Source organism: Nostoc sp. FACHB-110 (genome assembly GCF_014697425.1).
Taxonomy (GTDB): Bacteria; Cyanobacteriota; Cyanobacteriia; order Cyanobacteriales; family Nostocaceae; genus Nostoc_B.
Map to the genome: position 1 here is coordinate 1 of NZ_JACJRU010000012.1, position 57,671 is coordinate 57,671.

Below are 57,671 nucleotides of genomic sequence, written 5' to 3' on the forward strand. Positions count from 1 at the left end.
TTCAACTTGAACGGTTTCAACTTCAACCAATCAGTGATTGATTCTCAAGGTCGTGTCATTAACACCTGGGCTGATATCATCAACCGTGCTAACTTGGGTATGGAAGTCATGCACGAGCGCAATGCTCACAACTTCCCCTTAGATTTGGCTAGCGGCGAGCAAGCTCCTGTTGCTATCTCTGCTCCTGCTATCAATGGTTAATTCTTGAAGTCTAGTTAAATAAAAAAGCGTCTCCCTAACGGGGGGCGCTTTTTTAGTTTCTCAGACTAACCACAGAGGCGCAGAGATCACAGAGTAATGAGAATTTGAGAAGCTTTATGCCTAAGTCCTAATAACATTAAAATAATTGTCAAGAAACTTTTTTGCTGAATATTGCAAAAGAAAGCACAAACATAAAAATTAATTTTCATAAAAACTCTAGGTACAATACATAAGCCTCCTTCTTTTTTCGTAATATCATGGGCAATACTTTTGGGCATCTATTTCGGATCACTACTTTTGGCGAGTCTCACGGCGGGGGCGTGGGTGTTGTGATTGATGGTTGTCCTCCGCGACTGGAAATTTCTGCTGAAGAAATTCAAATAGAGTTGGATAGAAGAAGACCAGGACAAAGTAAAATTACAACTCCGCGTAAGGAAGCTGATAGCTGCGAGATTTTGTCTGGTGTGTTTGAGGGTAAAACTCTAGGAACACCAATTTCGATTTTGGTGCGGAACAAAGATACTCGTTCCCAAGATTATGACGAGATGGCACAAAAGTATCGCCCTTCTCATGCAGATGCAACTTATGATGCTAAATACGGGATTCGCAATTGGCAAGGCGGTGGGAGGTCATCGGCGCGGGAGACAATTGGTAGAGTAGCGGCTGGTGCGATCGCTAAAAAAATTCTTCGGCAAGTTGCTAATGTAGAAGTGGTTGGTTATGTCAAACGCATCAAAGATTTAGAAGGCGTAGTTGATCCTAGCACCGTCAAATTAGAACAGGTAGAAAGTAATATTGTGCGCTGTCCTGATGGGGAATGCGCTCAAAAAATGATTGAATTAATCGAACAAACTGGTAGACAAGGTGATTCTATCGGCGGTGTTGTAGAATGTGTGGCGCGAAATGTGCCGAAAGGTTTAGGTGAACCAGTTTTTGATAAATTAGAAGCCGATATTGCCAAGGCTGTAATGTCTTTACCAGCTAGTAAAGGTTTTGAAATTGGTTCCGGTTTCGCTGGCACTTTATTGACAGGTTTTGAACATAACGACGAATTTTATATTGATGAAAATGGGGAAATTCGCACTGTAACTAACCGTTCTGGCGGAATTCAAGGAGGCATTTCTAACGGCGAAAATATTATTTTACGTGTTGCATTTAAGCCAACAGCAACTATTAGGAAAGAACAAAAAACAGTTACCCGTGAAGGTGAAGAAACTTTATTAGCGGGGAAAGGCAGACATGATCCGTGTGTACTACCGCGTGCAGTCCCGATGGTTGAGGCGATGGTGGCACTGGTATTATGCGATCATTTGTTGCGTCATTATGGACAGTGTAAGGTTTTATAAGAATTAAACGTAAATTGTCATGATTTTTTAAGGGTGAGTTAAATGCTTACCCTTTTTTCAGTTTTTATGTAGCTTTTTTAGCATAGTATTAAACTGAAATTGCTGTAGAAATGGGAAGGCAAGAATGGATTTTTTGACTATTTTAGGATTAATTGCAGGGGCATTAACTACTATCGCGTTCTTGCCTCAGATGTATAAAACTTGGCAATCAAAGTCCGCAAAAGATGTTTCTTTTGTAATGCTGATTACATTTATGAGTGGTCTTTTATTATGGTTAATTTATGGGCTAGCTCTCAATGCTTTGCCAATTATTATTGCTAACGCGATTTCGTTTATTTTTAATTTGATAATTTTAGTTTTAAAAATTAGGTACAAATAATAAAATTTATATACCGTGACTTTTACCAATTACCCAATGTCTACGGAAAAACCTTGCCAAGGCAGATTCTTCTAGTGATAAATAAATAGGTCTGCCGTGGGGACAAGTGCGGGGGTTGCGAGTGCGTTGCCATTGGTCTAATAGAGTTTGCATTTCTGGTAAATTCATTGGTGTGCCATTACGAATGGCACTACGACAGGCAACCGCAACTTGAGCAGTTTGTAAATCTCCACCCCAACTCAGTTCTAAAATTGCTTCTGCACAGTCTTCTCGCTGCTGAAAAAGTGCGGGTATATTACGAACTGCCCAAAGTTGTTCGCCAAAGGTTTCTATTTCTAAACCAATACGTTGTAGTTGAGAAACTTGTGCTGGTGACAATTGATAAAGAATAATTGATGGTTCAACTGGGACAAGTTGCCAATTATCACATATTTGTTCGTACAACACTCGCTCGTGGGCAATGTGTTGTTCTACTAGCCACATCCCACCAGGATGTTCGGCCACAATATAAGTATTGCTCACTTGGGCAATTGCTTTTAATGAGTGCTGAGTATTTTCGGTTTTGGGATTAAAGTTATAACCGCCTTTTTCTTCTGCGGCTTTAAGTAATTTGCTAACTCTAGTTGTATGGACTGCTTCTTTAAAATTGGCAGCGTCAATGCGGAGTGCTTGGTCAATTGCTTGGGTGATTTGTTCTTGCCAATAGTTTAGTTCATTTAGATAAATTTCTGTTTTTGCTGGGTTGCGATTCCAGTTAATTTGGTCGGGAGAAATCGTCAGATGTAATAAACAAATAGGATAGCGATCGCGTGGTAATGTCCTATGAAACGCTGATAAAATTGTTTGCTCCAGTTCTATTGATTTCACCATTCTCCCATTAATCGCTATCCGCACCCAGTCGGGGCGATGGCGGTGACAACGGTCTGGTAGTCCTACTACTAAAGAAAGTGCTGAGTTGGAGATGGGGAGTGGGGAGTTGGGAGGGTGAGGAAGTTCGAGTTTGAGTTCTTGTAAGTCGCCTTGCCGGATTTGCGGTAAGATTTGCGGCAGTAGTTGTCCGGTGGTGGCGGCTGGGGAAATAGTGAACCATACTTTGTCATTTTGCCAAATTTGCCATGTTACTTGCGGATGACAAAGGGCAATTTGATGAATTACGGCTTGTACAGCTTTCATTTGCTGTGTTGCACTGGGTAAACCTTGACGGCGAGATGGACAATTGCCGAAAAGATTTGAAACTGTGACTACTGTACCAGGTGCGATCGCTGTTGCTGTGACTTCTTTTGCTTTGCCATCATCGCCATAAATAACCTGCCATCCTACATCACCATTGGCTGGACGGCTCAAAATTTCTAAATCTGCCAAAGTTGTTAAGCTATGCAAAGCTTCACCGCGAAATCCCAAGCTGTTAATTTTCCATAAATCATCACTAGAGCGGATTTTACTAGTGCTATGGGCTGTGGCTGCTTGTTGCAAGTCATCTATCTTCATACCACAACCATTGTCGGCAACGCGGATGCGCCACTGCTGGGGCCATAGATAAACCACAATTCTTGTTGCACCTGCATCGAGAGAATTTTCTACCAATTCCCGAACTACAGATGCCAAAGAATCTATTACCTCACCAGCTGTAATGAGATATACGACTTCGGTTGGTAAAGGTTGAATAGTAGATGCCATAAATTCTAGTTTAGGCTAGCAAGCAACTCTTGAATAAAATAAGTATTTTTCTCTACATAAATATAAGTTTTGCTGATGGGTAATAACTTAGCTGCCAATATTCACGAATTGAAGTCTCGTTTGGAATGGAGTCAACCAGCTTTGACAATTAGGGAATAGGGAGTGGGGAAAGAGATTTGAGATACATTTATCTAGCCCCTCACCCCTAACCCCTTTTCCCTAATCTTTCATCGCCATCACTTTGGATGTTTCTGGTTGTAGCAACCCGTTTAATAGAGATGCTGGACGATGGCTATGAGGCCAAGCAAAAGCATGGCGAAAAGCTGCATCCTGACAAGCTTGTAGTTGTTGGAAGTTAATAATGTCGTAAGTCAAAAGATTTTCATATTCAAATGGCAAACGAACATTATGTAAACCAGCATTATCAGTACAAATGGCAATATCTACTCCAGCCTCAAAACAACGGTCAAAAACTGTTTTGAGTTGGCGGATATCTTGTAAAGTGCCTGTTTTAATGTATGTTGTTGGGCAGATTTCTAAACACTGACCTCGTTTTGCCACATCAGGGAGTAACTCTGGATACAACAAAGGAATTTGGATACCATGACCAATCCGTTGAAGATATGGTAATAGTTCTGGGTAACAACCCGCACTAGTTTCGTAAAAGTGTCCGGTGGTGTTGATGTTTTGCGATCGCGCATAATCATATAGACTAATCCATTCTTGCAGGCGATCGGCATAATAGCTATCACCACCCGCTACATCTATGCCACATACATACTGTCTGTTCTGTACTGCTAAATCAATAATTGCCTGATTCACCTCATAAGGAAGGCGTGAGTGCATACAGAGAATTTGGCTAGTGACAATGGGACATTCTTGTATCTGGCTGGCTTTACCCACCACCTCTACTATTTCTGCCATTTTGTCAATTCTGGCTGATTGACTCAGATGTTCTGGTGTTCGCAGATAAGGTGTATAGCGCAGTTCTAGATAAGCCAAATTTTCAAATATATAAGCACCCCGCACCAGGCGATAAATAAAGTAAGGCAAGGTGTCTACAGTTTGCACACTTTCAACTAAAGTATGCAATTCCAGATATTCATCTAAGGTATTGCGCGGTCTGGTGTAAAAATCTTCAAATTCTCCATAGCTAGGAAAACGGGAAATCAATTCTGAAGAATGTCGCTCAAAATAACGCCATAAAACACGCGGTACAACAGAACCGCCCAAATGCCGATGTAATTCTGCATGTAAAGCCATAATATTTTTTGTAGAAAATTTTGATTATGTTAACAAAAATATAAAAATAAAAATCTCTATTATGAGAAAGATTTGGTAAAGCTAAGGTTAATTAAAAAGATGGTATTGGTTCTGGAAATGCAATGTTGACATCAACCTCCCAAATAATTAATGAGACTATTGGTCAATTAACGATTTACTTTAAGTTTGATCCAAATGGGTCGCAGGCGGGCAGGGAGAAAGGATTAAAAACCAATGGATTTGGATCAGGATTTTCGGGAAATCGTATAAAACTGGAGTTTAGCGTTTGTAGGCAGAAAGTTTAGCGGTACTAGCTTGCTGTCTGAGACAGTTTTCGCCATGATAAATTGTGGAATCTCCACCGCAGATAGACACAGGTAAACCCAGATGATTAAGTTAATTAGTGTTGTTCTTTGTCTGTTACTTGTGTTTGGCTGGGGTCAACCAGTCATGGCACAATCCCAACAACCCAACTTTACACCAGAAGAACTACAACAAGGGGATGAGTGGGCAAATCAAGCGTTTGCAGCGACAAATCAGGGTGACTTTGCCACGGCTGAAAAATACTGGACAAAGATTATTGAGAAATTTCCCACCAATGCGGGTGCATGGAGTAATCGCGGAAATTCGCGGGTGAGTCAAAATAAGCTGCAAGAAGCACTAGCAGATTACAACAAAGCTGTAGAATTGGCTCCGAATGTGACAGATCCCTATTTAAATCGGGGGACAGCTTTAGAAGGTTTGGGAAAATGGGATCAGGCGATCGCAGATTACAACCACGTTTTAGAATTAGATCCTAACGATGCAATGGCTTATAACAATCGTGGTAATGCCAAAGCAGGTTTAGGAAAATGGGACGATGCGATCGCAGATTATAAAAAGTCTACCGAAGTCGCCCCAAATTTTGCCTTTGCTCGTGCTAACTATGCGATCGCTTTATATGAAAATGGTCAAATAGAGCCAGCAATCCGCGAAATGCGAAATATTGCGCGGAAATATCCCAAATTTGCTGATGTGCGTGCAGCTTTAACCGCCGCTTACTGGGTAAACGGACAAAAAGGTGAAGCCGAAAGCAACTGGGTAGCGGCTTATGGCTTGGATAACCGTTACAAAGATATCAACTGGGTGAAAAATATCCGCCGTTGGCCGCCTAGTATGGTGGCTGCTTTAGATAAGTTCTTGAAACTGGAATAATCAGGGAAGCCTAAAAATCACAAGCATTCTTCAGGCAGACAACTAAATTGTCTGCCAATTTTTCCATCGAATTTTGGCTAATTGCGGGCAGAGAAAATGTAAAATTTAAGTTCATTTTGCTGTCAAAAGTTGATACAGCCAAACTGACAACACCACCAAAAACTCCCTGTGCTGGCAAAAAGCTGATTTGCTCTAATTCTAATTGTCCGTAAAATTTAGGAATTTTCACCTTGCCAATATTAGTTACAGACACACTTGCGGGTGCATGATTAGGTTGTGTCAGTAAGAATTTGATAACCTGTTTATACATCATAATAATGCTGAAGAGATTATCAGAATTCAACCCTGCGATTAGATTTTGTCTGACTTCCCGCGCTAAATCCCAGAAGGTTGTTTTGCTATTGAGCGTATGAAATGAAGTGATAGAAGAAATCAAAACATTCAGATTGTTTTCACTCACAAGCGATCGCAACCTTTGACGCAAGTTAACATAAGACCAACAACTTAAACAAACATCTTTTCTCTCGTAACCAGAGATTTGATTAGCTGCTGCAAACATCAACGCTGCACATAACGCGCCTTGTACGGTTGTCTTTTCCTGTCTGCAAAAATCTACTAATTTTTCCGTTAGTTCTTTATCTAGTTGTCGGTGAACCAACCCACAGCGACGCGATTCTATCGGGACACATTGCTCAAACTTTAAGGCTTTTGGTCGATACCACAAATGCTTAAATTGCAAATTCAATAACGAGAAAATGCCTTTGATTTTACCCCGCCATCCTTGCATTGATTCTGGCAGCAGTTCAGCAATAGGTGGTAATACAGGCAAACTCTCAACAGAATTAACTAATTCCCCATCTGTAATTTTTTGACAATAAGTTAATAGTTCTGAGTGGAGTTGGACGCTAGATAAACCATCTGAAATAGCATGGTGCAAGATTGTAATGAGATAATTTATCTGATTATCACTCGGCGATTTAACTAGAATACATCGTGCTAAAACTGCATCACTCGCTATTTTTTCGTTCATTTCTGCAATCACAACCTCTTGCCAATGCTGGCTATGAACGCTACGCAAAGGAATTTGAATTGCTCCTGCTTCAAAGCACAGCCGATTTAGGGAATTAACAATTCGAGCATTTAACAGAGGATGACGCAACTGAACAATAGCAAGAGCTTTTCTCAGGATTTCTTCATCTAAACACCCAATAATTCGGCTAATTGTCACTACATTGAATGAACCACCAGTCTGATTAATTATTTCCAAACCCTCCTCAATGGGAGTAAGTTGACGATTGACTGCCATAAATAACTAGATTTTGAATTATTGGGAATAAAAAGCAGTATGCAGTAAGAATGCGATCGCTTTGTTAGGTTAAGTATTCCCAATACCAACTAGTTATTATTTCATCACAACAATAGTTCTGCTATTTTGACTGGATTTAACTCTTCAACATTACTCACAACTATCGCGGCTCCGGCTTTTTGCAGTGTTTCACTGTATGCTTGAGCGCGTGCGGCTGTTTCTTGGACATGTGGCGGTAACACACCAACACCAACCCAAGGGCGATGTGGCTGTAATTCTCGCGCTTTCGTGACTGTATACATATCAGCGACAGTATCACCCACATAGATAACGGTGATGTTGCTGGGTTCATTCTCTAACTTCTCAACAGTGGCAAACAAACCTGTCGGATCTGGTTTACCGGGTGCATCTTCCATTGCAATCAATACTGGAGAATGCAAACCCAAGCGTTTTTCTAAAATGAAATTAGCAGAACCGCGCGTCGCACCACTAAAAAATCCCCAAGCAATGTTAGCTTGAGTCAACTGCTGTAAATATTCTGAGCTTAATAATAAAGGTTCATCACAAATATATCCCGTAAAATTATGCGGGTCTGGGCCACGATAACGGGCTTGAAAAAAAGCAACAATAGAGTTGTAGTCTAGCTTTTGTTGTTCTCTTGTCTTTCCTTGAGACTCAAAATAGCGGTAAATTAATTCTTGGGATGCTTCCCAATCATTATTCCAAACGCCTTCAGACTTGAGTTGGTCAATATCTAACGGTGTGGGACGATATGCAGCGTTAGTAAAATACTCTACAGTATCAGCGATCGCTCGGCGATAAGAACCGCCGACATCGCGCACAACGCCATCAATATCAAAAACGACAATTGCTTGTGCAGTCATGGTTGCATGGATCACAATTTAAACTTTTCCGATTTTAAATTGGATAAGTATCCATAATGAATACTTCTTCCCCATTTCCTACTCCCTGAAAAGTTTGGTCATTCGGCTAGATATTAAGTTACAATAAGCAATCGCAAACTTAGTAAGCTTATGCCCGGATATGTCCCGGAGGTGTGATTGACCAAGTTCATTCTAAAAATTCTTTGGTTGGAAGATAACGTTGCCCTAGCAGTTGACCAAGTTGTAGGTAAAGGTACTAGTCCTTTAACAAAGTACTTTTTCTGGCCCAGAAATGATGCTTGGGAAGAGTTAAAAAAGGAACTCGAATCCAAACACTGGATTACTGAGCTAGATCGCGTAGAATTGCTTAACAAAGCAACAGAAGTGATTAACTACTGGCAAGAGGAAGGTCGAAACCGTCCAATGGCAGAAGCTCAGTTGAAGTTCCCAGAAGTTGCTTTTACAGGTAGTGCTTGATATTGCACAATTAGCTGTTTTGCTGTTTACCTGAACAGTGTTAATCTTCCAAAGTTTTCATGGGTTATCATCGCTACCATTTACTAAACAGCGATTTTTAAAACCGCCACAACCATACCTTGTTAGCTATTCTTTCAGGTAATGTGTAGGCGGTTTTGTCATTTTTAGAATAGGGAACAGGGAATAGGTGACAGTATTAATTGACCCCTGGTTTCTATGAGAAGATTGCATACAATGGTGTAATTTAAACTTAAAAAATAGTTATCTATGTTGCGTTTATCTTACCAAGCTTTCATTACGCCGTTGGTAGCCTGTTTTTGTATCCTAGGCGTGAGTGCGCTACAATTCCCAAGATTACAATCACTGTTAATTAGTCAACAATCTTTATCCTCAGCAGTACTAGAAAAAGAGGTTAAAGCCGAACATCTGCGCTTGGCGGCGTTAAAGGAATTACCTAGTTTTGGTTATGACAATTTAATGGCGAATTGGGCATATTTGAACTTTTTGCAATACTTTGGTGATGATGAAGCGCGAGATAAAACAGGTTATAGCCTGAGTCCAGAATATTTTGACATTATTATTAAACATGACCCACGATTTCTCGCATCTTATATAGGTCTTTCTACTAGCACTTCTATGTATGCTGCTATGCCAGAACGCGCTATAGACTTGATGAAGCAGGGTTTAAAATCATTATCTCCCGAAGTGCCAGAAAAGTCTTATTATGTGTGGCGTTATAAAGGAATTGATGAATTGTTATTTTTAGGAAATGCCCATGCAGCAAAAGATTCGTTAAATATGGCTGCAAATTGGGCGAGTAATTTTTCGGATGAAGAAAGTAAATTTATCGCTCATAATTCTCATCAAACCGCCGTATTTTTGAGTCACAATCCTGATAGCAGATACGCGCGAATTGCTACCTGGGCAATGGTATTAATGAATAAAGTAGATGACAAAACTCGTAAAAGAGCAGTTAAAGAAATAGAGAGTTTGGGAGGAAAGGTAATTAGCACTCCAACGGGCAACAAAATTACTTTTCCTCCAAAAGATTAAATCAATTAAAGTCTGAAGTATAAAGTATGAGAATTAATTAACTCATACTTAAAGTTTAACTATTACTCATTGGTAATAGGGGGAATAACAGTGGTAGATTGCTGCTGGCGTTGTTCGCGTTTTTTGCGATCTGCTGAGATCATGTCTGCCATGACTATCAGTGCTTGGGTCATTTTCTCTAAATTAGAGAGATAAAGTTCCAAATCCTTGTTGAGTTTTTCATCAGATAAATGCAAGCCAGCACTGATGGTTTTTAGTGCTTCAGTGCGTTGCTTTTCATCTTTCACTAAACCAGGATCGGACTGTTCTAATAAAGAGAAAATACCGATCGCAAATAAGCGATTGTATTTAAATTTAGTATTGCTGGCGATCGCTTGCAAATGACCTTGCAAATCAGAATCTTGATATAATTGGCTACTCTGGCTCAACCCAGCAATTAAATCGCTAACAGATAAGCTTTTCGCCAACGCTAGCAATCTTTCCGCATCTTGTCTATATCGCTGTGGATCTTGCTCTACAGCTTGACAGATAGCGTTAAAAATAGATTCTTTATCTCGTTCTGGTTGATAGCCTTGCATAAAGCGGTCAAAGGTGGTGACAACGCCCAAGGCATAAATGGGATTGTAACTAAAATCAATATTTACTGATAGCAGATGCATTTCTACCATCAACTCTTCAACTACCCGGCGATAGATTGTGTTGATTGGCCGGGTATGGAGGGAGTAGAAAGTTCGCTTTGTGTCAGAGACAGTACGGACGTTATTCACAAAGAAATATTAAGAATATTAAGGGCGAAGTTATTTTATTGTCACTCTTAAAGGCTACTTTGCCAAGTTCGGGTTTCACATCAAAGAGTTTTACAAGGGTGTAAGGGTATAAGGGTGTAGGGATGTCAGGGTTTTGAGATTCCTAACTTCTTAAGGAAGTCGGGGATCTAGCTTCTCTAAGATTCTCGTAATTTAGAGCAAGGCTAAATGAGTAACAAATCCATTCCCTATTCCCCATTCCCTGACTATTATGCTTTCCACAATGCCACTTGCTGCCTCACTTCCTGCATATCTAGATAATCGTGAGCAAAAGCTTTGCGTAGCAGTGAGTGGGGAATATATTGGTCGTATTTTTGCATTTCTGGAGCTTCTGCACTACTTACTAAATCTTCAGCCGAAATTCTTTGCTCACATAATGAAGCTATTTCAGCATAAATATCTTTAAATTTATTTTTTCCTACTTTCAATGTCAAATAATAAGGATTAACCCCACCCATACTGCTAATTTCTAAAGATTCACGGCAAAAATTATTAATCAATCTTTCTAACGTTCGATACGCAACTGTCCCCATCCAAGGGAAAATACAACATTTATTTTTTTCTAGCTGCACAATATTTTGTTTATCTAACCCAGCATTTTGGGCAAGTTGACGCATTGCTTGGATATTTTTTCTAGCATTAGGTTGCAAATAGCTATATTCTGTATCTTCTAATAAAACTTGGCGCATTCTTCGCAAAATTTTAGTATGAATTGTGCCACTACCACCACGCCAATAAACGTTAGCTTTCCCTTCTACTTGCTTGGCTAAGACTACTTTCTTTTTAAAATCAACTTCTAAAACTTCCCAAGTTCGGCCAGCTAAACCAAACTGATTTCCGACAAGTGGCGGTGTAACAATACTGCCAATTTCTGTTGTCCCTTGTTTAACTTTATATTCTTGATTGTCAGCAAATACAGCATAAAACTGAAATTTACCGACTATTTTCTCGCCAGTTAAGCCCAAAATTAATTTACTTTGTTCAGTTTGCTGAATATGGTCAATATCAATTAAATAACGTAGTAATAATTTAAAATCTTCTTTAGATATGGCAGCAAAAGCTGGTAAATTTAAAACTTGTTTAGCTAAAGCAGCAGGTGTTAATTCTTTTTCTGCCAATAGAATACTCATGGTTTGGTGATAAAGCAAACTCAAAGGATATTGCAAAGGTTTTATCGGTTCAATCCAACGTTCTTCTAAATAAAGTTGAATAATAGCAATACACTGTAATAATTGCCAAGAAATTTGCTCTGGTAAATATGCTGCTGATAAAGGTTCTGCTTGCACACACACAAAGCGCATATCAGCCGCAGTACCTCTTCTACCAGCGCGTCCTAATCTTTGTAAAAAACTGGCTACAGATAAGGGTGATTCTAACTGAATGACTCGCTCTAAATGACCGATATCTATGCCTAATTCTAGAGTTAAGGTGGCAGATGTAACTGCGGCTTGATGAGGTTCGCGCATCGCATTTTCCGCAGCTTGTCGCAAACTTGCTGAGATACTGCCGTGATGAACATGATATATATCAGGCTGCGCTTGTTCTGTGGCAATTTGGCGCAAAGACGCAATCACAGATTCAGTTTGCGTGCGATTGTTAGCAAATATCAAACATTTTTTACCTTGGCTAAGATTAAACAGATAATTATCATAAGCTTCGGCTGAATTAATATCATCACGCCGATAAAAATGCTCGACAGCGAGTTTAATTTGGCGTTTACCTACTTCAACTTTGGGAGTAATAACTTGTTTGTCAGTTCCAGAACGCAACCAATCTTCGGCTAATGAATAATCGCCTAAAGTTGCTGATAAACCGATGCGACGTGGTTGTTTTTGAATGGCATTAGCTAAACGCTGTAATTGACAGATAACCTGACAACCGCGTTCGGAACCCATGAAGGCATGAATTTCATCAATAACCACAAATTTCAATTCACCAAATAAACGTACTAAGTCGTGATGTTTATTTATTAATAAACTTTCTAAAGATTCTGGTGTGATTTGTAAAATGCCTTGAGGATTTTTAACTAACTTATTTTTGCGACTTTGAGCAACATCACCATGCCAATGATAAACAGGAATATCAGATAATTTGAGTAGGTCGTTGAGGCGTTCAAATTGGTCATTAATTAAAGCTTTGATCGGGCCAATATATAATGCCCCGATTGTATTTGTAGGATGATTGTGTAATACAGTTAAAATTGGTAAAAATGCGGCTTCGGTTTTGCCTGCAGCTGTCGCGGCTGCAACTAATAAATGAGCATCTGTGTCGAAAATTACCTGACAAGCAGCCTCTTGCACTGGTCTTAATTCAGTCCAGTTGTGATGGTATATGTATTCTTGGATGAAGGGTGCAAGTCTGTTGAAGGCTGCGCTCATGTTAAGTATTTAAGCGGAAACAATTTGCTATTTTATAGCAAGTAAAGACGGCGATCGCTTGATCATCTGAGAAATAGAATGACGTAAAAATAAAATAAATAAAAAACGAACCACCCAGACACAGAGTACACAGAGTAATGAAAGCTTACGAAATCCAAAGTAATGCGGGTCTTGATGCGCTGAAGTTAGGTGATCAGCCTCAACCCCAACCAGGAAACGGACAAGTGCTGGTGAAAGTCAGGGCAACATCCCTAAATTATCGTGATTTAATGGTGGCGGAGGGAAGTTACGGTGCTGTGTCATATCCACTGATTCCCATGTCTGACGGCGCGGGGGAAGTTGTCGCGGTGGGAGAAGGTGTGACACGAGTGAAAATAGGCGATCGCGTGGCGGCAATTTTCTTCCAAAATTGGATTGATGGAGCTTTAACCAGGGAGAAGATGAAATCTGATTTGGGTGGCGGGATTGATGGAATGTTGGCTGAATATGTCGTCTTAAATCAAGATGGGTTAGTTATCTTACCCGATCATCTTTCTTATACGGAAGGCGCAACTTTACCTTGTGCGGCGGTGACAGCTTGGCACGCTTTGGTTACTAAGGGCAATGTGAGTGCAGGTGATACTGTATTGTTACTGGGGACTGGGGGCGTGTCGATATTTGCCCTGCAATTTGCTAAGATGCACGGTGCAAAAGTGATAATTACTTCTAGCAGTGATGAGAAGTTAGCCCAAGCAAAAAAACTCGGTGCAGATGAAACTATAAATTACACAACTACACCCGATTGGGAAAAGCAAGTTTATGAATTAACAAATCGCACTGGTGTAGACCACGTTGTCGAAGTTGGTGGTGCAGGTACTTTGCCAAAATCACTACAAGCCGTCCGCATTGGGGGAGGAGTGAGTTTAATCGGTGTGCTGTCTGGGAAAGGTAGAGACATTGATCCGATGCCAATATTATTTAAGAGTATTACCTTGCAGGGAATTTATGTTGGCAGTCGAGAAATGTTTGAAACTATGAATCAGGCGATATCTCAGCAGAAAATTTACCCAATCATCGATTTAGTTTTTCCGTTCTCAGCCGCCCCAGAAGCCTATCGTTATCTCAAAAATGCCTCTCACTTTGGCAAGGTTGTGATTGAAATTGATTAATTTTCCAGCAAAAACCTTAGAATAATCAACAGTATTGCAATCTGTAACAAAAATTTATGCCTCCTCGTTGGCCTCGCAAACCCGATCGCACTGATCCTGAGTTCCGCAAATTAGATGACAGAATGAATTTTGCTGTTCATGTCGCTGTGGCTGCAACTATCAATTCTGGCTTGTGGTTCTTTCATATTCTGAAGTCAACTGATTGGCCTTGGTTGCCTTTGTTGACGACAGGTTGGGTAATAGTATTGTTGCTGCATCTAATTTATATTGCGGCGATCGCTAACTATTCATCCACTCCGCCTAAATCCACCTGAAGATGGACACCTAAGGCAAGGGCATTGTAACCTGTGGCAGTAGAGTTAGCTTCATTAATTGAGCGATAATAATATATGAGCTTAGAGCTAAGGCTCTTTCTTAAGATAGGGTAAATTTTATGGCTAAAACTAACACCTCAGAATTACTAGAAGCCCTAGCCTCTGAAATTGGCGACAATATCTATATCGATATTGCTAAGTGGCATCTTTATTTATCTAATGCCAAATTACATACAGTTGTTGCCGAACAACTGTATCCTTTAATTACTTCTAATTCTGTGAATGAAGACCGCGTAATTAAAGTGTTAGAATCGATACCCGTCAAAATCGGCGGTGGCAGAAGAGAATTGGCACTAATTGACTTACTTCCGCTCCAATGCCAAGTAAATTTAGTTGATATTTTAGAGAGATTTCAACGCGAACTCTAATTTTTAGGCTCAAATTTCTTCCATAAACTTTTTTATCACACCCCTGTTGTTAGGAGTGAAATATATGCCTGTCCATGAGTTTCATGATGAATACACTCTGGCAGAAACAGCAGATAAATTAGGACAACAAGCTTTGAAGTTAAAGTTAATTCCTAGCTTTGTCGTACGTTATTTTGCCGATAGTAGAGAATACTACATACATAACGAAGAATCTCAACTGCTTACGCCAGAAGAAGCATATCTGTACTTTAAAAAATTAATCGAAAGTTCAACCAAGTAAGCTTTTGAATATCAAAGTTCGATGAAAAGTTAATAATTAATTCTGGAGGTTAAATCCGTGTTATTACAAGTTAAAGATACCAGTGATTTAGTTAAAATTAACAATATTCAGGAATTAATCGATCCGAATATTGATACAGTTAATGCACAAGACCAACAAGGTCAAGAAGAACAACAACCAGAATCTTTTAAAAAAGCAAATTTGGTGTTTCCTTCCGGCGAAAGTCTACCTCGCTGTTGGGTAGATGCTGAATATCGCAACAGTTAAAGTTTTTCGATAGGGCAATTACAGCTTTCCAAAAACTGCTAAAGGGCGTACAAATGTACGCCCTTTATGTGTGCAGATAAATATATCGCACCACAGAGGACACTGAGAAATAAGAGTTTTAGAGATTTTTGTCAGTCCTATTATGAATGGGTTCTGGTTGGAGTACGATGATTGAAGCATTATTCCTAAAATTAATGCTGGTGGTGTGTTAAGAGTTAACGGGATTGGGGAATTCAAAAGATTATGAGTCAGGTTTCTAGACAAAAAACTTCTGTTGTTCGCGGTAACTGGCTTTACGCTTTTTGGAAATTCTCTCGCCCACATACCATTATCGGTACAAGTTTAAGCGTATTTGGTTTATATTTAGTTGCTTTCGCTGTCACCTCAAGTGAATTTGCTACTAGCCAATTAATTTCTGTTTTAGGTGCGTGGCTTGCTTGTATGTGCGGTAATGTTTATATTGTGGGATTAAATCAACTCGAAGATGTAGAAATTGACAAGATTAATAAACCCCATTTACCCCTAGCTTCAGGAGAATTTTCGCGCCGACAAGGGCAATTGATTGTAGCTATTACAGGGATTTTAGCATTAGTAATTGCATGGTTAACAGGCCCTTTTTTGTTTGGCATGGTAGCTATCAGTTTAGTAATTGGTACTGCTTATTCTTTACCGCCAATTCGCTTAAAGCAATTTCCCTTTTGGGCGGCTGTGTGTATTTTTTCAGTGCGGGGAACAATTGTAAATTTAGGCTTGTTTCTCCACTTTAATTGGTTGTTACAAAGTAAACAAACAATTCCGGCTGTGGTGTGGGTGCTAACTGTATTTATCTTAGTATTTACCTTTGCGATCGCAATTTTTAAAGATATCCCCGACATAGAAGGCGATCGCCAGTACAATATCACTACCTTCACAATTCAACTAGGGCCGCAAGCTGTATTTAACATGGCACTTTGGGTACTCACCGTTTGCTATCTAGGAATGGTGTTAGCAGGTGTGCTGCGTCTAGAAGGGGTGAATTCAGTATTTTTGGTGATAACGCACTTATTATTGTTGTGTGGGATGTGGTTTAGAAGTTTAGCGGTAGACTTACATGATAAAAGTGCGATCGCTCAATTCTATCAATTTATTTGGAAGTTATTTTTCTTAGAATATCTCATATTCCCCATCGCCTGTTTGTTAGCTTAAAACCATGTTTGATAATTTGAATGCCATTGATATTTTTGCCATTTTAGTAGTCGTTATTAGTATTTTTTTTCTGGGTTACTTTGCTTGGAAAACCTTAATTACCGCCAACTACTTCCAAAAAGGAGTTAATCTTTATCAGCAAAAAGACTATCAAGGTGCAGAAGCAGCCTTCCGCCAAGTAATTGCTATCAACTCTACAAACGATGTAGTGCGCTTATTTTTAGGCGATGTTTTATCTCAACAAGGCAAAATAACTGAAGCCACAGAATTATTTCAGGAAGTTATGCAGCGCAGTCCCAAAAATCCTGAAGCTTATTTGCGTTTAGCTAATGTTTTAATTCAGCAAAATCAGCCAGACGCAGCAAAAAATAACTTAGAAAAAGCCCAAGAATTATTTCAAAAACAACGCCGCCCCGAAAAAGCTCAAAAAATTGCTCAACTATTAGCACAAATTAATGCCAAATCAACTAAGTGATAATTCCCAAATCCATATACAAAACACAAACACTCTTCCTCTACTTATAGTGACCAATCAGGGTTATGCTCAAGATGGATGAAAGTAATCGTAAATTTCCTGTGCTAGTCTTGGCCCAATTCCCGGAACTTCTGCCAGTTGTGCAGTTGTAGCTTGGCGAATATAATCGACTGAGCGAAAATGCCCTAACAGTTGCTTTTGTCGATGATGTCCTAATCCTGGTATTTCATCTAAACGCGATCGCCTCAGTTTATCACTGCGTTGTTGCCGATGGAAACTCACGGCAAACCGATGCGCTTCATCTCGTAACCGTCGCAGTAATTGTACTCCTGGTTGTTCTGCGTCAGTTTGTAAAGGTTGTGACTCGCCTGGGAGAAATATCTCCTCGCGCTGTTTTGCCAAACTCACAACTCGCAAGTCTTCTAACAAATTCATCTCTTGCAACACAGCCACAACAGATGATAACTGGCCTTTTCCGCCATCAATCATAATTAAATCAGGCCAGTCAGGATTTCCCGCGCGCTGCATTTGTGAATCTTCGCTATACTTGCGAAATCGCCGTTGAATGACTTCGGCTAAACTCGCAAAATCATCTGAGTGTCCAATTGTCACCGTCGGATTTTTAATCTTGTAATGACGATAATATTGCTTTGCTGGTAAACCATCGATAAATACAACTTGCGAAGCGACAGCATTAGAACCTTGAATGTGAGAAATATCGTACCCTTCAATGCGGTGGGGTAAGTCAGGTAAATCGAGAATCTCAGCTAAATCTTGCATAGCTTGAGTATTGCGATCGCCCAATTTTTGCATTCTTTGTAATTCGTATTGGGCATTACGCTCTACCATCTCAATTAATTCTGCCTTAGTTTGCCGCTGCGGAGCTAAAATCGTCACTTTTCTTCCCTTATGCTGAGTTAAAACATCCGCTAAAATTTCCGCGTCGGGTAACTCATGCTGTACCAAAATCTCCGCCGGAATTTCCACCGCATCGGCAGTTTGGTAATGCTCTTCCAAAACGCGTTGTAAAATCGCACCTGGTTCAGCCTGTGCATCAGCCACAAACGCCAAGCGTCCCACCAATTGCCCAGCCCGAATTTGAAATAATTGAATGCAGGCGTGTTGAGTGTCGGCAGCCAACGCTATCGCATCGCGCGAAATCGTATCATCTGGTAAGGATACTTTTTGATCTGCCGTCAGAGATTTTAACCCAGAAATTTGATCGCGTATCCGCGCCGCCGACTCAAAATTTAACGCCTCAGCAGCTTTTTGCATTTGTTCAGTCAAAATATCAATTAATTCCTGGGTACGTCCTTGAAATACCATCGCCACTTTCTGCACAGTTTTGCGGTATTCTTCGGGTGAAATTAACTGTTGACACACACCAGGACAACGCCCCATATCATAATTCAAACAAGGACGGTCTTTGAAAAGTGGTTGCGGCCTTTGGCGCAGCGCAAATATGCGTTTACTAATACGTAAGATTTCCCGTAACAAGCCTGTATCTGTATAAGGGCCGTAGAACTTATCTTTTTCTTTACCTAATTGGCGTTTGCGCGTGATGAAGATGCGCGGATAGTCTTCTGACCAAGTGATGCAGACATAAGGATATTTTTTATCATCCTTGAGCAGTACATTAAAGTATGGCTGATGCTGCTTAATTAAATTGGCTTCCAACGCCAAAGCTTCGGCTTCGGTATCGGTGACAATAAATTCAATTTCTGTCACTTGTCTGGCCATTGTGGCGATGCGTTCGCTTTTAGTGTAGCCTTCGCGGAAATAGGAACGCACACGCGATCGCAATTTTCGTGATTTACCTATATATATAATGCGATCGCTGCTATCTCGCATGAAATAAACCCCTGGTTCTGGTGGTATTTCAGCTAGACGGCTTTCCAATCGTTCTGGGTCTTTAACCAGTGGTAGTATTTGAGCAGATGTTTTCACAACCAAGTTTAGGTAATTTTACGTTTTTACCTATTTCTATTTTAAAAATAAATAAACTTTTTGTGTGAATTCTATGACTCAAGTAGATTAAATACAGCAGTAAGCCAATTCTTCTTGCATTGTCTTGATTAACACTGTCAGATTTATTGGTTTTACTAAATAACGCTTTGCTCCTAAATTCAGAGCTCGCTCTTGATCGGCTTTAAAAGCAAATGCTGAAACTACAATAACGGGAATTTTTGATAAATTTGGGTGTTTTTGAATTTGCTCTAATATCCAATAACCATCAAGCACTGGCAGCTTTAAATCTAACAACATTAAATCTGGTTGGAATTTTTCTGCAGTTGAAAAGAAAGTTGTCCCATTTGATAAGCTTTTGACATTGTACCCACAGTAACTCAGATAGTCACTTAGCAACATTCGATTTATGTCATTATCTTCGACAAGTAAAACTTTTTTCAGCGAGTTTGAATGTAATTGTCTATCTACTGTGAGTAATTGAGGTGTCATTGTTAATTAAGATTATTTGCCACTATGCAGGACTATGCTCATACCGTTAAATTAAATTTTTTTCTATAAATCAGGTAAAAATATTTAAGTTTTACTTATACTAAAAATTTTTGTTATAGCATTGTTTGGATATTACTACTTGCTAACTTTTAATAAATAATATTATTGTGATTTTTTGAAAAAAATTAACAATGAATTAATATTTGCTTGATATTTGCTAAGTTTTAGCCACCTATATTGTGTAATTAACCCAAAAGTTTTTTTTGACTAATTGTAAAGTAAATATACTTAAATTTGTACACATTATCGTTACTAAAAACAATAGTAATCATACAGGGTAAGTATGAAGATTGTGTAAAAAAAAAGGAGCAATTCTGCTCCTTGACTTCTTCTCTAGAATGGAAACCTTAGTCTCAACCAGATATTTTTTTGAGTTTGCGTTGTGTAGCAAAGATTCCAGCAATACCCAACATACCTAAAACTACAGAAGGTTCAGGGGTTGATCTATATCCTTTTGTTTGCCAAGTGTAAATTGCGCTGTAGGATACACCATCATCAGAAGCGGTAATACCCGACGCAGTGGAGTTAAAGCTATAGGCGTAGTAGGTTTGACCACCAGTCACAACCTTAGCAATTTCACTAGCTGCAATTGAGCCTTTGTACGCCTCTACAGCGGATTGCAGGTTTACCAAGTCTTTGAGTGTTGTTAATAGAGTTTTTTGACTGGAATTTGCCTTTAAAAGCAAAGCGTCAATAGTTTGAAGAGTAGGCTTATCACCCATAGCTTTTTGCTGTGCAAGAGTAAGCGTTGATGTTATAAGTTTCCATTTCTCAGTAATTTGACTATCAAGAGTACTATACAATTTGTCTTTCACATCTAAGTGGCCAACTAATTGTAGTTCTACACCGCCATTTTTGCCGAATTGGAAACCACCAATATTAGGGTCTCCCATCCCCAAAGAAGGAAAATAACTAGTAAGTAGTGACTTACTTTGTGCTGAGAATCCATTCCAAACTGTCTGGAAAGGTTTGTAGCTATTTAACAAATCGCCTAACCATTGTGAGCCAAAATTATTCCAGTCATTTGCTGTGACACTGCTAACAGTAGCACTGTATTTTCCTTGTGTAGCAGTAAAGCCAACGTTAGAAGTAGGATTCTCCGTACTATACCAAAGTTCAACGTTAGAACTAGCATCTTTATCTGTTAAGGCTTTAACCGCAGCAGTAGCATTTGCTTTAATGAACGTGCCGTTAGAACCACCTGTGTAGGTATTTGTTTCGTTGAGATTGTTGAAAGAGAAAGTCACCGCTTGTGCTGGGTTAGTGGCGATCGCACTTACGCCAACAGCCATTGAAGCACCAATCACAAGTGTCTGGAAAGTTCTTTTCATTTACTGTCTCCACCAGTTTGGGTAATTTTATATACTGTCTTTCGGCTAGAATTGGTCTGATTTGACTACAGGCTATGGCTTTTTGTGAATGCCACTAGTAAAAAATGCGACTAGCACTTAAGCCCTGTTTGGTATTTACACACACCAATCTAGTTTAGGAACAGAGGAGACTACATTAGGTAAAGCTGTTGTGGATTATCAATAAAAAGATGACTAATATTTATTAATTTAATTACGTATAACTACGAAAATATCTATTTATTAGATGTTATTAATACTACTCTTATAATAAAGACGCACAATAAACTACGCAAAAAACGTTTTAGAACAGGGTGCAGGAGTATATTTATCCAAAACCCTTACACTTCTAAATCCAGTTTCTGCTGATCAAATTTGTGCGTAAGTCCTGTGAGAACTAACTTTTTTTAATTTTGCGTTGCTGCATACTCCACCAAAGAGCAATTGCTGTTAGTCCGGTCAATGCTGAAGGTTCTGGGATTTTGCGTTTACGGTTACTACTAAGTACAACAAACGTATTACTATACGGTGTCATATAAGATTCTAGTGGTGCAGCACTCATACCACCAACAGGTGGCTGACTACTTAAATCGGATGAATCACTTTCTTGTGCCAAATCTGAAGAAATCTCTGGTGTTGCTGAGTTATTTGAGTAACCCCGTGATAGTACATTATTGTCGAATGCCCACAGAGGTTGCTGTTTCACAGCACTAATCACGACAAAAGATGTTACACAAATAGTAATTTTTATAAGATTGCTAACCATGCACCTGTGTTACTCGACCCGGTGATTTTATCTAACAGTAAATCTACTACTGTCTTGGAGATGATAATCTTTTTGAGATTTTTCAGTATTTTCTCAGTAGTTTAACGTGAAATGCATCCAGGACAGGTAGCAACTTATAAAATTATTGTGATTCTCAAATAAATTCTTCATAAATTAGACTCAGAACCGAGCAAGAGGTCATCTGAAGTCTTTTACTATAGCAATTCTCACTTAAGAGAGGTACAGAATCAATATTTAAAACGCAGAGGAACACAGAGGAAAACGCAAAGGTACACTGAGGTTTGCCCAATTCTATTAGCGATGTTCTCATACCTCAGCAGATTAAGAAACGCCATAAAGAAACTTGGCAATTCTCTCAACAGCAGTTTCTAACAAAGGTGGTTCGTGTACTAAGGCAAAACGGACATATCCTTCGCCTGATTTGCCAAAGCCAGCACCAGGAGAAGCAGCTACACCAGTTTGTTTAACCAATTGAGTACAAAATTCTACGGAGTTGTGCTGCCAAGGGGAAGGTAATTTTGCCCAAATGTACATTGTGGCTTGAGGGCTAGGAACCTGCCAACCAATCCGATTTAAAGCTGTGACAAAAGCATCACGGCGTTTGCGGAAGGTAGCAACTGTATTTTCTACTCCGGCTTGTGGCCCAGTCAAGGCAGCGATCGCACCATTTAAAATGCCTCGGTACTGATTAAAATCCACTGCGGCTTTGATTTGGCGTAAAGCTTTGATTAATTCAGCGTTGCCAATGGCATAACCGATGCGGAAACCGCCCATATTGTATGACTTAGAAAGTGTGAAAAATTCAATTGAGACACTTTTTTCTGGGTCAGCTTGCAAAATTGAAGGAACTAGGGCTTGAGATGGGTAAAAACTCTGTTCAACTCCCCCAATTTCCTCAAATACCAAATCTACGTAGGGAAAATCGTGGACTAAAACAATATTGTGTTGTTGGCAAAAAGCAACGGCTTCTTGGAAAAAAGACAAGGGTGCGATCGCTGCGGTAGGATTATGCGGATAGCTCAACACCATCATTTTTGACTGCGCCACCACAGCATCAGGAATATTAGCAAACACGGGTAAAAAACCGTTTTCTGCTAAAAGGGGCATAGAATAAATCTGCCCGCTAGCTAAATAAACTCCTCCAGCATGAGAAGGATAACCAGGATCTAGCAACAAAGCAAAATCGCCTGGATTGAGTAAAGCTAGCGGTAAATGCGCCGTACCTTCTTGAGAACCAATCAGTGGCAGTACCTCTGTTTCTGGGTCGACTTTGATCCCAAATTTTTGTTCATACCACACTGCCGCCGCTTGGCGAAATCCTTGTGTTCCGTGAAACAGCAAATAACCGTGGGTATTTTGGTCATGAAGCGACTGAGATATCGCGGCGATTACGTGTTGTTCAGCAGGTAAATCAGAAGACCCCAGCGACAAATCAATTATTTGCTGTCCAGAGGCCAAAGCTACGGCTTTAGCTTTGTCCATATCAGCAAAGACATTAGATTGCAGGGGTTGTAAACGTTGTGCAAATTGGATATTAGTCATATGTTCTTTGTCCTTTGTCTTTAGCCATTAGCCATTTACTAACGACTTGGAGATGCGCCAGTTGCTCATGGAATTAACCTTCAAGACTGTACTGGCGTACCCATGACTAATGACCAATGACTAATTCTTATTTAAATGGGTATCTAGTAGACTGATTAATTTATCTTTCCCAATTACACCCTCTGTAGATTCTAATAGTTTCTCTCCTTGAATTAGTCTTAAAGCTGGCACACCTTCTACCCCATATTGCTTCACAGAAACTGGGTTGGGGTCAACCTCTATTTTGACAACTTTTAGGCGATCGCTATACTTAGTGGCAGCTGTATTAATCAGTGGCGACATCAATTGACATGGGCCACACCAAGAAGCCCAAAAGTAAACTAATACAGGCTGCTCAGATTTCAAAACTTCGGTTTCAAACTCAGCATCAGTGATGGTGATTACACCCTTACTCATTGCAGTCTCCATTAGTTGACATCAATCATTGACACACAAAATACTCTATCCCAAAGTTGTCAACAGTCCATAGTCATTTGTCATATCAATTTGGAATTTTTGATTGTAGATTTTGGATGATAATTCTTGATTCATCGGCTATTCCAGACTTTTGAAACCAGAGTAGCTAATTTTGATTTGGTAGGATTTAACTATTGACTATTAACTATTGACCTTTGATTATGGAAGCAAAATCCCACAACCGATCGGCGTGGGACTAGCTCAAGTTAGGATTTAGCAAGTTTTACATTTGGTCTAATTGCTTGCGTAATGATTCTAATTCAGCATCAACTACTTCATTTGATTTGGGTTGATTGTTTTGAGCAGCTGTAGTTTCTTGCTGTGGTGGTAGTTGGGGTTGATTGGCTGGGCTTGCGGGTGCTAGTGATGCTTTTAAAGCTGCCAATTCATCATCTACGTCGCTACCAGCTTCCAAGCGAGCAAATTGACTTTCTAAGTCTGCGCCTGCTAATTCTGCGGCTGACTGGGCGCGGGCTTCTTGCATCAGGACTTTTTCTTCCATCCGCTCAAATGCGGCCATTGCACTGCTGGTATTCATCCCCCGCACCATACCTTCGAGTTGTTCTTGGGCTTTGGCGGTAGTAATCCGGGCTTTGAGCATTTCTTTCTTGGTTTTGGCTTCGGAAAGTTTGCTTTCTAGCTGGATTAAGTTACGTTTGAGGTTTTCTACTTGAGTGGATTGCTGATCTAGGCTAGTTTTTAAGGCTGTGCTGGTGTCGTTGTAAGTTTTTTTGCGTTCTAAGGCTTGGCGGGCTAAATTTTCATCACCCTTTTGCAGTGCTAGTTGGGCGTTGCGCTGCCATTTATTGATTTCATTTTGGGCATCATTATATTGTTTTTCTGTCCGTTTTTGGGCGGCGATCGCTTGAGCTACTCCCTGACGCAACTGTACCAAGTCTTCCTGCATTTCCAGGATGGCTTGCTCTAACATTTTTTCCGGGTCTTCAGCTTTATTTACTAAGTCGTTGATATTTGCACTTACTACTCGCTTAATGCGATCAAATAATCCCATAATCTTTGTATTTCCTTTTGCAGTTTAGTTGCTTGATTGGACGCTTAAAGTTTTTACTGTTTAATAGCTTCTTATTTCAATGTAATCTTTCCGGCTTGGTTCGGTACACCCCGATACTTCTTATATTGTTTAAGATATACTCTGGCTGAAACAATTGACCAGTTTTCAAGGCTCTTGGGTTTGTGGTAATTGCGGTTGTGGTGTTTTTGTGGAGTCTGTTAATACCTGGGTTTTCATCGCTGCTAATTCAGCGTCAATATCATTAGTTGATTCTAAAGCCGCAAATTGTTTTTGTAAGTCGTTGCTGTCTAATTGGGCGATCGCTTCTGATTTCGCTTCTATTTGCAATACTTTCTCTTCCATTCGCTCAAAAGCGTTGAGACTGCTAGTAGCAGAATTGGTATTGAGCATTTCTTGAAGACGATAGGTAGCCTCCGCAGAACGCGCCCGGGCAATATACATATCTTTTTTGGTTTTCGCCTCGGACATCTTCAACTCTAGCGATCGCATATCCTTTTTTAGCCGTTCGACAATTTCGGTTTGTTGTCCGATTTGGTTAAACAGGGATGTGGCAGTTTCTTGATAAGCTCGACGTTTAGTTAGGGCTTCTCGTGCGAGGGGTTCATTGCCTTGTTGCAGCGCGAGTTGAGCGCGACGATACCATTCTTCGGCGGTGGAGTTAGCCGCAATTGCTTGTCGTTCTGTGCGTTTTTGTGTAGCGATCGCTTGGGCTACACCCTGGCGTAATCGCACCAAATTGTCTTGCATTTCGATGACGGCTTGCTCCAAAATTTTTTCTGGATCTTCTGTACTGGCAAGCCAACTATTGAGGTTAGCACGAATTACCCGCAGGATACGCTTGATTAAATCCATCTCGGCTCTCCATATATTCTCAGTAAAGCAGAAGCCAGGAGCATGAAATTTCATACTAGCCTGTGGCAAGCCACCCAAACAGTGCCTTCACACTTCATACTTCATACTTCACACTTCATACTTCCTCTAGTTCATCCTATCGTAAATTTTTGTCACTTATGGCTGTTGCACCCGGGCTTTAATTCCTTTGGCTTGTAGTTCTGCTAACCTTCTTTGGACTTGCTCTTTGGTCTTCAAAGCCCCGAGGTAAACTAGCTTTTTGTTAGGGGAAAAATAAGCATCAGGAACAACTTGTCGGGCATTTGCCAGCGCGCGATCGCCCTCATTATCCATGACAATATGATAAAACCCATCTGCTGCGGGGGTGATTTGGTCAAGTGTCTGTGGGGGAGCAGTTGTAGGTTGAGCAGAAGGGGTTGCTGTAGCCAGGGGGGGTAAATTTAGCGGTTGTATTGGCTGTACTGGTTGCAATTGCGGTAATGTGTTGACTACAGGCGGAGTTGTTGGTGTGGGAATTACTACAGGCGGATTAACAGGTACTATTGGCGTTGATTGTAGTTTGGGTTGTAAGCCAACTATATCGTTGGGGTCTTTAACTTCGGGAAACTCCTTAGCCGCCAAATTAGGATACTTGGGTATGGGAGTAGGTTCTACCTGAACTGAAGATTGAGTTTGAGTAGCAACGCCTTGAGTTTGATTGCTTGGTTGATTAGCGGTAGAATTTTTATTAAATATTTTGTCTAAGCTAAACTGTGGCAGACTTTTAGGACTAAATACCACATAGCCCAAAGTGAGACTAGCCATTAATAACAACAGCATTGAACCAATCCCCAAAGGGGACAGTAAACTGTCATTAGAAGTGCTGGGCGGTTTGGTTTGTTCTTGTGACTCATCTGTTAAACTCCGCAGCAATGCTTCACTCGATTCTAAATAATCGTCTGGTTGAGTGGGCGTTTCGTTCGGCTTGATGAGGTTTTCGCTTTGAGCGGCTTTAGGCGTTGCAGGTACAATGCTGCCTGGTGAATTTGACGACGCAAAGGGAATTTGTGTTTGGCTAGAATCAGTAGCAGGTGGTTGTGAAGGTTTTACCTCTGATACTGTTTTGGCTGTGACTGGTGCTGGTGTTCCTGGGAGTGGTTCTGGTGTAGGTGCAGGTGTCGCACTAGGTTTAACTTCCGTGACTGGTAGTGTCAAGCTAGTTAATGCAGGTATTTCTGTGGTTTCTGGCGGTAGGTTGTTAACATAGCTCCCCATCCGGGGTTGATAAGCGTTTTTAGATGCAATTCGAGCGCGGCGGTAGCGAGCCAATTCTTGATCTAATTGCACCTCCAAACTAGCCAGGGCTACGGCTAATGCTGGCTTTAACCCAATTGTTTTAGACGATTGAATACTGGAATCTATGGGTGAGTTTTGACTCATTGCCTGTCTGCCTTCAACCTAGACTGCTAAATGGACTTGAGATAATTTGTGCTAATACTAGCGAAAATTTGGCGATCGCTAGGGAGTTTCTTGAACTATCTTGAATTTCAATGGTCAACACTTGTGAGCAGGAATGTCTTTTAAATCAATCAATGATATTTTAGGAGTTCTGGAACAGCAAGCCAGATGGCAAGAACAACCACTACAAAAGGTGCTGACGTGTTGGGCTGAAGTTGTTGGTGCGGTAGCTGCTACCCACACCCAGCCATTAGTAATTCAGCGTGATGTGTTGCGGGTAGCCACTTCTGGGGCTGCTTGGGCGCAGAATTTGACGTTTAAACGCCAAACTATACTTTTAAAGCTAAATCAAAATTTGTCTGTACCCTTAGCAGATATTCGTTTTTCCACGGCTGGTTGGCAGCGTTTGGAGAACAAGCCACAACCACAAATTACTGGTTCACCTCAGGAACATCCCAGTTATTTAGGAAATGTGAATAGTACTAATCTGAATCCGCCAAATACCGCAGCAAATACTCAGGCTGCTTTTGGCTACTGGGCAGAAAAAATGCAAGTGCGATCGCAGGGCTTACCTCTTTGTCCCCAATGTCAATCTCCGACCCCGCTTGGGGAACTTCAGCGTTGGCAAGTTTGTGCTATTTGCGCTGCTAAGAAATTTTAAAAGCTTAAACACGCCATAACAAGCGATAGCGTAACCCAACAAAGTATGCGTGAATGTTGGGTTCCGTTCCTCCACCCAACCTACACCAGTCTAAGTTGTTGCCTTAATTTAGACTTTTCAAACAATCTCTTATATCTAGGAGTAGTTTATACTAAGCTGCTTTCAGAAATATTCGTATTCCTACTCCCTCAACCCTACTCCCCACTCCCACCGTAGGTTACTATCTTTGACTGCAACTTGATATTAGAACCCAAATTAAATTGCTATGCAATACTGTGGTATTCCTGAATGACAGTAAGATATAAGACGTGTTAGAACCAATGACTACTGGGGATTTTGACTTTTGTAATTGAGATACAAAGCAATCCTAGCCTTCGCATCCAAACTGATGCTCAGTCTCTTCGCTTTCGAGTTGCGCTTGTTCTTCTGAGAAAGCTTAAACTATCTTTCTAGCTTGATTTTTGTCAACTTCCCGGAAATTCCTATCTCCACTAATAATTGTTATGTCAACTAATTCCCAAGAGTTAGAACCTAAAAAAATTAAAGTTCAGCTTCTTTTAGCAGGAGGACATCAGTATACAGTTTATATAAATGCAGATGACCCTGTACTACATAACCTGTTAACAACTATTGTGGCTCGTGCTTACAAACAAGAATCTGCTAATCACTGTTTATTTCAAATCCCTGTCAATGAGGGGCATTCTGCTTTATGTTTTGCAAGCGAAAATTTGGTTGGTTTAGTCACTGAACCTCCTTTATGGATACAGCAAACTAACGATTTCCAACAACATGTATCTAATGATATTTTGAATTCTAATTACGTACAAATAGATAATTTTTTCTCACCTCAAGAACATGATCGGCTCATCAAGTATGTACTAGCTAATAAGTCACAATTTGTCTCTACAACAACATCTACAAATGATGATAGCTATCGTCGGTCTAGGGTGCTTTACTCATTTCCTGAGTTTTCTGAACTAATCGTTAATAAAATTCAGAAAATTATGCCGGATGTGATGAGTAAATTGGGAATGTCACCATTTGTTGTATCGCAAATTGAAAGCCAACTAACAGCGCATAATGATGGGAATTTTTACAAAATTCACAACGATAATGGCAGTCCAGACACTGCTACTAGAGAACTAACTTATGTGTATTACTTCAACCGAGAACCAAAACGATTTTCTGGCGGTGAATTAGTACTATACGACAGTGAAATTAAAAATGGTTTTTATGTAAAAGCTGAATCTTTCAAAACAATTGAACCGCGCAATAACAGTATTGTCTTTTTCTTCAGCCGATATATGCACGAAGTTCTACCTGTAAAATGTCCCTCTCAATCTTTTGCAGACAGCCGCTTTACAATTAATGGCTGGGTACGTCGAGAAACAACTTAGAATGGCTGAAAAATTAAAATTTTTCATTTTTAAAGAGAGGCATCGCCTCTCTTTTTTTATAAAGATATAAATTTTAAAATGAATATTTTTGCGAGAAATTACTTATCAGTATAAACACAGAGTATCCATATAGATACATAAAAACTCTTCCTTTTATCCTTGAGATTAAAGTTCTGATAAAAATCTAGATAAACTATAGACTACTGATAATTAAATGTGGCAAATTATATTTATTATTCACTGAGATAAAAAGTTTCAGAGGTTCCTATCAAGGGCATCCAAATTGAATTTCCTCGAAATCAGAAGTTGAATCCATACAAACTAAGCAAGAGTGCAGCAGCTTAAATAATAAATTGCCGAGCAAGTTAGCCATTTAAAAGCAATTTAGACGCTCAGTTTGACATAGCTTCAAAACTATTTTTGAGGTCTATTTTCTGCTGCTCTGCGATTTTATGAGACTTTTTAGAAGCAAAAAGGAGTTTTAAAGAAGTGGCTCAAATGAATTCACAACAACTAATAGGTTATATCACCTGTGGCTTGTCGTCCTTAGCTGTAGTTATGGCTGGGCAAATGTCTCAAGCTAATGCAGCCGCTCTCACTTTTTCAGGCACAGGAACTAACTCGGCATCAAATGGAACTACTAATGCTCTGGGAGCATCAGTCATTTTTGATGACAGCCTCAATCCTGGGAAATTAACAATTACTCTAAAAAATACAGGGCCAGGTGCTACAGCACCTTCGGATGTATTAACGGCTGTTTTTTGGGAATATGGCGGATCTGCTCTAACAAACTTGTCTTTATATTCAGCTACAGCGCCAACGGTAATTGGAGGCAATGCAGGTAATAATATAAATCTAAAAGCTCTTGATGAATGGAAATTGCCCAACACTGGCAATGGTACAGCCGACCTTCCCGGCATAACTCAAAATTATGGTATTGGTACTGCTGGATTAGGTATTTTTCAAGGTGGTGGTGGACAGCAATTTAATTACGGCATCATCAGTGGTTATGATGATCCGAACCCAGCCGTAAATAAAGGAACTTTTGTCAAAGACTATGCCACCTTCGTTTTATCAGGTCTACCCAGTGCTTTTGATATAACCAAAATCGGTAATATTCGCTTCCAGTTCGGAACTAATTTGATCGAACCTAGCTTTGCTGGCACGTTAGTTACACCAGCACCAACCCCAGCACCAACCCCAGCACCAACGCCTGCGCCAACACCAGCACCAACACCCGCGCCAACACCCGCGCCAGCACCCGCACCTGCGCCAACACCAGCACCAACACCCGCGCCAACACCAGCACCAACACCAGCACCAACACCCGCGCCAGCACCCGCACCCGCACCCGCACCTGCGCCAACACCAGCACCAACACCCGCGCCAACACCCGCGCCAACACCCGCACCAACACCCGCACCTGCGCCAGCACCCGCACCTGCGCCAGCACCCGCACCAACACCCGCACCAACCCCAGCACCAACACCCGCACCCGCACCCGCACCCGCACCCGCACCCGCACCCGCACCTGCGCCAGCACCTGCGCCAGCACCTGCACCAGCACCATCTCCTACCACTTACTATCAACCACCTACCACATCATCTACACCTCAACCGAAGAAAGTACCTGAACCTAGCACACTCGCAGCTTTAAGCTTATTTGGTCTAAGTACTTTGAAACTGAAGAGAAAAAAGCAAAAGGATAACTCCCAAGCTTAAGTAAAACCGTTAAGTTGTCATATTAGCTGTACATAGGTGTAGAAGTGTTTTCCACTTCTACACCTAATTTTTTTAGTACACCAGGACTTACGCACAAAGATTATCTGTGGAGATTGGGTGTCAGGGTGAAAGGGTATGGGGTGTAAGGATTTTGAATCATTACACCCCTATACCCCTGAACCCCTACACCCTCGCCAAAACCCTTGATTTTTCGTTTTGATGCGTAAGTCCTATACACATCTACTTGTTACTACAAACAGCATTGCAGCAGCTCGAACAGATCAAGAGGTTTTAAAATTAATGAAGTATCAAACCAAATTGAGGACATTATGGCTGCTAACGTAGAAATTTACACTTGGAGGACTTGTCCATTTTGCATCCGTGCTAAAAGTTTGCTTGCTAGCAAGGGTGTTGACTTTATTGAATACAGTATTGATGGTGACGAAGCAGCACGAGATAAAATGTCACAAAGAGCAAATGGCAAGCGTTCTTTACCGCAAATTTTTATTAATAATCACCATGTTGGTGGTTGTGATGATATCCACGCATTAGACCGTCAAGGCAAATTAGATGAGCTATTAGCTGCTGACAGTAATGTATAAAATCAGCAAGTATAAGAATTAAGCAATTTTTTGCTGGCAAGGTTTGTGAGTTAGTTAAATCATCAGGAGTTAATCTAAATTGAAGAACTTAGAATTTCCTGGCGATTGAGGCAAACAGCGTGAAACTGGCTTTTATTATTGATCCCATCCATCAGCTTGACCCTTGTCATGATACCAGTGTCGCTCTGATGGAAGCGGCCCAAGTTTTAGGGCATGAAATCTGGATAACTCAGGCAAACTGGTTGAGTGTAGTAGAAGCTAAAGCTTGGGCGATTCTGCAAAAGGTGGAACTAGTACCCATAGAGTTGGTGGACGGGCGTTGGATAGCAGCAAATCCTTGGTACAAATTAAGCGATAGCGCTTTCATGAACCTGGAAAAAATGGACGCTGTATTTATGCGGACAGATCCACCAGTCAACGATGCTTACTTGTTTGCTACCTACATTCTGGATTATGTTGACCAAAATCAAACTTTGGTAATTAACCATCCTGATGGTATTCGGAGGGCAAATGAAAAAATGTATGCCCTCCAATTTACTGAGGTGATTCCAGAAACTATTGTGAGTGCTGATAAACAAATTATCCGTGATTTTGTCGAAGCCAAAGGAGCAACAGTACTCAAACCATTGGGGAATAAAGCTGGGGAAGGGATTTTATTTTTACAAGCAGGCGATCGCAACTTTAATTCAATTGTGGAACTTAGCACTCACCAAGGCAAATTACCCGTTATGGTGCAGAACTATTTACCCCAAGCTAAAGAAGGAGACAAACGTATTATCTTACTCAATGGTGAACCGATTGGTGCTTTAAATCGGCTTTCGAGTGGCAGTGATTTTCGCAACAATATGGCGGCTGGTGGTACAGTGGCGGAAACGGAAATTACTCCTAGAGAGCATGAAATTTGTACCCAACTAGCCGATAAATTACGCCAAGACGGGTTAATTTTTGTAGGTATTGATGTCATTGGAGGCTATCTGACAGAGGTTAACGTCACTAGCCCCACAGGAATTCGAGAAATCGATAGACTCAATGGTATTCGTCTAGGTCATCAAGTAGTTCAATGGGTGGAACAGACTCTGAAATCTAAAAAGTAAAATAATTGCAATTCTAATTTTGAATATTTGTTGACACTAGAATCTGGCTGATAAGTTGAGCGATCGCACCTGTCAGGCAATTTTTTTTGCTGTTGGCGCAGGTGCAATCACCAAAATCAGCACAGCCTATTCAAAATTCTCTGCTTTACTATTTGTGCCAAATACAAGTTAGGACAGATTCACAAAGCTCCTGCCCATATACATTTAGTTTAAGTAGTTTCGAGGAGTTGTCTTCATTAATTAGCCAAATTAAATAATGGCAACAGAATGCTGACTTCCGCTCCTAGTGAAATCTGGGAATTAGCAAATTTTATACAGCCATCAGTCCAGACTGAGACTGCAAAGTTTATCTAATATCTCAAATCCAAAATTTACTTAATTACGTGGTGGTGTGCGCCGTCTTTGGAGAAATTCAGGAATATCTAAACCTGTTTTTTCTTTAGGTTCGACTACTGGTGTTGGCTGATTAGCAGCTGGAGTTTGTTGAGTTGATTTTTTTGGTGGAGGTGCAACTCGTTGATTAGTTGCATTTTGTGGTTGTGCGGTTTGGCCTTCACCTGTAAACCCTGTGGCAATTACTGTAATTCTCACCTCACCTTGGAGGCGATCGTCAATTACTGCCCCAAAAATAATATTGGCATTGGGATCAACCACTTCATAAATAGTTTCTGCGGCTGCGTTCACTTCATGTAAAGTCAAATCACTACCACCAGTGATGTTAAAGACTACGCCTCTTGCCCCTTCAATAGAAGATTCTAATAGAGGAGAAGAAATAGCTGCGATCGCCGCTTCTCTTGCCCGTGATTTCCCTGAGCTAATACCGATCCCCATTAGTGCCGATCCCGCATCTGCCATCACCGCTCTAACATCTGCAAAGTCAACGTTGACTAAACCAGGAATGGTGATGATATCAGAAATGCCTTGTACCCCTTGGCGCAGCACATCATCCGCATAACGAAAAGCTTCTTGTACGGGTGTTTGTTCCGGGATCACTTCTAAAAGCTTGTTATTAGGAATGATGATTAGTGTATCTACCCGACTTTTTAGTCCTTCAATGCCTTGCTCTGCTTGACTAGTCCGGCGGCGACCTTCAAACACAAACGGGCGTGTCACCACCCCAACTGTCAGAGCACCCATTTCTTTGGCTACTTCTGCAACTATTGGGGCTGCACCTGTACCAGTACCGCCTCCCATCCCAGCAGTAATGAATACTAAATCAGCACCTTCTAAAGCTGTGGCAATTTCATCTCGGGATTCCTCGGCGGCCTTCTGCCCAATAGCAGGATTACCACCTGCACCTAAACCCCGTGTTAACTTCTGCCCAATTTGTAATCGACTGGGTGCGCCGGCTAAAGTCAAAGCTTGGGCATCAGTATTAATTGACCAAAACTCGACTCCACTCACATCTGACTCAATCATGCGGTTAACAGCATTGCCACCACCACCACCAACACCAATTACTTTAATGTTGGCTACCCTACCTGGAACAATCTCGCCAATACGGTTATTTTCTACAGATATTTTCTTATTGTCTTGGCCTTGTGCAAAGTTCAGCCCAGAATGACTAAAGGGATTATTTGAGTTTCCTGCCAGTGAGAATCCTGGCTGTCCCACAGATTGGGAGTTTTTATAGGTAAGCCCTTGGTTATTATCAAGCGTCATTGGATTTGTGAAAGGTAGATAAACGACTTTTCCAGGTGTATTCACCTAAGAGTCAACTATAGTTGGACAATACCAAAATCTATAGGCACTGCTCTTGATTTTGATTGCCACTTCCAACCTTAACAGGATTGTTAGTATGAAAGTCTGCCATTGGATAAGCCATTAACGCAGCGGAGCGCACAGCTAATTCTAGAGAAGTATACCTACATTTAACTAAAGTTGATCTGTATAACTTTAATAAGCTATTAATAGCTTTACGGCTAAGTTGCCGAATTGGCACAGTTTCCTCTTGCCATACCGAATGTCCTCCCACTATTACTGTTAATGATTTAAGTTGGTCATTAATTTTACAACTACCTGTGATTGTTTTTTGTTCGTTAGATTCCATTTGTCACGACTGGAACTTCGATATTTTATTATTTCTTAATACCAAAGACCACTCAAAAGCAGAAGTATGATTGCTTGGAGCATATGTATGATTAACTAATTTTATGGTGTTAAATATACCCTTAATTACATTACAAACAACATTAAGCTCAGATAGTTGAGCCAATAGCTGAATTTGTAAAGACGCAACACTCTGTGTTTTGTCTGCTTTAATAATATAGTTGATACATTTCAACATTGGCGATAATTGCCACCTAAAATCTCAAATTTGCCTTCTAATTACCTATCACCATAGTTTATGGGTAAGGAAGAAGTCTGATTTTCGCCACTATCAAGAGGCTCGAATAATTAAGTTTCTTATTGTATCTGATTAAAAAATCACGCTAATCCTTTAATGTATGTGGCGAAAAACCTGAAATTGATAAATATCTCTATAAAATATCAAAGTTTTTAGATTACAGAGACCATTTGATACATAAAACTTACAGATATTTTTAGGGCGTAGAAGAATTAGCCTTAGAGTTATTTTGGATCATATGTACTATTGGCGTTTCCGGATTTTTGAGGTCGATATACTCTATTTGAGTGGGATTAATTTTGGCTGGCAAATTCCGTAATTGTGCTAGTACTTTAATTTGTTCTGGTAACAATGGACTAGGATTACCCAAGTGAACATTTCCTAATTCTGTTTTCAGAATTAAATTTGTTAAATCCTGGAAATTAGCTTCCATGATTTTCACAGAACTTTGACTTAATAATGGATAAAGTTGTATCCAATATTGTCGATATTGCTCTGGTGTCCCAATAACTTTAAAGCTGGGTAATTTCAGCTTAGGATTTACTAATGTATATTTTTCTAAGGGTATCCAAACACCAGTGGCATCTAATAAACCTGTTGAGGACTGTTTATTTTTAGTCTGATTATTTGCTTCTGGAGGTCTTTGCGCTACAGCTACAGGTACTCGTTCTTGGATTTCAATAATTAATCCTGGAGGAAACAGACGACGATTGACTGTAGCTTGGGCAATAGTTGGTTGTAGCTTCAAAGATTGGGCGATCGCAGAAGGTTCAATTTTCCATAAAGATTGAGGATAAGATAGCTTAAGCATGGACTTAATTGCTGTTTCTGGCAGTACTTGATTACCTGATTTGATCACAATTTGTTTGGGATCGTTGAGTACCCATACTGGTTGCAGCGTCACCCACAGCAAACACCCGGCAAATCCACTCACAGCAATTGTTCGCCAAATAGCCTGAACAAGTTTCATCTGTCTTTGCCTGCGTAGTTTTTTGCGGCGTTGAGCTAAATCTGTCTGGGAAACTGACACTATACCAGCCATTCAAACCTCTTCTTGATGGGAATTAAATTTTTTGCAATTGCAAAGTTGATTAATTAACTTCAACTTTGTGGACAGTACTTATTTATAAGTGTCTCGCCCCAAATCTCAGTTTTATTTGTAGTAACACCTTACAGCAACTACAGCAATATTCCGGCACGATAAATTTTACCTATTCTGGGATTGCAGTGTTAAGTTGCTATCTCAATGGAGACTTGAGTAGTTTGGGTGAGAGAGATCGCTTACCAACTTGGCAAAATAATAATTGACAAATCTACCATAATTTGCTTTTTGCGTATAAGTACTGTTCAAGAATTATACGGTGCAAATGGCAGCAGTAAAGCCTTGCTTGATTCAATCCTGACTAGAGAGAACTTAGTATCTATCTCCAGAATTAACTGCACAAATGTCGCTCAAGCCCCAGAAATATTTTCTCTTTAACAAAATATGACAAAAATATTTATTTTGAAATAATTAATTGTGTATTTTTGAATAACCAGTAGGTGGTTAAACATAACACATACATATATTTTTTAAACAGCAATATTACTTAAGCAATAAAGTCAAAAATACTACTAAAAAAATATTGAATTGATAGTATCTTTTTTTACCTTAGACACTACTGCATATAAATTCGACTTAAGTCAAGTAGAAGCTTAAAGATTATCAAAAGCTTAATAAGATATCCAAAAAACACAGATATACTGAAATCGTCAGGGGCTAATGTATCTTTAGGCTAGTCAAAATAACTGTTGGTGTAAAACTCGATCGAGCGTAAATCACCGCCAACTCAAACACCATCCCAATCATAGAGGATGGCTGTATAGCTGAACAAAGATAATTTGTATATAAATAGACAAATACACAGCGATTACAACTGCATCTACGTCTCAATGATTAATACACAGTATTTGCCACGCTTTTATAAAGCTTGTAACCCTAGCTACGCCCTGAATATGGGTGATGTACTCGATCGACACTACTACATAGATTTTGCCGATGTCCGCGGCTGCAAGATTGTCGAAGAATTGCAACGTACCATCAGCCGTATATCTCCAGATGAACCTACCTGTCAATTATTTACAGGCCACATTGGCTGCGGAAAATCAACAGAGTTGCAACGTCTCAAAGCAGAACTAGAAGCCGTAGGATTCCATGTAGTTTATTTTGAATCCAGCCAAGACTTAGATATGGCGGATATCGATGTCAGCGATATTTTGTTGAGTGTAGCGCGTCAAGTTAGTGTCAGCCTAGAAGCAATCAATATTAAAATTAAACCGCACTATTTTATCAACCTCTTCAAAGAAGTTGGCGATTTTTTGCAAAGCCCTATAGACCTGTCTGGACAAGCAGAGTTGTCCTTGGGTATTGCTAAAATCACAGCCAAAACCAAAGATAGCGCGCAAGTGAGAAATCAACTCAGACAATATTTAGAGCCGCGTACTAACAGTATTTTGCAAGCTATTAACGAAGAGGTATTAGAAAAAGCCGTTGAACAACTCAAACTCAGAGGTCAAAAAGGTTTGGTTGTCATCGTCGATAATTTAGATCGAGTGGATATGCGCCCCCTCGCATCTGGGCGGACACAACCAGAATATCTATTTATAGACCGGGGCGAGCAATTACGCCGCCTGAAATGTCACGTAGTCTACACTATCCCCCTAGCGTTAATTTTCTCCAATGAGTATGAAACACTCAAAAATCGCTTAGGTGGAGGTATTGCCCCTAAAGTATTACCAATGGTACGAGTCAAGCAAAGAGATGGCAGTGACTACGAACCAGGAATGCTATTATTGCGCCAGTTAGTTTTAGCCAGAGCTTTTCCTGAAGTTTCTTATAACGAGAGAATTTCATTAATTACAGAATTATTTGAACACCCTGAAACTTTGGACAGATTATGTCGTGTTAGTGGCGGCCATATCCGTAACTTATTAGGGTTACTTTACAGTTGTCTCCAACGGCAAGATCCACCTTTTTCGAGAGACTGTTTAGAAGCAGTTATCAAGGACTACCGGGACGATTTACTACTGGCTATTGATGAATGTCAGTGGGAATTATTATTTGAGGTAGTACAACAGCAAAGCGTTAAAGGTGAGTCTGACTACCAAAGCTTGCTGCGAAGTATGTACTTATTTGAATATCGTGATCCTGCTGGTCGTTGGTTTGGTATTAGTCCAGCATTAGCAGAAACAGAAAAAGTGCTAGCTTGGCAGCAAAAACGCCCATAGTTTTTCGCAAGAAAATCATTATTTACCACCAGTCATTAGTCCCCATACATTTGACTAATGACTCATTTATATTGAGCAATTTATTCAATTTTTAGTTATGACAACATGGCACTGTACAACAGCAAGTGTGAGTAATAATCAGGATTCTCTGCAAAGACTGGTACGCTCCATTAAACTTTCTAATGGACAATTTGCTCTAATTTTAGTGCGATGTAACTACAGACAATTACGCGAGCAAATGTTAAATGAGCTTCGCTGTTTAACTAAAGATATAAATTTAAAAGAAATTTATCTTCAGCCATCAATTACAGCTTTACACACGACCATCATTTCCAAATTATCGTTAGATATTCCAGCTGTAGTTACAGATACAATGCCATCAGCAGTTATGGTGTTTGGCTTAGAGTCAATTATTGCTATTGAAGACTTATTAACTAGTCTTAACCAAGCCAGAGATATTTACAAAGCGACATTTCCTTTTCCTGTAGTTTTGTGGCTACAAGATGAAGTAGCCACAATGCTAACTAGATTAGCCCCTGATTTTAAAAGTTGGGCGGCTACAACCATCAAATTTGAAATGGCAAAAGAAGATTTAATTGCCTTAATTCGTCAAGATACAGAATCACTATTTACTAAAGTTTTAGATGCAGGCGCAGAGAAATTTTTATCTAATGCTGCTTTGAATTTAGCTCCTAAATCTCAACACCGTCATGAAATTGAGTCAGCACGTAATGATTTATTGCGTCTGTATAATGTCAAAATCGAGCCGGGATTAGAAGCCAGTTTAGAATTTGTTTTAGGCAGAGATAAATATGCCAACGATCAAATTAATAGTGCTTTAGCACATTATCAAAGAAGCCTAAGTTTATGGCAAAGAGAAGCAAAGCGGGGCAATGGCATTTCAGCAGAAAATATCGAACAAATGTGTGCTTATCGACTCCGGCAAGCAATAGTCTTATTTCACTTGGGTTTATGTTATCGCCGGATGGGAGATTTATATCAAATTACTAATAGTAGTTATTGCCAACACGCGCTTTTATGGTTTCAGCAATGTTTAAAATTACTAGAACAATTAGAAAGGCAAGATTTAGTTGCTAAATTCATTTTGCCTGCTTGTGAAATGTTAAAGCGTTTAAAAGCTTGGTCAGAGTTAGAAATATTAGCAAAAAAATCTTTGCATTTGCATGAAACTTATGGGACTCCTGCAAAAGTGGCGCAGGATTATGCTTTTTTATCAGACGTAGCAGCATCACGTAATAATTGGTTGCTAGCACATGAATTAGCAAATACAGCTCTTTCTGTTGCAGAATTAGCTACAGAAGTTCCGCGACAACAAGAAAGTTGGTATCTTTTGTTGATGGCTCGTACTCAAAGACATTTGGGTCAATGGGAAGAAGCAATTAGTAATCTAGAATGGGCAAGAGTAGTTTGTGAGCTACAGTACGAACCATCGCTATATTTAGAAATTTTAGAGGAATTGCGATCGCTTTATTTTTACGAGCGTCGTGACTATGCAGAAGCTTTTAGTCTCAAACAAGAAAAAATCCAAATAGAACATCAATATGGTTTCCGTGTATTTATTGGTGCTAGTCAATTACAGCCAAAACGTTACCGAATTAATCCTGTTTTAGAAACGCAAAAAATCTCATGTATTCCTGAAGATATCGCTCAAGAAATTTCTGCTTCTGGGCGAATGCAAGATGTTAACCGTTTAATAGAAAGAATTACCCGTGCTGATCATAAACTTACTGTTATGCATGGGCAATCAGGAGTGGGCAAAAGTTCCACAATTAAAGCGGGTTTAGTACCTGCTTTAAAAAGCCGAGTTATTGGTGAACGTATTCCATTACCCATTGTTTTATCTGGATATACAGATTGGATTACTGCTTTAGGACGTAGTATTAATCAAGCATTAGCACAATCAGAATTACCAATTGCAATAGAATTTACCCCAAATATCCTCTTAGAAAAACTACGTTTAGCAACGGAATGCAATCATCTGATAGTCATCATTTTTGACCAATTTGAAGAATTTTTCTTTATCAGCAATTCTTATCAAATTTTAGAATTTTATAAATTTTTTAGTCAATGTTTAAATATTCCTTATGTAAAAATCATTATTTCTCTAAGAGAAGATTATTTACATTATTTGTTAGATTTTGAAAAATTAAGTAGAGAAAATCACAACCAGATATACAGTTTAGATGTAATCAACAATAATATTCTAGATAGCAATATTCGGTATTTTTTAGGAAAGTTTTCTATTCAAGATGCAACAGATATTATTTATAGTTTTACAAAACGTTCTCACTATGAAATGAGCGATGAATTAATTAATCAGTTAGTACAAGATTTGGCTGGGGAATCAGGAGAAGTCAACCCCATTGAATTACAAATAGTGGGCGTGCAATTACAAGCAGAAAATATTACAACACTTGAACAATACAAAATTTGCGGTAGCTCAACAAAATTAGTAGAAAGATGGTTAGAAGAAGTCCTCAAAGATTGTGGCAAAGAAAATGAAGATTTGGGTTGGAAATTATTGTTTGAACTAACTGATGAAAAAGGTTTTCGCCCTCTAAAAACTAAAGCTGATTTAGCGGCATCTCTAGAAAAGAATTTTTACGCTATATCTGATTCTGATAGCGAATCAAATTGGGAACTCATCTTAGAAATATTAGTAGGGTCAGGTTTAATATTGCGGTTGCGTGAAGAGTTAGGCGATCGCTATCAATTAGTACATGATTATTTAGTAGAACCAATTCGGCAAAAAAATAACTACGGGATTGTTGCCGAGTTGGAAAAAGTTAAATCTGAGAAAAAGCGAGCCGAGGTAGCCCAAAAACTTTCTCAAGAACATCTCAATTTAATTTTACAACGCCGCTTGCGAGAAGCACGAATAGCAGGCGTAGTTTTAGCGTTGATGGGAGGCACAATCGCCGCTTTGTGGTGGCAAGCTGACCTGCAAAAAAGAGCAGCAATTCGCCAAACGATTCGCGCCGAACGCAGTGAAACTAATTTAAAAATTAGCGCGATCGCTGCCACTAGTGAAGCTTTATTTGCTTCTAATAAAGAATTTGACGCACTTTTAGAAGGTTTACGTGCTTGGCGCAAGCTAAAACAGGCAAACGAAGTCTTACCCGAAACTCGGATGCGCGTAGTTACAGCCTTACAACAAGCAGTTTATGGAGTCACCGAGTTAAACCGTTTAGAAGGACACACTGATATTGTTTGGGGCGTAAGTTTTAGCCCTGATGGTCAATTATTAGCATCAGGTAGTCGTGACCAAACAGTAAAAATATGGCGGACAGATGGCACTTTGTTACAAACTCTCAAAGGTCATACTGACGCTGTGAGTAGCGTCAGTTTTAGTCCCGATGGGCAAAGTCTTGCCTCTTCCAGTCTCGACAAAACCGTGCGAATCTGGCACAAAAACAAAATTACTGGTGAATTTGATTTACAGCCATCTCAAACCTTGCTCGAAGACGACTGGGTTTATTGTGTAAGTTACAGTCCCGATGGCGAGTTATTGGCAACTGCTAACAAAGATGCTACCGTCAAACTCTGGAGCAAGGATGGTACTTTAATCAAGGTACTAAAAGGTCATCAAGGGTGGGTAAATTGGGTGAGCTTTAGCCCTGATGGTCAATTGATCGCTTCAGCTAGTGACGATCGCACAGTCAAAATTTGGCGACGAGATGGTACTCTAGTCAAAACTCTTTACGGACATCAGCAAGGTGTTACCGTTGTGACTTTCAGCCCCGACGGTCAAATATTAGCCTCGGCAGGTCGGGACAAAATCGTTAAATTATGGCAAAAAGAGCCAAACAGCGAAGATAACTTCGACTATCGCATTTATAAAAACTTACAGCAGCATACCAGTACAATTTGGAGCCTCAGCTTTAGTCCTGATGGGCAGAAGTTAGCCTCAGGCAGTGATGACAATAGTGTTAACCTCTGGAGTAGTACAGGGGCATTACTGAAAACTTTTAAAGGACACAGTGATGCTGTGGCTAGCGTTGCTTTTAGTCCAGATAACAAAATACTGGCATCAGGAAGTTATGACAAGAGCATCAAATTTTGGAGTTTAAATGCTCCGGTTTTACCGATTCTACGTGGTCATCAAGATAGAGTGTTGAGTGTGGCTTGGAGTCCTGATGGTCAGATGTTGGCTTCTGGTAGCCGCGATCGCACTGTTAAACTCTGGGAAAGAGAAAATTTAAATGGTGAAGCTACTACTCGACTTTACAAAACTTTAATTGGTCATACAGATAAAGTTCCCAGTGTGAGTTTTGATCCTTACGGTGAGATTCTTGCGTCAGCAAGTTATGACAAAACAGTCAAAATTTGGCGACGTGATGGCACTTTAATCAAAACCTTACCAGGACATACTGACAGTGTTATGAGTGTCAGTTTTAGTCCCGATGGTCAGTTATTAGCATCGGCCAGCAAAGATAGAACCGTCAAACTTTGGAGCCGTGATGGTCAATTACTCAACACTTTAGTCGGTCACGAAGGTTGGGTAAATAGCGTGAATTTTAGCCCTGATGGTCAACTACTTGCCTCTGCCAGTGATGACCAAACAGTCAAACTGTGGCGGCGCGATGGAACTTTAGTCAAAACTTTTTCACCTCATGATAGCTGGGTATTAGGTGTTAGCTTTAGTCCTACTGACCAGTTAATAGCTTCTGCTAGTTGGGATAATACCGTTAGACTGTGGCGGCGGGATGGCACGTTGTTAAAAACATTGCTCAAAGGCTACAGCGATAGCGTGAATTCCGTGACTTTTAGCCCTAATGGGGAATTACTAGCCGCTGCTAGTTGGGATAGTACCGTCAAACTTTGGAGTCGTGATGGCAAATTAATCAAAACCCTGAATGGTCATCGCGCTCCTGTCCTCAGCGTCAGTTTTAGCCCTGATGGTCACACCTTAGCATCCGCTAGTGATGACAACACCATTATTTTGTGGAATTTGCATCTCGAAGATTTACTTAAGCGTGGTTGTAACTGGGCAGATAACTACCTCAAACACAACCACAACGTTGAACCACGCGATCGCTTTTTGTGTGATGGTTTTGAAAAGGAAGTAGGCAAGAGGGAATAGGGAGTTTCATCTGTTGCTATTGCCCGTTGCTTCTTCCCTGGAAAAATTTATGGGGAGTGAAGCATGATTTTAGCTGATTAAAGGGCGATCGCTTTGAGAACTTGACTAGCCTTTGTTTTCTTCCAGTTCATCTTGTAACAAATTTGCTAAAAAAGCTCGCAGTTTCATCCGCTCGATATACGGCCAACCACCTTCAGTTTCAATATCTTTTAAAAGAGAATAAAGTTGCTGGCGATTTTCCGGCAGGCTCTCTTGAAAAACCCCATCTCGAATTTCTCGATGTAAATATTCTAACTGCCGCAGCAAGTTTAAAAGCGCAATCGGGTCTTTGTGACATATTTGAGCTACATCGTATACGGATGTGGCAATTTTTTGTAGTTGCTCAGAAAAATCTGTGGATTCAAAATTTTGATTGTTGCTCATGCAGCGATATTTGCCAAAATTAGGACTACTCAAATTTACCGAAGATTGTCAGCTTTCAGGCGCGATCGCTAATTTCTAGTAAACCACTATAAATCCAGTATATATGTGGCTTCTGAAAGCTCATAGCCACCGCTGATCACTGATTTTTCCACTTTTGAGGCTGATACAAGTGTTAATTGCCCCAGATGAACTTAGGGTTTGGGGTACATAGAATCATAAAATCTTCTTGTTGGACAAGTTTTGATATCAGCCTCAAACATAATTTTCCTAACTCAGCACCACTGACAGGGTAATTGCGATCTCTTGTAAAAGAGTTTCGCAGCGTTTAATAAAACCTCCCAAAAAGCTAGATGGGATCAAAGACTTATGAGTTTAGACCAGGGTGCTTTGATTTTGAGTTAAAAAAAATCGTATGATCTGGCTGATTTCCCTATAAAGCAATGGGTTGTATGTAGTGGCAATACATACATAATACAGAACGACTTCATCAACGCTGTAAATACCTATGGTAGTTGCAAATTATGAAGCCGTAGCGATGTTAGGAGCGTCACTCCCCTCTTCTGGCAAGCCCCACTCCCAAAGTCAGGCTTACCCTAAGTTGGGACAGCTTCTCGTCAGAGATCAAAACTTTGTGCAGTTTTACAACTTAGATATTAATTTTTGACATTGAGGTTGACCATGAGGTATCGCGCTTTAATTGTTGCATTCTTGGCTTTATGCCTGGGGCTATTAACTGCTTGTAGCGGTTCCCCAGAAGCTAGTAGTAGAGATTTACTTACTTACGAGCAAATTCGTGGTACTGGCTTGGCTAACAAATGCCCTCAATTGGCAGAAACAAGCCGTGGCTCTATTCCTATTGATAACAGCCAGTCTTACGCTATCAAAGAACTGTGCTTAGAACCCACTAGTTTCTTTGTTAAGGAAGAACCTGCTAACAAACGGCAAACAGCAGAATTTGTACCTGGGAAATTGTTGACCAGATACACTTCTACAATTGACCAAGTTCAAGGCCCTTTGAAGTTCAATTCTGATGGTAGCTTGACTTTTGTCGAAGAAGATGGTCTAGATTTCCAAGCTATTACTGTTCAGCTTCCTGGTGGTGAAAGAGTACCTTTCCTCTTCACAATTAAAAACTTGGTTGCTCAAACACAAGCTGGGTTAACTAGTATCAACACCTCCACCGACTTTGAAGGTGAATTTAAAGTGCCTTCCTATCGTGGTGCAGCCTTCCTAGATCCCAAAGGTCGCGGTATCGTTACTGGTTATGACAACGCAGTGGCTCTTCCTGCTCAATCAGATGATGAAGAACTCACCCGCGCTAATATCAAACGTGCCGATATTCTCAAAGGCAAAATTTCTCTACAAGTAGCTAAAATAGATAGCTCTAGTGGCGAGATAGCAGGTACTTTTGAGAGTGAACAGCCATCTGATACTGACTTAGGTGCAGGCGAACCCAAAGAAGTCAAGATTCGCGGTTTATTCTTTGCACGGGTTGAACCAACTCGCGCCTAAATTTCGCAACTTACTCAAATCTCAAACCAGAGATTTATAGCCATTAGGCATCATAAAATTTCATACCTCTGGTTGAAGATTGACAAACAATTTGGCTAAATTAGCCTCAATCGCAACATATTCAAAGACAAAAGGGCGAAAAGCCCTTTTTTTATTACCTTTTGAAGTCAACCGAAATCACTGAACCGAGGACAATGTTGATCAAGAAAGGCAGGGGGTAGGAGGCTTTTATGAAATTCTGCTTCCTGCAATCTGCCACGACAGAGAGGGAGTAAGGGTTTAAGACCCCTCCTGAATAAAACCTTCTGACTTGAAAGTGCTGAGTGCTGAGTGCTGAGTAAAAATGCTAGTCTCACTTTCATACTTGGCTATGAAACTTGTTTCATCGAAACTGCCCTCAGCATAGCTGCCTTCTGCCTTCTTCAATTCGCTAGGCGCGAAGCACGAGAAATAATTTTTTCTGATTTCCACTCCCATGATTTTTTCTAGAGTTCTCCCCAGTCCCGCGCCTCTTTTCCTCTTCTTTGACAGCCTCAATAAAAATTAATGACACTTGCGTAAGTCCTGTATTAAATAAAATTAAAAAATGTATTAATTACTTTTTATTTTAACAGTAATTATACGGATTAAATATTTTTGGTTGTGTAGATTCGACATCAAATAACAACCTAACAAGCAATTAAATAAGTTAAGTACAATCTCGGTTTGAAAGAGAGTAAATTATTTTATATTTTGTCTCTATGTGGTTTTGAACAAACTACAGATAAATACCAATTTTCATTAAATAAAAAATGATTTCGCTTCTTTAAATATTGCTCAATTGTTAAAAATATCCTAGTGATAGCCAGTTCATAATTTACTAGATTTACACAGTCACTCTAGTAGGCTATTCACTTGGATACATGGCAGTTGTAGCAGATTTAAAAGCGAGTACTTAACTGTTTATTTGCTAAATAAACAAGGTGCTATGCCTACTACAACCACCAATGAACTGAAGCATGAAATTTGGCAATTGTTGCGAGAATATCAGCAATCTAAGTCTGAAAATGTACGCAATCAACTGGTAAAACTTAATTTTGGACTAGTCAGAAAAGAAGCTCACTACTGGATTAATCAATGTCGTGAAAGTTATGATGACTTGCTCCAGGTAGGTTGTTTGGGTTTAATTAGAGCTATTGAAAGATTTGAAATTTCTAAAGGACACGCCTTCAGTTCCTTTGCTATCCCCTATATTCGAGGTGAAATTCAACACTATCTGCGAGATAAGGGGGTGACAGTCAGAATTCCCAGACGCTATTTAGCCATACAACAGCAAGCTATTGGCGTTTCTCGTTCCCTACGAGAAAAATATAACCGCCAGCCCACAGACTCTGAATTAGCAGCAGCATTAGAAATTAGCCTGAGTGAGTGGCAAGAAATCAAACTAGCATGGGTTAACCGCGCTCCTTTGAGCTTAGATGTTCCAGTACAAGATTCTGAAGAAGGAGCTACTAGTTTAGGCGAATTAGTTCCCGATCCCCGCTATCGTAGCTTTCAACTTGCACAAGAAGACCAACTACGACTACAACAAGCATTATTTCAGCTAGAAAAATGTACTCGTGAAGTTTTGGAATGTGTATTTTTGCAAGATTTAACTCAAAAACAAGTAGCAGAACACTTAGGTATTAGTGTAGTTACTGTTTCCCGGAGAGTTAAAAAAGGTTTAGATTCCTTAAAACATCTTATGTGTACAGCCGACGATTAAGTTCCAGTTATACAAAACCGTATTTTTACTGGTTTTATCTGACTATAAAATAGCCTTAAAATTTAATAATTTAGGTTATAAAAGGAAAATACTTTACCTGAGAGATAAACAGGCTTTGTATATTTCTCGAAATAGATTTTCCGATAGCTTTTGAGAGCAGCTAATGGCCATAAAATCAAAAATTGCAATTGCAACTATTCTTTCTTTAGCGATCGCCGGGTGTGCTTCAGAAGACACACCACAAGCCAGTAATCCGACAACGCCGCCTGTTCCTTCAGTCGCATCACCAGCAGCTAAACCACCAGCCGCGGCTCAACCTCAATCTTTCGGTCATCCTGTAGTACCTGGGAAAAAAGCGACCAATGTTGCTTTTATCGCTCCTGCTACTACTTTGATTCAGCCAACTGATGGCAAGACCCGGATAGATTTATTAGTCAAAGGAAGGCCAGATCCGTTTGCTCAAATTGTGAGTTCGCCTGGTTCGGAAGTGGCTATGAATACGAATGCAAAACAAATTCCCTTGTTACCGCCTCTACCTACACCTAAAATCCAAAAGCAGAAAGTTCCAATGGCTATTGCTTTTGCGAAAAAACCTATAGTCAAGCTAGTACAGACACCAAAATCTGTGCTACCTAAGGTTTTGCCTCAAGTTATTCCTAGTTCTAGCTTTGGTTCTGTATTACCACCAGCACCACAACCGGAATTGGCAAAAGCCGTTATGGTGACTGGTGTAGTTTTAATTGGTAGAGAACCATTAGCTATCTTGAAAATCCCCAATGAGCCTTCAAGCCGCTATGTACAAGCAGGACAACGATTAGCTAACGGTCTACTGGTTAAACGTATTGAAATGAATGAGGGTTCAAATCCAGTCGTGATTCTGGAACAATACGGTATTGAAGTTGCCAAAATGGTAGGAGAAGGCTCTGCTAACTCGATACCATCAGAAACATCTTCTACTAACTCGGTTTCAGTTACTACACCCCCACAAAACCCTCTTCCGGTCGGAGCGTCTTAAGGATGGATACTCAAGAAAAATTTGAATTTGCTGGTTTACCTTTGGCTGTTTATCGGGAAATTGCGGCTCATTTACGTCAGGTTGAAGGCGTGGAAGCTAGTTTAATTCCCCAGTCATCCCAAAAGTTTGATTACAACCAAAGTCAAATTGATGGGTTGTGGATAACTTGGGGGCCGAATTCTCGTCCTGCTAGTCGTCAACGCGTACAACAAATTCTGGCTTATTACCACAGCCTCTACGGTGTCTGAGAACTTGTGGTCATGGATTTTATTAAAAATGATCTTAAGAAATTCAGTTTGCTAGGGTAAAGTCAATCTTCCATTCTTCATGACTGTTGATTGGGCAGTCTTTGGCTTTACCCTACTTAGTAATTTTTAAAATACCTTTGCGTAGAGAAGGCAATTATTTAGTTTTTAGCTGTCTATAAGCTTTCCGTTTAATTGCGTATACTTAGATCATAATAAAAATTGAAAAAAAAATGTCAGTGTTTGAACCAAAACGTGATAAGAAGTGATGCAATTATCAATTGCTGAGGTAAACTTGCAAGCAAAGTAATGCAAAATATTACTCAGCTGCTCTTCGGTCTGGGCATCACTCAAAATGGAACACTGGCAATTTTTAATCCAGAAACAGGGCGATCGCTCTTGGCACACCTTGGAATCGCCAAATATACAAATTTTGGAAGGTCGGTACAGAGTTTTGGCTCGCTCTAACCTTCCTAATACCGATGTGGAAGTGCGAGTAACTCACTCTTCAACTCACGAAGTTCCGCCAAAACGGCGAATTCAAAGGCAATCACGACGCACTAACTCAGAAGGTTTGATGGCGGTCATTCCTTTTACCCACTTGAAGTTGGGAATATGGGAAGTACGCTGTTCTGGCGATTTGATGTCAGATATTTTGGGTAAATCTTGGCAGTATAGTATTCATTTACAAGTATTATCTCAACTACCAAATCAAGAAGTAGAGAATTTCCCGGGTGGAGGTAATGGAGAGTCAAGTTCTCTTGACTTCATGATTCAATTACCCAATCAAAAAAATATTCATGAGCCAGAACGCTTCCTGGTTAGCATTTCGCCAGAAACATTAGCTCCTAGTGAAGCACCTCAAGAACTTACTTTGATAGCCAGCGATCGCAACATCATATTAACCACAGAAGAAACTACTGACAGTAATACAGTTACAAGCGAACAAGCTATTGACGCAGTTTCTTTAGAGGTAGCATCTTCTGGAGAAACTGAGAAAACTACTGATAGCGATTTAGCAACTACTGAATTACCGAATGCAGAAATTTCCTTAACAAGCGATCGCGCTCTCGGGACTTCTACAGAGGAAATTGCTGATACTGAAGCAATTACCAGTGGACAAATTTCCTTAGAACCAACTCTCCCAGATGCAACGGCAGAAATTAGTGGCACTGAAGCAACCACTAATGAATTACCCAGTGAAGAAATTTCTGTAGAAACCAATCTATCAGGTTCAACGGAGGAACTAACTGACAGCAATGTAGTTACTGCTGAATTAGCTGGTGAAGAAATTCCTTTAGAATACAGCCTCTCCGATTCGACAGAGGAAATCACGAATAGTGATGCAGTTACTAGCGAACTGCCTGGTGAAGAAATTTCTTTAGAACAGCCTCTGCTAGATTCAACAGAGGAAATTACGAATAACGATGCAGTTACTAGCGAACTGCCTAATGAAGAAATTTCTTTAGAACAGCCTCTGCTAGATTCAACCGAAGAAAACACTAACAGCTATTTAGTTGCTACTAACATCCCTGCTGATACAGAAGAGTATGCCATTATCGATCAGCCTGCTAGCCCGTTATGGTTGAAAGGTGACACAGCAGAGCAAATTTTACAAAATTTAATGGAGTTAGCTTTACCAACGGCTGAATTGCTATTAGATGATGAAGAATTTGAAGAAGATCCAATCATCCCGCCAGCACCTCCGCTATTGCTGACTTTAGAGCGAGAAAATTATATTGCTCGTTGGGGGCAAGGACTAGGTATTAATGCGAGGGTAGAGTTACAGGAAAATACAAGCCTGGAAAATGAGCCAGAATACGCAACAATTCTTTATGCACTGGAAGCTAGGATTGAACTACGTTCACCTTTAAGTTCGGCTGTATTGGCTCAATTCAGGCAACCTTTAGCAGAGAATTCACTGCCTTTAACGATTAATACAGCCATTAACATTCCAGCTGAGTGTGATTCTAAGCTACTTTTAGGAGAACTCAATTTATACGGCGCACTCACTGATTTTGGTGAGGTGATGCTTTTAGCCAGTCGGTCGTTTACAGTGATGGCGGAAGTTACAGAGTTACTGGCAATTACAGCTGTTAGTAAGTTAAGTCAGCAAAACTTTTTAGAAAATGGCGCATTATCAGTTTCGGTTCCTAGCCAAGAATCAGCTGCATCTGTGAGTTTGGGTTTGGAACTGTTTAATTTGGTGAAAACTTCTCCTAACCAACCGCAAACAATTTTGCCGTCACCAAGCCAGCCTCTACCGCCGCAAATTAATTTGTTAACGCTCAAGAAAACAGAAGATTTGCGATCGCCAAAACTACCAAAGCTACCGGAAGTCCAAAATAGTGCGATCGCTACTGATGATGTCATACCAGAACCTGCTTCACAAGCACAGGCGGAACTTGAGGAAAATCATGAGGCAATATCAACCCCAACAACAATCCCTCTAGCCCCCATAAATTTAGAACAGCTATCGATTAAAAATCGCCGTAAGTTCTTGCTGGGCAATACTTTTCCCTTTCTCAAACGCCTCGAAACTTTGCCAGTTGAAGAAACGGCAGCAACGGCTAGTGCATCTCCAGAGTCAGAGATTCCCATAGCCGAGGAATCATTACAGTTGACAGCCAATACTGATGAGTCGGCTAGTTCAGAAACAGAGGATTCTTTGCCATTGGCGGTGGCTGATCCCAAGGATGAAAATTCAGAATTACCAGATGATTCAGTCGCAGAAGTAATCGAATCTTTACCCGAAGTTGCTGATACGCCAACTTTAGAACTGAGTGACGAAGCCAATATTCAACAAACTGTTTCCTTAGATGCTGATTCCCATTCAGCAGTCTTAACTAAATCTGTTCCAGAAATAATTGACGCACAAAGTTTAGGATTTAGCGAGGATGCGATTACTCAACCAACTGTGCCAAATACTACATTTGTAGGAGAAGGTAATCCTTACTCGTCACCTTTAATCAGAAAATGGATGCAGAGCCAAGGCTATTTCGTTCCTGAACCACCGCCATTGCCGCCTGTGCGGTATCAAAGCCAGGAAACTGAGATATCAGAAGAGCAAAATCTGCCCAATGAAGCAGAACCGGAACCTCTAGAGCCTAGCTGGGAAATATCTTCTGTAGATACTGATTTGTGGTCTAATTCGGAAACGAATGTGAGCGAAGACAACCTCGCCGAAGAACTTTGGGGGGAACCAGAAACAAGTCAGAGCGAAGAAAACCTGAGCGCAGAGCTTTGGGGAGACTCAGAAACAGGCATAATTACCGAGGATGCTGAAAATTTACCAATATCAGCAGAAACTCAAACAGAAAATGTACCTCAAGATGAAGCTACGCCTACATTACAATTATCTCAGTTAGCCTTGAGCCAAAAAATCAAAATACCACGGGCTTGGTTGGCGCAAGAAATTGTGGTGGATGACACTTACAGTGAATCGGATGAAAGCTCTATTCAGAGTTTGGTTGTAGAAAGTAGACAGCCTAATCATTCTGCTGTGTTGACTTCAGTGGCTATAGCAGCCGAAATGAGTGAACCTTTGCCTATTCCTCAACTACACATACCAGAAGGTGAGTTGATTGCAGGTCAATCTGTGCGAGTGCGTGTAGAATTGCCGGAAGTACCACCACAAGTTGTGGTGAAGCTATGGATTGAGGATTTTCAAACTCGTGGTTTGTTAGATGGCCCCCATGTGTTAAAAGATTTGCTACCTAATCTTTTAGGTGGAGTAGAAGTGATGACACAAATCAATGTTCCCTTTGGCTGTGTGGAAATTCGTTTAGAAGCGATCGCTTTCCACACTTCTACTCAACAAGAAAGTCACAAAGTTACGGTGGTGCGGACTGTAATTCCCCCAGACTTGCCAAATTTGCAAGTTGATGAATTGCTTGGTTTGTAAACACAAGCTTTACATAACTGTGTTAAAAATCTTTAGAATTTAAAAAATCTGTCTGAATTTGCAGTAAGCTCATTTTGAATTGTAGTGTGATTTAACAGGAAACTTTACCATGCCTACTGAACTTTTCCCACACATTTTGGGCTATTCTGCTTCCTACTTATCTGCTATCTTTGTTCCCGTTATTGGTTGGGTTCTACCCATCGGAACATTCGCGTTTTTATTGTTATACATTGAGCGCGAAGATATTGCCTAAATCGATAATTAGTGATAGGTAATTGAGCGTTTTAAATTTGACCAATTATCTATTACTAAAGTTTAGTTCACTGGTTATAAAATTAATCAGTGATGATTAAACCGCCTGTCTCATCGAGATAGGCGGTTTTTTAATGCTGTATTTCTAAACTGATGCTAGAAAATTCAGACTATCTTATAAAGTTCAATTCGCTGTTATAGCGAAGAACCAATTCCAGCGTAGGCTCCATAGAAGAAAATGCCTACAACAGTAATTACGCCTAAGCCTGCGATTGTAGCTACAACCCACAGGGGAATTCTTCCAGTTCCAGCAGACATTTTCCTCCTCCCTTTAACAACAAATCAACACAAATTAGATAAACAAAGTTTCCCAAAAACAGTTCCAGTTAGTTAAAGAAGTAACTGGAAAATAGAATACCGAGAACGAAAATGAGTAACAATCCCAGGTATAAAGAAGTACGGTTAAGTTCAACCGGTTGGTTATTGGGATTGGGCGTTCTTTCCATGATTTGCTCCTAGCGTTGAATAAATTGCATTGCGGCGATCGCGCCCAAAAAGAATACGGTAGGTACAGCTAGAGTATGAACAGCCAGCCATCTAACTGTAAAAATTGGATAGGTAACTGGTTGATTAATGTTATTTCCGCTAGTCATGATTTCAAACTACTTTCCAATAAATTGTTCAACTTGTTGTTTAGCTTGATAACGGTTATTCACAATGGGCAATTCTTGCCGTGTTTGTGTGTAATATTCGTTAGGGCGAGGTGTGCCAAATACATCATAAGCCAGCCCGGTGCTAACAAATAACCAGCCTGCAATAAATAATGCGGGGATGGTGATGCTGTGAATTACCCAGTAACGAACGCTGGTAATAATGTCCGAAAACGGACGTTCTCCAGTGGTACCTGACATTTAAATCCCTACCTTCACAAAGACTATTATTGAGTTTATTATCCTACAAAGTTTAGAAAGAGTAACAAGTTGCAACGTTCTTCTCAGAAATCAGAGTGAACACCTAAACTTTAGCTAGGTCTAAGCGGCTTTTTCTGTCTCGGCGTTATATTTGAGCAGCACGCCGCGATCGCCGATAATAAATCCTTGATCGGGCTTGAGAAAAACTATTTTATATAGATTGGCTGCAACTTCTTCAACATCACGGTCTTTTTCCCAGGTTTTGCCACCATCAGTACTGCGCAATAAGTTACCGCTACCGCCGCCTATCCAAATTTCTTCGGGTGTGCGATATGCCAAATCTAGTAAACCCCAACTTGTAGATAACTCTGGATATAAGGCTTCTTGCCATTCTTCAGTGTTATTGGGTTCGCTAAACTGCACTTGACCACCCCGCGCTAATAACCACAGTTGTCCGTTATTGTTGAAACCCATGTTTTCGACGCGGCGCGAACTGTTGCGGTTATGGGGAACCCAAGCATTTTGTCCTGGTTCCCAAGTCGAGAAAAAGCTACCTTTAGCGGAAACTGCGACATATTTACCGTCAGCAGAACGTTCCATATTTCGCACTACACCGACAGCTGCTTCCACTTGGGCTTTCCAGTTGAGTCCGCCATCGGTAGTTTTGTAGATTGCACCCACATCAGTGGCCATTTCTGCCGAATTAGTTCCCAAAGCATGAACGGAAATTGGATTACCTGGTAACTTTTCGCTCAAGGGAATCCGTGACCAAGAACGGCCTTCATCGTTAGTATGCAGTAGCAAAGAGGGTTCACCGACTATCCAGCCTTCTTTACCAGAAAAACTTACGGAGTCAAAGCGATACCGGGCATCATCCAGTTCTAAGGTAAGAGGTTGCCAAGTTTCACCACCGTTTTTAGTTTCTAGAAGTGTGGCGTTGCTACCCACTATAAAACCATGCTGAGAGTCTTGAGTAAAAGCAATATCCAGTAACTTCTCGTTGGTTGGCAAATTAATAATTTCCCAGGGGTTGAAGCTAGTGGAAGGCACTTTGCTACAACCGATACATAAAACAACTACCATTAACAAGGCAATTATGCGTTGCCAACTTCTGACAATGAGATGCATCTGTATTTCTTAGTGGTTTCTAAATTCGTTTAGGTTTTACCTGAAGAGCTGCGATCGCTCTTTAAAATAGGTAAAAAAAGATAGCGGGTCTTATTGTAAGCCGTAAAGACTGATAAAAAACAAGAAAGCTAAAGCTAACGCCCCAAAAATTAAGATATTCTTTTGTCCTGGTGTGAGATTGTTAACTCCCAAGCCAAAACCGAGATTTTCTTTAAAACCGGATGCTGTACCAGAGGGGCCAATGTTGGTAAAAGCGGTTTTTTTGGCAGTACAAACTGGACATCGCCAATTTACAGGCAAATCTGTAAACAGTGTCCCAGAAGGAATATCATGCTTATCATCTCCCTTCTCAGGTTCATAAACATAACCGCAGGCGCGACACTCATAGCGGTCTAACGCTGGAGTCTCAACAGCTTGTTCGCTCATGGCTAAGGTCTCCCAGAGGGGAATTATTAAATATACGTTAAAAATTATGACATAACTGTTAGACTTTTCTATCAGTTCTAGAAACGAATCAAATACCTGAAATCCGTCTGTTTCCCAGATTTCAGAAAACTCGAAAAGATATAATGTAAAAGAAAGTAACAGCCTTAATTACACCATAAGCGGTAGAAATTCATTGTGTTTGTCCTTAGCGGTTACGAGTACTTTCTAGGCTTCTTAATTATCTGTAGCCTAGTGCCTGCCTTAGCGCTTTCTGCTTCCAAGCTTCTCAGACCAAGTGGTAACAGCCTGGAACGACTCACCACCTATGAATCTGGGATGGAACCCATTGGGGGAGCCTGGATTCAGTTCAACATCCGCTACTATATGTTTGCGCTGGTTTTTGTCGTCTTCGACGTAGAAACCGTGTTTCTGTATCCTTGGGCGGTAGCTTTCCACCGTTTAGGGCTATTAGCATTCATTGAGGCACTAATATTTATTGCAATTCTTGTAGTTGCCTTAGTTTACGCATGGCGTAAAGGAGCTTTGGAATGGTCTTGAATTCTGATTTAAGCACCCAAGACAAAGAGCGAATCATCAACCCCATTGAGCGTCCAACAGTCACTCAAGACCTTTCAGAAAACGTTATTTTGACAACGGTTGATGACCTCTACAACTGGGCTAGACTTTCGAGTTTGTGGCCTTTGCTGTTTGGTACAGCTTGCTGCTTTATTGAGTTTGCAGCGTTAATTGGTTCTCGGTTTGACTTTGACCGCTTTGGTTTAATTCCCCGTTCTAGTCCCCGCCAAGCTGATTTGATTATTACAGCCGGGACAATCACTATGAAGATGGCTCCTCAGTTGGTGCGTCTTTATGAGCAAATGCCTGAGCCAAAGTATGTCATTGCGATGGGAGCTTGTACAATTACTGGCGGGATGTTTAGTGTAGATTCTCCGACAGCTGTACGCGGAGTTGACAAGTTGATTCCGGTGGATGTGTACTTGCCTGGTTGCCCTCCCCGTCCAGAAGCGATTATTGATGCGATCATTAAGCTGCGGAAGAAAATCGCTAATGATTCCATGCAAGAACGTGATCAAACCAAGCAAACCCACCGCTTTTATAGTACGACTCATAACTTGAAGCCAGTAGAAGAAATCTTAACTGGTAAGTATATGCAGTCAGAAACTCGCTTCACTCCGCCTAAGGAATTGACAGAAGCTATTGGTTTACCAGTACCACCTGCGCTGCTAACTTCAAAAACCAAGGAGGAACAAAGCCGTGGCTGATGAAGAAACTAAACCAGTACCAGCAGCCGAAGATGCGATAGTTCCAGCTGGGCCTACTTCTCAGTGGTTAGCAGAAAATGGCTTTGACAATGAGTCTTTAGCACCTGATAAGAATGGCGTAGAGATTATTAAGGTCGGGCCAGAATTTTTATTACCCATAGCTACAGCTTTGTATGCTTATGGGTTTAATTATCTTCAGTTTCAAGGTGGTATCGACCTTGGCCCAGGACAGGAATTAGTCAGTGTTTATCACTTAATTAAGGTTGGTGATAATGCTGATAAGCCAGAAGAGGTGCGGGTTAAGGTATTCTTGCCACGGGAGAATCCTCGAGTGCCTTCGGTGTACTGGATTTGGAAAACGGCAGACTGGCAAGAACGCGAAAGCTACGATATGTTCGGCATTATCTACGAAGGACACCCAAATCTGAAGCGGATTTTGATGCCGGAAGATTGGGTGGGTTGGCCTTTGCGGAAGGATTACGTCTCGCCTGATTTTTACGAGTTGCAAGACGCTTATTAGAAAGTGCTGAGTGTCAGCTAGTGAGAATTTTGATGTCTCATTCCTAACCCTTCTCCGGTGACGGAGGGGGGTAATGTTTTTGCAACGCAAAGGTACGCAGAGGTTGGCGCGGAGTTTCGCGGAGTTTAATTTATAGTTTTGCGGGGATGGGTGATGATATGAATAGTGAAGTTGTAAAGTAATGCGTTATGTCTGACGAGTTATTAAAGTCTTTTCAGCAAGCATACAGAAATTTAGAGTTATTGCCACTCATTGAGACAAAAGACTTAGATAGATTTAGGGTGAATTATGGTGATGAGGTAATTGAGGAGTTAGAGCAGTTAGTTGAAGATAGTCCTAATGGCGATGGCAAGATTATTTTTACGGGACATCGCGGTTGTGGTAAGTCTACTTTGTTAGCTGAGTTTAGTAGAAGAACGCAAAACCGTTATTTTGTAGTTTTATTTTCGATTTCTGACACGATTGAAATGTCAGATGTTAATCACATCAATATTTTATTTGCTATTGCTGTTAATTTAATGTACGAGGCAGAAGCCCGGAGAGTTGAAATTCCTAAGTCAGCGAAAGATGCTTTTTATAAGTGGTTTGCTACTCGCACTAAGACGGAAGAATTTAATATTGAGGCTGAAACTTCACTTGGGTTTGATTTGCTCAAGTTGATTAGTAATAAGTTAAAGGCTGATGCGGCTGTTCGCTATGAAATTAAGCAAGAGTTTGAGAGAAAAATTTCTGATTTAATTGCTCGGATTAATGAAATAGCTGCTGTGATTCATGTCGCTACTAAAAAAGATGTTTTAGTGATTATTGATGATTTAGATAAATTGGAACTAGAAAGGGTAAATGACATATATAGAGACAATATTAAAACTTTATGTCAACCAAATTTTAGAGTTATTTATACACTACCTATTGCCGTTTTACGAGATAAGTTTCTCAGACGACTGATTGAGACGGAAACTAATGATCAAGTTGTAGTCATGCCTGTATTAAAGTTATTTGAACAGGGGCAAAGTCGTCAGG

55 protein-coding genes and 1 pseudogene (1 of these 56 running past the window's edge) are annotated in these 57,671 nt (G+C 40.3%); 31 read left to right on the top strand and 25 right to left on the bottom strand.

Annotated features, from left to right (window positions below; translation table 11 throughout):
- From H6G69_RS13540 to H6G69_RS13550, 3 genes and pseudogenes are all read left to right on the top strand, one after another.
- Positions 1–201 (top strand): annotated as a pseudogene (locus H6G69_RS13540) (photosystem II q(b) protein); the annotation flags it as partial.
- Between the two features lie 257 nt (positions 202–458).
- On the top strand, positions 459–1,547 hold the full coding sequence (gene aroC / locus H6G69_RS13545; protein WP_190687464.1) for a chorismate synthase: 1,089 nt from the start codon (positions 459–461) through the stop codon (positions 1,545–1,547).
- Positions 1,548–1,671: 124 nt separating this feature from the next.
- Positions 1,672–1,926, top strand: a complete 255-nt coding sequence (locus H6G69_RS13550) for a SemiSWEET transporter (protein WP_190687468.1) — start codon at positions 1,672–1,674, stop codon at positions 1,924–1,926.
- A 6-nt stretch (positions 1,927–1,932) separates the two neighbouring features.
- On the opposite strand, the gene mutL is transcribed toward H6G69_RS13550, so the two are convergent.
- Both mutL and H6G69_RS13560 read right to left on the bottom strand, forming a co-directional pair.
- Complete coding sequence (mutL, locus tag H6G69_RS13555; RefSeq protein ID WP_190687470.1) at positions 1,933–3,603, bottom strand: DNA mismatch repair endonuclease MutL; 1,671 nt, start codon at positions 3,601–3,603, stop codon at positions 1,933–1,935.
- A gap of 219 nt (positions 3,604–3,822) precedes the next feature.
- Positions 3,823–4,866: an adenosine deaminase gene (locus tag H6G69_RS13560; protein WP_190687473.1), complete on the bottom strand. Its 1,044-nt coding sequence runs from the start codon at positions 4,864–4,866 to the stop codon at positions 3,823–3,825.
- Positions 4,867–5,253: 387 nt separating this feature from the next.
- Here H6G69_RS13560 and H6G69_RS13565 point away from each other — a divergent pair, with 387 nt between their 5' ends.
- The gene (locus H6G69_RS13565) at positions 5,254–6,060 is read left to right on the top strand and encodes a tetratricopeptide repeat protein (RefSeq protein ID WP_190687476.1); all 807 of its coding nucleotides are present in this window, start codon (positions 5,254–5,256) and stop codon (positions 6,058–6,060) included.
- Positions 6,061–6,070: 10 nt separating this feature from the next.
- Here the strand turns inward: H6G69_RS13565 and H6G69_RS13570 are convergent, their stop codons facing one another.
- Together H6G69_RS13570 and H6G69_RS13575 are read right to left on the bottom strand one after the other, a co-directional pair.
- Positions 6,071–7,366 (bottom strand): phthiocerol/phthiodiolone dimycocerosyl transferase family protein, encoded by a 1,296-nt coding sequence (locus H6G69_RS13570; protein ID WP_190687479.1) that lies wholly within the window; start codon positions 7,364–7,366, stop codon positions 6,071–6,073.
- Between the two features lie 104 nt (positions 7,367–7,470).
- A complete protein-coding gene (locus H6G69_RS13575) occupies positions 7,471–8,250 on the bottom strand; it encodes a TIGR01548 family HAD-type hydrolase (protein ID WP_190687482.1) in 780 nt (259 codons plus the stop codon).
- A 177-nt stretch (positions 8,251–8,427) separates the two neighbouring features.
- Here H6G69_RS13575 and H6G69_RS13580 point away from each other — a divergent pair, with 177 nt between their 5' ends.
- Positions 8,428–8,727, top strand: a complete 300-nt coding sequence (locus H6G69_RS13580; protein WP_015113334.1) for a 30S ribosomal protein PSRP-3 — start codon at positions 8,428–8,430, stop codon at positions 8,725–8,727.
- 267 nt (positions 8,728–8,994) lie between these two features.
- Positions 8,995–9,780, top strand: coding sequence for a hypothetical protein (locus H6G69_RS13585; RefSeq protein ID WP_190687486.1), 786 nt, complete (start codon positions 8,995–8,997; stop codon positions 9,778–9,780).
- A 62-nt stretch (positions 9,781–9,842) separates the two neighbouring features.
- On the opposite strand, the gene psb29 is transcribed toward H6G69_RS13585, so the two are convergent.
- Both psb29 and H6G69_RS13595 read right to left on the bottom strand, forming a co-directional pair.
- On the bottom strand, positions 9,843–10,547 hold the full coding sequence (psb29, locus tag H6G69_RS13590; protein WP_190687489.1) for a photosystem II biogenesis protein Psp29: 705 nt from the start codon (positions 10,545–10,547) through the stop codon (positions 9,843–9,845).
- A gap of 248 nt (positions 10,548–10,795) precedes the next feature.
- Positions 10,796–12,964 carry a DEAD/DEAH box helicase gene (locus tag H6G69_RS13595; protein ID WP_190687492.1) on the bottom strand — a complete coding sequence of 723 codons (2,169 nt, stop codon included), beginning with the start codon at positions 12,962–12,964 and terminating at the stop codon, positions 10,796–10,798.
- Positions 12,965–13,101: 137 nt separating this feature from the next.
- Here H6G69_RS13595 and H6G69_RS13600 point away from each other — a divergent pair, with 137 nt between their 5' ends.
- From H6G69_RS13600 to H6G69_RS13630, 7 genes are all read left to right on the top strand, one after another.
- Entirely contained in the window at positions 13,102–14,112 is a 1,011-nt protein-coding gene (locus H6G69_RS13600; protein ID WP_190687495.1) for an NAD(P)-dependent alcohol dehydrogenase, read from the top strand.
- Positions 14,113–14,168: 56 nt separating this feature from the next.
- Positions 14,169–14,426: a 2TM domain-containing protein gene (locus H6G69_RS13605; RefSeq protein WP_190687498.1), complete on the top strand. Its 258-nt coding sequence runs from the start codon at positions 14,169–14,171 to the stop codon at positions 14,424–14,426.
- Positions 14,427–14,545: 119 nt separating this feature from the next.
- Complete coding sequence (locus tag H6G69_RS13610) at positions 14,546–14,854, top strand: DUF3181 family protein (protein ID WP_190687501.1); 309 nt, start codon at positions 14,546–14,548, stop codon at positions 14,852–14,854.
- A gap of 64 nt (positions 14,855–14,918) precedes the next feature.
- Positions 14,919–15,134, top strand: coding sequence for a hypothetical protein (locus H6G69_RS13615; protein ID WP_190687503.1), 216 nt, complete (start codon positions 14,919–14,921; stop codon positions 15,132–15,134).
- Positions 15,135–15,191: 57 nt separating this feature from the next.
- Positions 15,192–15,401, top strand: a complete 210-nt coding sequence (locus H6G69_RS13620) for an acetyltransferase (protein WP_190687507.1) — start codon at positions 15,192–15,194, stop codon at positions 15,399–15,401.
- 243 nt (positions 15,402–15,644) lie between these two features.
- The gene (locus tag H6G69_RS13625) at positions 15,645–16,586 is read left to right on the top strand and encodes a homogentisate phytyltransferase (RefSeq protein WP_190687511.1); all 942 of its coding nucleotides are present in this window, start codon (positions 15,645–15,647) and stop codon (positions 16,584–16,586) included.
- A gap of 4 nt (positions 16,587–16,590) precedes the next feature.
- Positions 16,591–17,061 carry a M48 family metallopeptidase gene (locus H6G69_RS13630; protein ID WP_190687514.1) on the top strand — a complete coding sequence of 157 codons (471 nt, stop codon included), beginning with the start codon at positions 16,591–16,593 and terminating at the stop codon, positions 17,059–17,061.
- 69 nt (positions 17,062–17,130) lie between these two features.
- On the opposite strand, the gene uvrC is transcribed toward H6G69_RS13630, so the two are convergent.
- The 9 genes from uvrC to H6G69_RS13675 form a co-directional block, all read right to left on the bottom strand.
- Positions 17,131–19,008 (bottom strand): excinuclease ABC subunit UvrC, encoded by a 1,878-nt coding sequence (uvrC, locus tag H6G69_RS13635; protein ID WP_190687517.1) that lies wholly within the window; start codon positions 19,006–19,008, stop codon positions 17,131–17,133.
- An 87-nt stretch (positions 19,009–19,095) separates the two neighbouring features.
- Positions 19,096–19,518, bottom strand: coding sequence for a response regulator (locus H6G69_RS13640; RefSeq protein WP_190687520.1), 423 nt, complete (start codon positions 19,516–19,518; stop codon positions 19,096–19,098).
- A 413-nt stretch (positions 19,519–19,931) separates the two neighbouring features.
- Complete coding sequence (locus H6G69_RS13645) at positions 19,932–20,909, bottom strand: NF038130 family PEP-CTERM protein (protein ID WP_190687523.1); 978 nt, start codon at positions 20,907–20,909, stop codon at positions 19,932–19,934.
- Positions 20,910–21,324: 415 nt separating this feature from the next.
- Entirely contained in the window at positions 21,325–21,693 is a 369-nt protein-coding gene (locus H6G69_RS13650) for a hypothetical protein (RefSeq protein ID WP_190687526.1), read from the bottom strand.
- Positions 21,694–22,035: 342 nt separating this feature from the next.
- Positions 22,036–23,256: an LL-diaminopimelate aminotransferase gene (locus H6G69_RS13655; protein WP_190687528.1), complete on the bottom strand. Its 1,221-nt coding sequence runs from the start codon at positions 23,254–23,256 to the stop codon at positions 22,036–22,038.
- A gap of 120 nt (positions 23,257–23,376) precedes the next feature.
- Positions 23,377–23,712, bottom strand: a complete 336-nt coding sequence (locus tag H6G69_RS13660) for a co-chaperone YbbN (protein ID WP_190687531.1) — start codon at positions 23,710–23,712, stop codon at positions 23,377–23,379.
- A gap of 283 nt (positions 23,713–23,995) precedes the next feature.
- Positions 23,996–24,784 (bottom strand): PspA/IM30 family protein, encoded by a 789-nt coding sequence (locus H6G69_RS13665; RefSeq protein ID WP_190687533.1) that lies wholly within the window; start codon positions 24,782–24,784, stop codon positions 23,996–23,998.
- Between the two features lie 165 nt (positions 24,785–24,949).
- A complete protein-coding gene (locus H6G69_RS13670; protein WP_190687536.1) occupies positions 24,950–25,657 on the bottom strand; it encodes a PspA/IM30 family protein in 708 nt (235 codons plus the stop codon).
- 156 nt (positions 25,658–25,813) lie between these two features.
- The gene (locus H6G69_RS13675) at positions 25,814–27,076 is read right to left on the bottom strand and encodes a hypothetical protein (protein WP_190687539.1); all 1,263 of its coding nucleotides are present in this window, start codon (positions 27,074–27,076) and stop codon (positions 25,814–25,816) included.
- A gap of 133 nt (positions 27,077–27,209) precedes the next feature.
- On the opposite strand from H6G69_RS13675, the gene H6G69_RS13680 reads away from it, so the two are divergent.
- The 5 genes from H6G69_RS13680 to gshB all read left to right on the top strand — a co-directional run bounded on the left by H6G69_RS13680 (position 27,210) and on the right by gshB (position 32,570).
- Positions 27,210–27,755, top strand: a complete 546-nt coding sequence (locus H6G69_RS13680) for a DUF721 domain-containing protein (RefSeq protein ID WP_190687541.1) — start codon at positions 27,210–27,212, stop codon at positions 27,753–27,755.
- Positions 27,756–28,258: 503 nt separating this feature from the next.
- Positions 28,259–29,152: a 2OG-Fe(II) oxygenase gene (locus H6G69_RS13685; RefSeq protein ID WP_190687544.1), complete on the top strand. Its 894-nt coding sequence runs from the start codon at positions 28,259–28,261 to the stop codon at positions 29,150–29,152.
- A 498-nt stretch (positions 29,153–29,650) separates the two neighbouring features.
- Positions 29,651–30,874, top strand: a complete 1,224-nt coding sequence (locus tag H6G69_RS13690) for a PEP-CTERM sorting domain-containing protein (RefSeq protein ID WP_190687547.1) — start codon at positions 29,651–29,653, stop codon at positions 30,872–30,874.
- 329 nt (positions 30,875–31,203) lie between these two features.
- On the top strand, positions 31,204–31,476 hold the full coding sequence (gene grxC / locus H6G69_RS13695) for a glutaredoxin 3 (RefSeq protein ID WP_190687550.1): 273 nt from the start codon (positions 31,204–31,206) through the stop codon (positions 31,474–31,476).
- A gap of 119 nt (positions 31,477–31,595) precedes the next feature.
- Entirely contained in the window at positions 31,596–32,570 is a 975-nt protein-coding gene (gene gshB / locus H6G69_RS13700; RefSeq protein ID WP_190687553.1) for a glutathione synthase, read from the top strand.
- Positions 32,571–32,945: 375 nt separating this feature from the next.
- Here the strand turns inward: gshB and ftsZ are convergent, their stop codons facing one another.
- From ftsZ to H6G69_RS13715, 3 genes are all read right to left on the bottom strand, one after another.
- Positions 32,946–34,232, bottom strand: a complete 1,287-nt coding sequence (ftsZ, locus tag H6G69_RS13705) for a cell division protein FtsZ (protein ID WP_190687557.1) — start codon at positions 34,230–34,232, stop codon at positions 32,946–32,948.
- Between the two features lie 79 nt (positions 34,233–34,311).
- A complete protein-coding gene (locus H6G69_RS13710) occupies positions 34,312–34,620 on the bottom strand; it encodes a hypothetical protein (RefSeq protein ID WP_190687879.1) in 309 nt (102 codons plus the stop codon).
- A gap of 493 nt (positions 34,621–35,113) precedes the next feature.
- A complete protein-coding gene (locus H6G69_RS13715) occupies positions 35,114–35,959 on the bottom strand; it encodes a cell division protein FtsQ/DivIB (RefSeq protein ID WP_190687560.1) in 846 nt (281 codons plus the stop codon).
- Positions 35,960–36,849: 890 nt separating this feature from the next.
- Here H6G69_RS13715 and H6G69_RS13720 point away from each other — a divergent pair.
- Positions 36,850–38,184 carry a P-loop NTPase fold protein gene (locus H6G69_RS13720; RefSeq protein WP_190687562.1) on the top strand — a complete coding sequence of 445 codons (1,335 nt, stop codon included), beginning with the start codon at positions 36,850–36,852 and terminating at the stop codon, positions 38,182–38,184.
- Positions 38,185–38,281: 97 nt separating this feature from the next.
- Positions 38,282–43,288, top strand: a complete 5,007-nt coding sequence (locus H6G69_RS13725) for a hypothetical protein (RefSeq protein ID WP_190687565.1) — start codon at positions 38,282–38,284, stop codon at positions 43,286–43,288.
- A 105-nt stretch (positions 43,289–43,393) separates the two neighbouring features.
- On the opposite strand, the gene H6G69_RS13730 is transcribed toward H6G69_RS13725, so the two are convergent.
- The gene (locus H6G69_RS13730) at positions 43,394–43,711 is read right to left on the bottom strand and encodes a hypothetical protein (RefSeq protein ID WP_190687568.1); all 318 of its coding nucleotides are present in this window, start codon (positions 43,709–43,711) and stop codon (positions 43,394–43,396) included.
- A 505-nt stretch (positions 43,712–44,216) separates the two neighbouring features.
- Between H6G69_RS13730 and H6G69_RS13735 the strand changes: the two genes are divergently transcribed.
- The 7 genes from H6G69_RS13735 (at position 44,217) to H6G69_RS13765 (ending at position 52,384) form a co-directional block, all read left to right on the top strand.
- Positions 44,217–44,375, top strand: a complete 159-nt coding sequence (locus tag H6G69_RS13735) for a hypothetical protein (protein WP_190687571.1) — start codon at positions 44,217–44,219, stop codon at positions 44,373–44,375.
- A 14-nt stretch (positions 44,376–44,389) separates the two neighbouring features.
- Positions 44,390–45,223 carry a photosystem II manganese-stabilizing polypeptide gene (locus H6G69_RS13740; protein WP_190687574.1) on the top strand — a complete coding sequence of 278 codons (834 nt, stop codon included), beginning with the start codon at positions 44,390–44,392 and terminating at the stop codon, positions 45,221–45,223.
- 967 nt (positions 45,224–46,190) lie between these two features.
- Positions 46,191–46,967: an RNA polymerase sigma factor SigF gene (locus H6G69_RS13745; RefSeq protein WP_190687577.1), complete on the top strand. Its 777-nt coding sequence runs from the start codon at positions 46,191–46,193 to the stop codon at positions 46,965–46,967.
- 163 nt (positions 46,968–47,130) lie between these two features.
- Complete coding sequence (locus H6G69_RS13750; protein ID WP_190687580.1) at positions 47,131–47,982, top strand: hypothetical protein; 852 nt, start codon at positions 47,131–47,133, stop codon at positions 47,980–47,982.
- 2 nt (positions 47,983–47,984) lie between these two features.
- Positions 47,985–48,230, top strand: coding sequence for a hypothetical protein (locus H6G69_RS13755; RefSeq protein WP_190687584.1), 246 nt, complete (start codon positions 47,985–47,987; stop codon positions 48,228–48,230).
- 352 nt (positions 48,231–48,582) lie between these two features.
- A complete protein-coding gene (locus tag H6G69_RS34800; RefSeq protein WP_397326925.1) occupies positions 48,583–52,131 on the top strand; it encodes a hypothetical protein in 3,549 nt (1,182 codons plus the stop codon).
- 109 nt (positions 52,132–52,240) lie between these two features.
- Positions 52,241–52,384, top strand: coding sequence for a photosystem I reaction center subunit VIII (locus H6G69_RS13765; RefSeq protein WP_190687587.1), 144 nt, complete (start codon positions 52,241–52,243; stop codon positions 52,382–52,384).
- A 194-nt stretch (positions 52,385–52,578) separates the two neighbouring features.
- On the opposite strand, the gene H6G69_RS13770 is transcribed toward H6G69_RS13765, so the two are convergent.
- The 6 genes from H6G69_RS13770 to H6G69_RS13795 all read right to left on the bottom strand — a co-directional run bounded on the left by H6G69_RS13770 (position 52,579) and on the right by H6G69_RS13795 (position 54,848).
- The gene (locus H6G69_RS13770) at positions 52,579–52,701 is read right to left on the bottom strand and encodes a photosystem II reaction center protein J (protein WP_062295774.1); all 123 of its coding nucleotides are present in this window, start codon (positions 52,699–52,701) and stop codon (positions 52,579–52,581) included.
- A 68-nt stretch (positions 52,702–52,769) separates the two neighbouring features.
- Entirely contained in the window at positions 52,770–52,889 is a 120-nt protein-coding gene (locus H6G69_RS13775; RefSeq protein WP_071989460.1) for a photosystem II reaction center protein L, read from the bottom strand.
- Positions 52,890–52,898: 9 nt separating this feature from the next.
- A complete protein-coding gene (gene psbF / locus H6G69_RS13780) occupies positions 52,899–53,036 on the bottom strand; it encodes a cytochrome b559 subunit beta (RefSeq protein ID WP_015139785.1) in 138 nt (45 codons plus the stop codon).
- Positions 53,037–53,045: 9 nt separating this feature from the next.
- Positions 53,046–53,294 (bottom strand): cytochrome b559 subunit alpha, encoded by a 249-nt coding sequence (psbE, locus tag H6G69_RS13785; protein ID WP_190687589.1) that lies wholly within the window; start codon positions 53,292–53,294, stop codon positions 53,046–53,048.
- Positions 53,295–53,414: 120 nt separating this feature from the next.
- Positions 53,415–54,422, bottom strand: a complete 1,008-nt coding sequence (locus H6G69_RS13790) for a photosynthesis system II assembly factor Ycf48 (RefSeq protein WP_190687592.1) — start codon at positions 54,420–54,422, stop codon at positions 53,415–53,417.
- A 90-nt stretch (positions 54,423–54,512) separates the two neighbouring features.
- Entirely contained in the window at positions 54,513–54,848 is a 336-nt protein-coding gene (locus H6G69_RS13795; protein ID WP_190687595.1) for a rubredoxin, read from the bottom strand.
- A gap of 195 nt (positions 54,849–55,043) precedes the next feature.
- On the opposite strand from H6G69_RS13795, the gene ndhC reads away from it, so the two are divergent.
- The 4 genes from ndhC to H6G69_RS13815 all read left to right on the top strand — a co-directional run.
- Complete coding sequence (gene ndhC / locus H6G69_RS13800) at positions 55,044–55,406, top strand: photosynthetic/respiratory NAD(P)H-quinone oxidoreductase subunit C (RefSeq protein ID WP_015115283.1); 363 nt, start codon at positions 55,044–55,046, stop codon at positions 55,404–55,406.
- Positions 55,397–56,131 carry an NADH dehydrogenase subunit K gene (locus H6G69_RS13805; RefSeq protein ID WP_190687598.1) on the top strand — a complete coding sequence of 245 codons (735 nt, stop codon included), beginning with the start codon at positions 55,397–55,399 and terminating at the stop codon, positions 56,129–56,131. Before ndhC ends, H6G69_RS13805 begins: the two co-directional genes overlap by 10 nt.
- A complete protein-coding gene (locus tag H6G69_RS13810) occupies positions 56,124–56,651 on the top strand; it encodes an NAD(P)H-quinone oxidoreductase subunit J (protein WP_190687601.1) in 528 nt (175 codons plus the stop codon). Before H6G69_RS13805 ends, H6G69_RS13810 begins: the two co-directional genes overlap by 8 nt.
- A 188-nt stretch (positions 56,652–56,839) precedes the next feature.
- Positions 56,840–57,671 carry the 5' portion of an ATP-binding protein gene (locus tag H6G69_RS13815; protein ID WP_190687604.1) on the top strand. 461 nt of this gene lie beyond the right edge of the window, so only the first 832 of its 1,293 coding nucleotides appear in the window; its start codon is at positions 56,840–56,842; its stop codon lies beyond the right edge, outside the window.

Bases quoted from the DNA above. Each gene is read 5' to 3' on its own strand.
- aroC (WP_190687464.1), top strand. From the start codon at position 459: ATGGGCAATACTTTTGGGCATCTATTTCGGATCACTACTTTTGGCGAG.
- H6G69_RS13690 (WP_190687547.1), top strand. From the start codon at position 29,651: ATGAATTCACAACAACTAATAGGTTATATCACCTGTGGCTTGTCGTCC.
- H6G69_RS34800 (WP_397326925.1), top strand. From the start codon at position 48,583: ATGGAACACTGGCAATTTTTAATCCAGAAACAGGGCGATCGCTCTTGG.
- H6G69_RS13585 (WP_190687486.1), top strand. From the start codon at position 8,995: ATGTTGCGTTTATCTTACCAAGCTTTCATTACGCCGTTGGTAGCCTGT.
- H6G69_RS13640 (WP_190687520.1), bottom strand. From the start codon at position 19,518: ATGACACCTCAATTACTCACAGTAGATAGACAATTACATTCAAACTCG.
- H6G69_RS13795 (WP_190687595.1), bottom strand. From the start codon at position 54,848: ATGAGCGAACAAGCTGTTGAGACTCCAGCGTTAGACCGCTATGAGTGT.
- H6G69_RS13680 (WP_190687541.1), top strand. From the start codon at position 27,210: ATGTCTTTTAAATCAATCAATGATATTTTAGGAGTTCTGGAACAGCAA.
- H6G69_RS13565 (WP_190687476.1), top strand. From the start codon at position 5,254: ATGATTAAGTTAATTAGTGTTGTTCTTTGTCTGTTACTTGTGTTTGGC.
- ftsZ (WP_190687557.1), bottom strand. From the start codon at position 34,232: ATGACGCTTGATAATAACCAAGGGCTTACCTATAAAAACTCCCAATCT.
- H6G69_RS13735 (WP_190687571.1), top strand. From the start codon at position 44,217: ATGGTAGTTGCAAATTATGAAGCCGTAGCGATGTTAGGAGCGTCACTC.
- H6G69_RS13770 (WP_062295774.1), bottom strand. From the start codon at position 52,701: ATGTCTGCTGGAACTGGAAGAATTCCCCTGTGGGTTGTAGCTACAATC.
- H6G69_RS13755 (WP_190687584.1), top strand. From the start codon at position 47,985: ATGGATACTCAAGAAAAATTTGAATTTGCTGGTTTACCTTTGGCTGTT.
- mutL (WP_190687470.1), bottom strand. From the start codon at position 3,603: ATGGCATCTACTATTCAACCTTTACCAACCGAAGTCGTATATCTCATT.
- H6G69_RS13560 (WP_190687473.1), bottom strand. From the start codon at position 4,866: ATGGCTTTACATGCAGAATTACATCGGCATTTGGGCGGTTCTGTTGTA.
- H6G69_RS13765 (WP_190687587.1), top strand. From the start codon at position 52,241: ATGCCTACTGAACTTTTCCCACACATTTTGGGCTATTCTGCTTCCTAC.
- H6G69_RS13715 (WP_190687560.1), bottom strand. From the start codon at position 35,959: ATGGCTGGTATAGTGTCAGTTTCCCAGACAGATTTAGCTCAACGCCGC.
- H6G69_RS13805 (WP_190687598.1), top strand. From the start codon at position 55,397: ATGGTCTTGAATTCTGATTTAAGCACCCAAGACAAAGAGCGAATCATC.
- H6G69_RS13605 (WP_190687498.1), top strand. From the start codon at position 14,169: ATGCCTCCTCGTTGGCCTCGCAAACCCGATCGCACTGATCCTGAGTTC.
- H6G69_RS13775 (WP_071989460.1), bottom strand. From the start codon at position 52,889: ATGGAAAGAACGCCCAATCCCAATAACCAACCGGTTGAACTTAACCGT.
- H6G69_RS13740 (WP_190687574.1), top strand. From the start codon at position 44,390: ATGAGGTATCGCGCTTTAATTGTTGCATTCTTGGCTTTATGCCTGGGG.
- H6G69_RS13575 (WP_190687482.1), bottom strand. From the start codon at position 8,250: ATGACTGCACAAGCAATTGTCGTTTTTGATATTGATGGCGTTGTGCGC.
- psbE (WP_190687589.1), bottom strand. From the start codon at position 53,294: ATGTCAGGTACCACTGGAGAACGTCCGTTTTCGGACATTATTACCAGC.
- H6G69_RS13745 (WP_190687577.1), top strand. From the start codon at position 46,191: ATGCCTACTACAACCACCAATGAACTGAAGCATGAAATTTGGCAATTG.
- H6G69_RS13725 (WP_190687565.1), top strand. From the start codon at position 38,282: ATGACAACATGGCACTGTACAACAGCAAGTGTGAGTAATAATCAGGAT.
- H6G69_RS13630 (WP_190687514.1), top strand. From the start codon at position 16,591: ATGTTTGATAATTTGAATGCCATTGATATTTTTGCCATTTTAGTAGTC.
- H6G69_RS13750 (WP_190687580.1), top strand. From the start codon at position 47,131: ATGGCCATAAAATCAAAAATTGCAATTGCAACTATTCTTTCTTTAGCG.
- H6G69_RS13615 (WP_190687503.1), top strand. From the start codon at position 14,919: ATGCCTGTCCATGAGTTTCATGATGAATACACTCTGGCAGAAACAGCA.
- H6G69_RS13610 (WP_190687501.1), top strand. From the start codon at position 14,546: ATGGCTAAAACTAACACCTCAGAATTACTAGAAGCCCTAGCCTCTGAA.
- H6G69_RS13570 (WP_190687479.1), bottom strand. From the start codon at position 7,366: ATGGCAGTCAATCGTCAACTTACTCCCATTGAGGAGGGTTTGGAAATA.
- H6G69_RS13645 (WP_190687523.1), bottom strand. From the start codon at position 20,909: ATGAAAAGAACTTTCCAGACACTTGTGATTGGTGCTTCAATGGCTGTT.
- H6G69_RS13730 (WP_190687568.1), bottom strand. From the start codon at position 43,711: ATGAGCAACAATCAAAATTTTGAATCCACAGATTTTTCTGAGCAACTA.
- H6G69_RS13670 (WP_190687536.1), bottom strand. From the start codon at position 25,657: ATGGATTTAATCAAGCGTATCCTGCGGGTAATTCGTGCTAACCTCAAT.
- H6G69_RS13790 (WP_190687592.1), bottom strand. From the start codon at position 54,422: ATGCATCTCATTGTCAGAAGTTGGCAACGCATAATTGCCTTGTTAATG.
- H6G69_RS13685 (WP_190687544.1), top strand. From the start codon at position 28,259: ATGTCAACTAATTCCCAAGAGTTAGAACCTAAAAAAATTAAAGTTCAG.
- psbF (WP_015139785.1), bottom strand. From the start codon at position 53,036: ATGACTAGCGGAAATAACATTAATCAACCAGTTACCTATCCAATTTTT.
- H6G69_RS13675 (WP_190687539.1), bottom strand. From the start codon at position 27,076: ATGAGTCAAAACTCACCCATAGATTCCAGTATTCAATCGTCTAAAACA.
- H6G69_RS13655 (WP_190687528.1), bottom strand. From the start codon at position 23,256: ATGACTAATATCCAATTTGCACAACGTTTACAACCCCTGCAATCTAAT.
- grxC (WP_190687550.1), top strand. From the start codon at position 31,204: ATGGCTGCTAACGTAGAAATTTACACTTGGAGGACTTGTCCATTTTGC.
- H6G69_RS13550 (WP_190687468.1), top strand. From the start codon at position 1,672: ATGGATTTTTTGACTATTTTAGGATTAATTGCAGGGGCATTAACTACT.
- H6G69_RS13650 (WP_190687526.1), bottom strand. From the start codon at position 21,693: ATGGTTAGCAATCTTATAAAAATTACTATTTGTGTAACATCTTTTGTC.
- H6G69_RS13625 (WP_190687511.1), top strand. From the start codon at position 15,645: ATGAGTCAGGTTTCTAGACAAAAAACTTCTGTTGTTCGCGGTAACTGG.
- H6G69_RS13720 (WP_190687562.1), top strand. From the start codon at position 36,850: ATGATTAATACACAGTATTTGCCACGCTTTTATAAAGCTTGTAACCCT.
- H6G69_RS13595 (WP_190687492.1), bottom strand. From the start codon at position 12,964: ATGAGCGCAGCCTTCAACAGACTTGCACCCTTCATCCAAGAATACATA.
- H6G69_RS13600 (WP_190687495.1), top strand. From the start codon at position 13,102: ATGAAAGCTTACGAAATCCAAAGTAATGCGGGTCTTGATGCGCTGAAG.
- H6G69_RS13665 (WP_190687533.1), bottom strand. From the start codon at position 24,784: ATGGGATTATTTGATCGCATTAAGCGAGTAGTAAGTGCAAATATCAAC.
- H6G69_RS13660 (WP_190687531.1), bottom strand. From the start codon at position 23,712: ATGAGTAAGGGTGTAATCACCATCACTGATGCTGAGTTTGAAACCGAA.
- H6G69_RS13710 (WP_190687879.1), bottom strand. From the start codon at position 34,620: ATGGAATCTAACGAACAAAAAACAATCACAGGTAGTTGTAAAATTAAT.